Below are 57,671 nucleotides of genomic sequence, written 5' to 3'. Positions count from 1 at the left end.
CAGCATTTCAACAGTGCGTGCCAGGGCTTCTTTTTTAGACATTTTCATATGCGTCATAATGTTTTCCATGATCTGATCCTTGATACGCCAAACCGGATTTAAAGACGTCATCGGTTCTTGGAATATCATGGAGATCTTATTGCCACGGATTTCTTGCAGTTCTTTTTGGCTCAACTTAGACAAATCCTGAGATTTAAATAAGATCTCTCCGCCAGCAACTCCGCCCGGTTTCTGGATAAGTCCCATAAGGGAAAGGGATGTCACGCTTTTTCCTGAGCCGGATTCGCCAACAATGGCCAGAATCTCGCCTTTATCTATAGTAAAACTGACATCATCGACGGCCCTTACAGTGCCACGCTTCAGTTTGAATTCCGTTCTTAAATTTTTAACTTCCAGTAACATCCTATTCACCACCCTTATTTTATTCTGGATTTCGGATCTAAGGCATCTCGAAGTCCGTCGCCAAACAGGTTAAACGCCAGTACAGTAATGGTGATAGCAATACCGGGGAAAATCAGTGTATAGGGTGCAGTGAAAATAAAACCCCTTGCTCTGCCCAGCATATCGCCCCACTCGGCAAACGGTGGCTGAACACCCAAACCTAAAAAGCCAAGTGCTGCTGTGTCTAGCACAGCACTAGATATACCCAGGGTGGCCCGGACGACAATCAGGGAAATAATATTCGGTAAAATATGCTTGAAAATAATACGACTGTCCCCATTGCCAATGACCCTTGCAGCTTGGACATAGTCATTTTCTTTGACAGAAAGAATACTTCCTCGAACTATTCGGGCATATTCCGGAATGGAAACTAGACCGATAGCAATGACTGCCTTGTCCAATCCCTTGCCTAGCGCCGCCATAAAGGCGATGGCCAGCAAAATAGACGGAATAGCCAGCATTACATCCATTGTCCGCATAATGAGAGCATCCGTCTTGCCACCGCGGTACCCCGCAATGGATCCTAACAGAACTCCGATGGAAAGAGAAATCGCAACGGCCGTAACTCCTACAAACAGCGAGATCTTTGTGCCGTCAATAATTCTGCTGAACAGGTCTCTGCCCAGTTGATCCGTTCCAAACCAGTGCTCGGCATTTGGCCAGATAAAGCTTTTAGTCATATCGGAATAATTGGGATCATAGGGCAATATCTGTATTCCTATTAGCTCACTTATCCATACAGTAATGGCAATCAGGGCCAGCAAAGCGATGATAACCAGACCAACAACTGCGGCCTTATTCTGCCTAAGGGTTTCCCACATTTCTTTCAGCTGCGATTCCGGTTTCTCCACATATTCTGCAGCCTGCATCAAATTCTCATCTGAATTCGCACTATTATCTTTAGCCACAAGCTACACCTCTTTTTTAGAATATTTAATACGTGGATCAAGGAATGCATAGATCACATCAACAATCAAGTTTACAAGCACGAAAATTGAAGCAATGAGCAAGACAACCCCCTGCACCACAGGAAAATCCGACTTTAGGATGCAGGCCACGGTATAGGCACCGATCCCGGGCCAGGAGAACACTGTTTCCGTTAGCACAGCACCGCCAAGAAGACTGCCAAGTTGCAGTCCAATAACCGTGACAATGGGAATCAACCCATTGCGAAGGGCGTGCCTGATAATCACTCTGCCTTCTGAAATTCCTTTAGCTCTGGCAGTGCGAATGAAATCCTGCTGCAAGGTTTCCAGCATACTAGAGCGGGTCATTCTGGCAATGATAGCCATGGAGTACATTGCCAGGGCACTTGCCGGCAGCACCAAATGCCGAAAAGCATCCTTAAAGGCGTCTATATTGTTTGTCATCAAACTATCAATTAAATAGAAACCGGTAATATCTAGTGGTTGCAACATAGGGTCAATTCTTCCACTCGAGGGAAGCCAATGCAACGTGCCTGAAAAGAAAATAATCAGCAAAATACCAAGCCAGAAAATCGGCATTGAAACGCCGATCAGAGCAATAAACATACCGGCATTATCGAAAATCGAGTTCTTTTTCACCGCAGAAATCACACCGATAAGGATACCGAAAAAAGAAGCAAGCATTATAGCAACTAAAGCCAACTCGATTGTGGCCGGAAAACGGGCAAAAATCTCTTTTGCGACGGGCATCTTGGTATAGTAAGAAGTACCTAGATCGCCGGTTAGAGCACCTGTAATATAATTAAAATACTGCAGATAAATAGGATCATTCAGTCCATTTGCCTGTCGCCACACCTCGACAGCTTCCTGTGTTGCGTGCTGGCCCAAAACAATCGGAGCGGGATCCGGTGAAAAGACGCGCATGATGAGAAACACAATAATGGAAACCCCAATCAATACGGGAATTAACATCAAGATTCGTTTAAAGATATATTTGAGCATTTACAACAACCTTTCAGCAAAAAACAAAACCGGGAACCGGTTTTAAGACCGGTTCTCGGCAGCCTAAATTCACAATACGAAAACAGAGTTATTTCTTCGATACGCCAACAAACGGTGTGACACCGGTCATATGGAAGTAGAAATCACTAATATTCGGTCTGTAGGCACAAAGTGTTTCAGCGTGGGAAACTGGGAGCCATGCAGCGTCTGCAGCAGCCATTTTTTCCAGTTGGGTGTAAATCGCAATGCGATCGTCACCGGCAGGAGTTTCCACACCCTTGACAATTAACTTGTTAAATTCAGGATTTTTGTAGAGTGCAACGTTCATGGTGGGATCTTCGTGAGCTAACAGATACATAAAGTTATCTGGATCTCCGTTATCTCCAATCCAACCGTAGAAGCAGATATCGTAATTCCCTGCTTTTAATTTTTCCTTATAAGTTGTCCAGTCATAAGAATCGATAGTGCAGGTAACGCCTACTTTGGAAAGATACCCTTGAACCGCTTCAGCCAATGCTTGTCCTGTTGCTGAATTATAGGGTCTGGGGTTGGTGTAAGTCATCAATTTTACGGAAGTTAATCCGGATGCTTTAATCGCTTTGGCAGCAGCCTCGACATCGTATGGTACTTGAGCGATGCTCTTGTCATACCCTTCCATAAAGGTAGGCAGAACGGAAGTTGCTGGTTCGGAGTAACCTTGATACAGGCTCTTCACCATTTCTGGGACATTGATAGACTGAGAAATAGCAGCCCGGAGCTTAGGATCGTTGAATGGTTTTTTGGATGTGTTGTAAGCCATGTAATTGATATTCATACCCGGGGCTTGGAAGATTTTATTGCCTGCGTCAGTGATCTGTTTGACCACAGTGGCATCAATACCATCAATCATATCAGCCTCGCCGTTGTTTAAAGCAACTACGCGTGCTGAGTTGTCTTTAATGAATTTGAAGATAACATTCTTGGTAAGGGCCTTAGTTCCCCAGTATTCGTCATTGCGAACTAAAACAATGTTTTCGTCCTTTGCCCATTTTACAAACTTGTAAGGACCTGTCCCAACCGGTGCCTGGTTCACATTGTTGTTATTGTCTTTTAAAGCCTTGGGGCTGATAATAGGTGCACTCATAACCATGGCCAGATTAGCGAGGAAAGGCGTGCTGGGAGCTGTCAGATTGACTTTGACTGTGTTCTTGTCCACAACCTGAACATCTTTCACGGAACCGTAAACAAACGATGCGTAAGCCATGTCCTCAGTCACCTGCGGAGGCAACTGGCGGTCGATGTTAAACTTAACAGCCTCAGCATCAAAATCAGTGCCGTCATGGAATTTTACGCCCTCTTGCAGATGGAAGGTATATGTAAGGCCGTCCTTACTCAGATCCCAAGTTTTCGCTAGAGCAGGCTCAACTTTTGTAGAATCTTTGCTGTACTTTAAAAGCCCATCATAGATATTGATCATTACTTTAGCCGACTCACCGTCGTCGACCATTGCCGGGTCCAGCCCTCTTGGCTCTGCGCCCTGAGCATAGATCAGGGTGTCGCTTGCCTTTGGTGCGGTGTCGCTACTTGCCTTGGATCCGCCGCAGCCAGTCAAGGAAACCCCGACGAGAGCTACTGACAGAACAAGAGCAGCGATCCTTTTGAATTTCTTCATTTTTCTCTCCCCTTTTTTACTTTCTGATTTACCGAATACAATATACACTCACTTTTTTATAGTAACACTCTAAATTTGTATGTGCAATACTTCATTTGGTAATAAAACTATAATTTCTATTTAATTATTTGATAATTAAAAATTTCAAGCAAATATCCCAATGTATGGTTACGTATAGAAATTTATTTTTATTACCTATAGAATTGAGGGATTGAATAATGTTTTCATCCATGACAGTTCCCCCCTCTTTCTTAAAGTTGAACTCTTCTTTCGTTTCATGGATTCCAAAACTGCTACTTCAATTGTTATAATTTTTGTTACTCAATTCCATTCCGCAAAATCATTTGCGCCGATTTCAGGCATACGATTATTTTTTCACCTTAAATTCGCTACCTAATCTTATTTGACACAAATTTTTTTGTATCTTCAAAAAGAAGATTATAATTTTGAGATAAATAGTTCGTTGAACCATTTCCCGACTTCTCCAATATACATATCTTCTTTAGCAATTATCTTAAGAAGATATATTAAAATAGAGTTCATGCAATTTTAATATATCCCCTTACTTATCACACCCATTTTTTGTAAGGAATTAGATCCATGGGGTTTGCTTTGCTACATCTGTTGTTATCGAGATACAATAACCTCCTCGGGCGCAAAATCATCTGTAAAACTCAAAACGTCTACAAGCCGATTTTTTTCTGCAAGTTTTTCCTGTTACAGGTATTTGTGTGAATGCAAAGAATTTTCAAAGGATAGAAACCACTGTTTTTAGCAGTATCTAATTATCGGGGAAGCAAATGACCAAGAAGTTATAAAGCATTATAATTGGATCCGGCCACACCAATCAGTAAAGTATGTCGCTCCTGACAGCATCTATTATGCACGGGACGGTACACCTGGTCAGGCAGGCGGAATTAAAACAAAAGTCGATTATTCCTATTCTAAGGAATAATCGACTTTTGTTTTAAAGTAAGTTAATTAATTTTGAGTTTTCGTTAAAATAATATAAGCGAATTTATGAGCAATAAATAACTATTATTAAGAAAAACCTCAATTTTTAATCCAAACTATACTATTAACCTACACAAGGAAACGTAGTCAATGGAACATGAGGTTGCACTTATTCGTCTTCACTTAAGTAATCTAACAACCATTCACCATCCTTATATATGTAATAAAAATTCAAAGTATTCTGCCTTTCCGTTTGAAAGCCTCCAGATATTATTTCGTATATTGATAAAAACCTATCCTTCTTGTCATTTGTAAACATATAGGCTCTTTGTCTAAGGATGTATTTATTCTCAGGATACTTAGGCATAATAAAGTCTTGGTTATTTGATTTTTTGTAGATAAGTTTATCTCCATAAATTGTTACATTTTCGGATACTTTATTCTTTACATATTCGGTATCGCCGTCTTCTAAATGAGTTAAGATATCGCGTGCCTCTAGGTCTAGAGTATTTCGTAGGTCATATACTTCCTTCCAAGTCGATAAATCTTCTTTATATTTCCGAAGTTCTTGATTCAAATCTTTATTTTGTTTGGACAAGGTAGAAATATTGGAGTAAGTTATTAGAGATATTGATAGGATAGCAATTGCTAATATGAAATAAACAATCTTTTTGATAAATAACGCCTCCCTTAAGCAATCTACTTAGATCCTAACTTAAAATAATTACAAAATACATCCGGTAAATTTTTTTATATAGAGGTTGCTTTTTATTGTTCCTGGATCTCTTTAATTAGTGTACTGGGATTTGGCCAATCTCCCCAATGCAAAAAGAAATCTTAAGGAGGAAACATTAATGGAACTAAAAGACATGAAGGTTTTTATCGATCCGGGACATGGAGGTTCCGATCCAGGAGCAACAGCTGGTACTACGCAGGAGAAAAACATAACTCTCTATGTAGCCAAAAAACTCCAGAGCATTTTAAGTTCTTGGGGAGTGCCAACTAAAATGACAAGGACAGGCGACACCTTTGTTGATACTACTGAAATAGCCGGCATATCGAATAACTGGGGTGCGGATATTTTCGTAAGCATTCATTGTAATGCTGGAGGAGGAAATGGTGGCACAGAGACATTTACCAAAAGAAGTTATACTGATCTTGACAATGACCTTGCTAAAAGGATACAAAGTCGTTTAGTAACCGCGTTTGACTCCATTAACAGGGGGGTAAAACGGACAAACTGGAATGTTTTAGTAGGCAATAACGCGTGTTGCTGTTTAACTGAACTGTTGTTTATGGATGTTTCTACTGATATCAGTAAGTTACGGGATTCTGAGAAACTTGATAGTGCAGCCTTGGCAATCGCTAATGGGCTTAACAGTTATGTGTTTGCTAATTTCCACAACGTATAAAAGAAGGTATCGTAAAAGAAGATAGGATATTCGCCCTACCGTGTAGACTTGTTTCTACACGGTTTTTTTAAAATAAATTGAGAATGCAAATTGTTTTATTAATGTGGTCTTAAATCCACCGCATCATCTTAAACAAATAGACGCTAAAGCCTGCCGTTGCTGTGGAAGTACTAAAGTGATTACAGTTCTTGTTCTCTTTGGTTACAGCCTCAAGTGATGTTCACTGTGAAATTGAATAGTTCGAGAAACTACCTAGCTTGGGGATGGGGGAAGTCTATCCTTTACTATTGGTTTAGGTCAACATTTTTAGATCTAACGGGAAAATCATCCTTTATAACATAGTTACCCGAAACATTTTAACCCAAGTAGAAAAGATTGAATTCCCATAGACCAAGTGTCGCACGGCAGGCGTTTCAGTACAGTGAGCGTTCATGAGGTTCACTATTTTGAACCGAATTATTACACTCCTTAAAGCTATTGATTTTCAATGGCTTTTTCTCTATCTACGAACCAAACAAATCTCTAAACACTATGACAAGTTGGCTAAAACCCATTTCCGCCTGATTCCCCCCTTCAATATATAGAGGGGTTGAGTATGTCAAAAGGTTACATAAATTCTTTGTCTGCCAAAATAATTCTTGGGTCTATTAGTAACACAAGTCAATAAACCAATTTTTTTTGCCAAACTCCTCTTGTACCTATTTCCGTTCCTTCATATTAAATTCTGTGCATTTGGGCTAATACTCCTTTTGATAGATTAAAAATCTAATTTCCGCCAAAAAGAGAAGCGTAAGTTCATAGGGTAGAGGGAAGAACCTTTATAACCCCACGAATTTTCGCTTCAATCGCGGTCAACGTAACACATCAATCTGAGGCTCATTAGGCACCGTAATAATTATTTTGGCCTTAAAACACTTCATAAGATACTCTTTACAATACGAAGTTAAATTCTTAAGTATATGAAATCTGTCACTTTCCTGGACAGCTTTGAGATGTGCCTTAGTTTTATCAATTATAGGTGCATTATTAAGAAATTAGCAAATAGTACTTTTACCTACTTTTGCAATACTAGTATTCAATATAGCAGATGCTATGAAAGAGCTTACATTCAAGGATAAATTGATGATTGCTTCTTCGAGACGTTTTGTCTTCTTGTCCTTGACCGGTAGGAAGTCATAAGTTTCGGCAAAAGTAGTATGTTCACAATCCGAATTAAAAGATATATAATTAGTTAAAATCACGAAAGAAGGTAGAACTATGTCCGTCTCTTTAGTTTTTGTAAATAACAAAATCGAGTTTGAATATGTCTCAGATCAGAATAAAATTTTTGTTTTTGATATCAAGAATGATAAGGCGTTACCAACTTATTCATTACCTGATAAATCTGCAGAACTCGATAAACCTGCTTTCATTGATATTTGTCTAAATATCCGTAAACAAATTGACAAAGGAAGGCAGACCTTGAAACAGCGTTTGCAAGCAAATTTGTAAATTATGCAGCTGTGCCGTTAAAAGTGAATTTCAAAAGCCCCAGCATTGCTGGGGCTTTTGCCGTAAGACCCTATTTTATCTTCTTATCATTCACAAACTCTTCTTCATATTCTAATTGGTTATTCTTATCGTACCTTACCCAACTCCCATTTTTCTTGCCATTCTCAAAATTTCCAACTTGCCATAACTGACCCGTTTCCCTGTAGAACTTCCATTCCCCTGTCATTAGTTCATTTTCGTAAGTGCCTTCTGCTTTTACTTTTCCATTTTTAAAAAAGTAAGTAAGCTTATTGTCGATTAATTCTTGAGTCTTTTGACCGTTTGTATATAACTTTTTATCCAACATACCTATGACTTTTTAATATATCTTCATTATATAGAGAGATACTTTATATCCTATCCAGCTTCAAATAGTTTATATGTTCCATCTTCCACAATTTAATTAAAAATAGTTGCGGATAGCCGTTTACAACTGTTTACCCTTTACTCTTTAACCTATGCCCTTTTACTTGTTTTCTTCGCTATGCTGCAGGGCTTATATCCCCCGGCGTACAGTTTTCCGAGCCGCATTCCTACAAGAGAAGCGAGTTCGTTAATCGAGGACACTCCCCTTTCAGATAATGCTGACAATAAAACATTTCCACAAGCAGCAGCATCTTCTAAGGCGTTATGATGCTCAAAATCATGATTTATAAATTTGCAAACTGTATCAAGTTTGTAGTTGTCTAAACCGCTCCAGGTCTTTAGCGCCGTTTTGTAAGTACATAAATATTCTACTTCTGGATATGGGATTTCATATAAGTCCAATACATGCCGCAATACTGACATATCAAAAGACGCATTGTGCGCAATAACATAAGCATTTTCAAAGAGCGGTTTGAGTTCCCCATAAATCACATTAAATTCTGGGGCATTTTTGACATCTTCCTCTTTAATTCCATGGATCATAACATTGTAAGGATCAAAGTAGCAATACTCGAGATGTGGTTTTATAAGCCAATACTTGGTATCGATTATCTTACCCTCTTCGATAACTGCAATCCCCACTGAGCATGCACTTCCGATAAAATTATTTGCTGTTTCAAAATCTATACACACGGCCCTCATTAAAATTTCCTCCTGTTTTCCCCATCCTTTGAGCATGCCAATCAAATTTTTTCTGTATAAAAGTCTACCAATGACCTTATTCTGCGTTTTTCTGCTAAACCCTGCCCGTGCCCGTAATTGTTTCTGACATACTAAAAACCCCTCTCGAATTGTGTTAAGTGCCTCTCGACATGATCATCAACACCTTTCAAAAGGGGTTTCCTGGAAGCTCAGTTTAAAATTTTGATACTTTTTCATTTATAATTTTTAACTAAAGCCGCAAGATACTTTGACTTCATCTGTTCACTAGCCATGATTTGTTTGATGGGCGGCATTTTTAAGATGGCCCCCAGTATCGCTGCCATAGCCCTGTGACTGTAGAGAGCCCGGTTATCAAAAATAAGATTCTGAAGTTTCCCTTTTTCGATACTCAACAGCACGATGCGATGAACGGAATTTACTGGTGTAATAACTCGTCGGTTTCGGGGCTTAAGTTTTATTGATCCTCGGTTACAGGCTCTGACACAAACGCCGCACCCTAAACATATCTCCTCATCCAGCGTTGCCTTTTTGATTGCTTTATCATTGGTGTCGTTTTGTGAAACCATCTTTAAAGCTCCCACTGGACAGGCCAAGACACACCTTCCGCAGCCGTTGCAATTAACTTCCAAAATCTCTGGCAAGAAATTGGTAGTATTAATGGCATTTAAAGTTCCAAATTTCTTGATAGCCAGAAGACCTTCGCAACAGCAACCACAACAATTGCAAATAAAGGGTAACCCTTCCTGTTCGTTTTCCCCAATTTGAACGAGATTGTGGTCGTAAGCCTTTTCAAGCAAATCCATACATTCTAAAGCGCTGACTTCTCTGGCATGGCCATATTTTATTAGGCTTGAAGCGGCATTCCCAAAGGTCATGCATATCTCTGAGGGGGCATCACATGCTTTACCTAAATGGCTCATTTTATGCCTGCAATAACACATACCGATTCCTATTATAGCGGCTTTTTTAATAATCTCGCTCGTTCGTTCGTAATCCAGGATATATAAATTATTCACCGTGCTCAATGCTTGTTCATTCACAAAGATTCTTCCAAGCTTAGTTTCTGTAACAAATAAATCTCGCACGAAATCTTCTTCAACATTTAGGTATTGGTAAAACAACTCAGAAAGCAACCTCTGATCAAGGTCTTCTCTGATACGCATCAAGGAAAATTCAAAGAAACCAGCCATAGGCGGAGGTAAAATAAAGCTTCTCTCACCTTCCGCACTCTCAATATCAATCAACAAGGCCCGGGAAGCAAGATCTGTAAGTACTTTTTCGGTATCCTCTTTACTCATGCCTAAAGCCGCGCTGGCAGTCTGAATTGAGAAGGGTCTTATAGGCAACGCCGACATTACCCTCGCTTCCTTTTCATTCATTAAGACACTAAGTATCTTGAATAAATATTCGGAAGGTGGAGCTCCTTGAGGAAATTGATTAAGTCGTTCGTTCAATCGATGAAATCCAGATTTTATCGTTCTATGTGCCATAGCTCTCCTTACAGTAATTGTTTTTATATAATTATATTTCATAATGTAAAATAATTCCATATTTCTAGATATATTTATACAGTCGTGAGACTCCCACTTCTTCAAGTGGGAGTGGGCCCCCGTACTCTGCTTCGGCGGGGGTAGACTCCCACACCGAAGTCTCGATGTTCAACTTTAGTTGAACGAGTTCACTTTATTCCACTTGCTTTGCCATATTTTTTAAATTTTGTACATACTCCATTGGCAATTGGACCACATGAAAGCTTATTCGCCATTAATTCGGGTAGGAGGGTGCTCATAGAAAAAAGGCTACTCATTGAGTAGCCTTAAAAATTAAATCCCGCAAAGTTCCTCCAGAATTAATGGATACACGGCTCTAGATTAATCGTCAACCAAACTGAACCTATACGTTTTTCACCGGAGTAATATAGGGTTGTAGCAAAAACTCCTTACAACTACGAAAACAAAACGAGATAAATGTCACTCTGTAAACCAACTAGTAAGGGAATCTCAATACTTTGACCTAACTAAACGCAAACCAGTCAAAAACTAAGCTTTTAAGGTAATGAAACTAATCTGGACAAATCCTCCACTATTTCTTCAATTACTTTAGGTTCTAACCAGGAACAATCGAAAAACAGTCACTAAGGAGAAGATTTAGATTTCAGATCACTCAACAGTAACTTGAAAAAACCATACAACAATTAGGATAATCTTAGGACTAGACTTACCGAGCTCATCGACACGCGGACTCAAAAACGACTTTCCAACACGCTTTTCCCAAAGACCAAACTACTACTGACTTACTTCTATTAGTGAGAGGAACTTTGCGGGAAATCTTTCATTATAACAACAACAAAAACCACCCTTCTAGGTGGCTCCAATTCTTCGAAATTCAGCATCGACTTAATTAATTGCAATGCATAAACCTTCGATGAATCGAAACTTTACCTAGCACGCGACCAATAAGTTATTTTGCAAAACTGAATCTTTATAATCTCTTTATAGCTTCATTATAGCTGAAATCCGGTTCCTGTCAAGTGCCTTCAAGAAGTTTTTAAAATGCCTTGGTGATGTGTCTGAATCCGATAATGCAATTGTACAAAGAAGTATGCCCGCGCCTTTCAACATGGAGCATACTTCTCGTTTATCCTTAATTATAACCCCCGGCAAAGCAAGTTGTCATTACATCAAGAATCCTCCACAGACTTTGATACATTCACCATTAACAAAACTAGAGTCATCTGAAGCCAGAAATGATACCACTGAGGCAACTTCTGACGGATTTCCGGCTCTGGCTGCAGGACATAACATAATTGCCATCGACTTCATGGGTTCAGGCATGACCCTTGTCATTTCTGTATCTATTAGTCCTGGGGCTATCGCATTAACGGTGATATTTTTATTTCCCAGTTCTTTGGCAAGAGACTTGGTTAAACCAATCATACCCGCTTTAGAGGCGCTGTAGTTTACTTGTCCTGCATTACCCCAAGCAGATGTTGAGGAAAGGTTGACTATTTTCCCATATTCCTGTTTACGCATTTTGGCAACTACAGCCTGACAACAATTGTACACGCTAGTAAGGTTTACAGATATAACCGCATCCCATTGATCTTCTGTCATTTTATGAAACATAGCATCTCTGGTGATTCCTGCATTGTTTACAAGTATATCTACTTTGCCAAGTGTCTCATAGATTTTGCTAAATACTTCATTTACTTCGTTTCTATCTGCGATGTTACATTTCATAGGTATAACTCCATTTCCCCCAATGTCCAATTCCTTAACTGTTTGTTCCAGTTGTTCCTGGTTAATGTCCAAAGCCACTACTGAAGAAGCACCGTCTTCCAATAGCCTCTCTACAATGGCAGCACCAATACCTTGGGCCGCTCCTGTTACAACCGCCACTTTGTTTAATAATTTCGTCATAAGTTTTCCCTCCTTATTTCAGATGCGATTTGATAAACTTCATTTGTTAAACCTTCCATATCTTCCCTTGATTTCCTGCCAGAATCAATAGGAATAATCGAAAAAATCAGACCTTTAATTGTGCCAGTTCATCACTATACTTCTTTCGAGGTCATTCGAGACTCTTTCAACCCTCAAGACCATGTTTAACTTTGCAGTTCTAAGGCAATAACCCGTATTTAGACGGATTGATCAAATCATATGACTGGAGCGTTAGGATCTCAAGTATAAATAGTCCTTGTCCCAACAAGAACGATGTGTTACCATATTGATAGGGAATAACTGGAATTAGAAGGAGGTTTAATCCTTGAGTGATACTGCTCAGCGTTCTGGACAATTGTACACGTACCAGGATTACCTTACTTGGCCAGAAAGTGAGCGCTGGGAATTGCCGAGTTTATGCAGCCCCTTTCGATGTCCGCTTACCCCAGCTGCAAGAGAGCGACGAACAAACTTCAACCGTGGTTCAACCGGATTTAGTGGTAGTATGTGATAAGAGCAAATTAGACCATCGAGGCTGCAAGGGCAGTCCGGACCTGGTTGTGGAGATTACTTCTCCCTCCACTTTTCAAAAGGACCTGAAGAAAAAATTTATTTTGTACGAAAGAATAGGCGTTCTTGAGTACTGGATTGTTTACCCGGAGGAAAATACCCTATCTGTATTTCATCTTACCCAGGAGGGTAAATACAGCAGACCTGAAGTGTACACCGAGCAAGATTCAATTAAGGTTGGTATATTCGAAGATCTGACAATAGAACTTTCAGAAGTCTTTGCCTAGACAGAAACACAAAAACCACTGACATTTGCGTCAGTGGTTTTTTTATCCGCTCTTATCCATACTAAAAAGAAGCCGGGGTCATGGCCCAGATTCCTATGGCAACCTGATCTCCATGATTAAAAAAGCGCTGGGGAATTGTGCTGTCTAAATAAATACTGTCCCCTTCCCTCAACAAATATCCCTTGCTTCCAGCCACAACCGTCATCTCCCCATGAACAACAACTCCGCATTCTTCTCCTTTATGTGAGTTATTAGAAGCACCGAGGTCCCAAGTTGATCAGCATCTTTTTGCCCCTCAGGCCTTGGAACTCTTTCTCCGATCTCCCAATCAATTCCTTACCTTCGAACATAATTGAACCCTTAGAGATCACAGCGCTCCTTGCGGGCAGTAATCAAATTCTACACAAAAGAACAAGGTGTTTCGTGTCCATTTGACGAAGAGCACCTTGTTCCGATTGTGTAAAAGAGTTTCGAGGTTAACAACAACATCTGTTTCGAATTTCACGACGAACATTATCGAGTTCTTCCTCGGCACTTCAAACAATCAAGAATATATATTTTGACGAGTCATAGGCCACAAATTGTTTACTCCTTTTGTAAACAAGAGCTGATGAAGATCAAGATTACCGCAATGGAAGGAAGCTGCACAGGAACAGAGGTAAAGCCGCCACATCCGAATAAAGGTTTCATCTTTCATAGTCTGGATTAGTGCAAGAGACTTCTCAAAGTTTTCGGCCCAATGTTCCAGGGTTCGCGTATAGTGTTCGCGCATACTTTCTAAATCGATTAGATAAAACGAGTTCTCAGCTATATGGTTTACGAGTTCTTGAATGACTGGAATATACCCACCTGGGAAAATATACTTGTTGATCCAGCTATTCGTCCCTCCCTCTTCATATCCGGTAATAGAATGTAAGAGAGATGCTCCACCTTTATTCAAGAGGACTTGGACTGTTGAAAAATATTCCTTTATGTTTTCCTTTCCCACGTGCTCAATCATTCCAACACTTACGATCCTATCAAAGGTTCGGTTCTTTAATTCACGGTAGTCAATGAGCTGGACTTCGACGAGTTCTTGCAAACTCTCTTCTTGAATTCTCTCAAGAACTCGGGAATATTGTTCTGAACTAAGTGTAATTCCTAGAGCTTTAACCTGATAAGTTTTTGCTGCATTAAGAATAAGCTCACCCCACCCACAACCAATATCCAGTAAGGTTTGTCCAGATTGTAAGTTAAGTTTGCGTAAGATATGATCCACTTTGTTCTTCTGAGCCAAAGTCAAACTATCTTCGGGAGACTTAAAATAGGCGCAGGAATAGGTCATAGTCTCATCTAACCATAAACGGTAAAAATCATTTCCAATATCATAGTGATATTGAATATTCTCTTTGCTTTTTCTAATATTATTGGAAAAGATATTTACCAATTTGACGAACTTGTTTTTCTGATGGAGAAAGCTATCTTGGTTGTTAAAAAGAGATTCAATGACTTGTTGAATGTTACCTTCGATATCAATTTTCCTTTGCATGTACCCCTCGCCAAAAGCCAAGCTGGGATCGCTTATCATCTCTGATTTGGAAAGCGGTTCCTTAAACTTAATCCGGAACTGAGCCGCTCCGCCCCCATAATTCACCACATCCCCATCCCAATATTTTACTTCACAGGGATCGGAAAATAGATCTTTCATGAGATTTTGGAAAAATACTTTATCAAGATTCATTATCTATATGCCTCCGATTACATGATATTGTATTATTTGACGTAAGCATAATTACTATTCTGTTAGATTTATATTTATCCCAATCAAGTAATACATTATATTACGACATTGAGATTTTTTTCGCAAACTTTCGAGTTGTCTCTTTTTATTTTTCGCAGAGTAGATCCACCAATTATACTTATCGTGATGAGTTAGGCAATATCGCGCCCTTAAAAAAAAGTTCCCTCAAACTACTGTCCGAAGGAACCATAACATACAATATATAAATATCCAAAAACTCTGAAACCCCTTAATACCAAGCTACTTCGTTCCTACTACCTCAATATTCTCTTATTCGTTAGATTTTCTAGGCGAATAGGATTAAGGCCATAACCTCTAAATCAACTGTCCCTGTATTTTCAATCGAATGGCTTTCTCCATTTTTAGTAATGATCACATCTCCAGGTTTAACCGGCTTTTGGTCTCCGTTATCATTGACTAGGCCTTCCCCACTTAGAATAACATAGGTTTCAGTGTCTCCTACATGTTCATGAAAACCAATAGAGGTCCCAGGTTTTAAGACATTTTTAGCAAATAACCGACCTTTAGCATTAAATTCATTCTTTTCTGTTTCAAGAAAGTGTGTCATTTGAATTTCACCTTTCCCTCCACGGAAGTTAGAAACTATGTCTGTCCTTAAATCCTTTGAATGTTTTATCATATTCTTGCTCCTTTCTAATAAATTTAGAGAAATTATATCATAATCAGCGGTTAATATCTTCGTTCTCACGAAATCACTGCAGTAATGACTGTTTGTATTTAGCTAAAATTATATGATATAATTTTTTCCAAATTTAGGTTTCAATTAAAGCTAATTAAAGGAGTCTATATGAATAACAATTTACTGGGAAAATATGCCCATCTCATTGTAAAAACAGGTATAAACCTCCAAGACAATCAGACGCTTGTTATTTCTGCTCCTATCGAATGCGCATCATTTACTCGCTTGGTCGCTCAAAAAGCTTATCAAGAAGGCGCAAGGGATGTTGTGATTCAATGGAGGGATGAATTATTCTCAAAGATCCGCTATCTCCATGCTCCAGAAGAGATTTTTGAAGAATTTCCAGAGTGGCAAAAGGAATTTTACCTTTCCTATGTACATCAAGGAGCTGCTTTCTTAAGCATAGCTGCTTCAGACCCTGAGCTAATGAAAGATGTCAGTCCAGAAAGAATCACCAAGGCCCAAAAAGCAAGCAATACAGCCCTCAAAGATTATCGAGATCGGCTCATGAGCAACAAAAATACCTGGTGCGTTGTCTCGATACCGACAGCATCTTGGTCCAAGAAAGTCTTTCCACACCTTTCAGAGGAAGAGTCGATTGAAAAGCTCTGGGATGTCATCTTAAATACGGTACGTGCCGACACTGAGAATCCTATCGATTCTTGGGAAGAACATAAAGCTAATCTTAAAACAAGAATGGATTTTTTGAATTCTCTAGCCTTAACGTCTCTTCATTACAAAAATTCCTTAGGAACTGATTTAATAATTGAGCTTCCCGAAAATCATATCTGGCTGGGTGGTTCCGAGTTTACTCCTGAAGGTATAGAGTTTATTGCTAACATGCCTACGGAAGAGGTATTTACGTTACCTAAGAAAACAGGGGTGAATGGCAAAGTCGTCAGTTCTTTGCCTCTAAACTACAACGGAAACCTCATAGAGAATTTTTCTATGACATTTAAAGACGGTAAGATTGTGGATTTTAGTGCAGAAAAAGGCATTGAGACGCTAAAGACAATTATTGAGACAGATGAAGGCTCCCATTTTCTCGGTGAGGTCGCTTTGGTACCCTATGATTCTCCCATCTCAAATTCCAATATCTTGTTTTTCAATACTCTCTTCGATGAAAATGCCTCCTGCCATTTAGCATTAGGAAAAGCTTATCCTGTATGTATGAAAAATAGCGCGGATTTAACCCCAGAAGACTTTCCGAAACTGGGAATCAACGAATCGCTGGTGCATGTAGACTTTATGATCGGAACAAGCGATCTGGAAATCTCAGGGATGACTTCAGACGGTAACTCAATTCCCATTTTTAGAAACGGCAACTTCGCTTAGTTCCACCGGCAATTATGGCAACTCTCATCGCCTTATAAAAGAAATTAAACCATGGTATAATTTTACAAAGGAAGTGTTTTATTTGGAAGAAATACCATTGGAATTCGAGTTTGAACGATGGGAACGTATTGATAGTGTAATTTACGATATGACACCACCTCCCTCATCCCAACACCAAGCTATTGTGGGGAATTTATATGGTGAATTTTATACATATCTAAAAGGTAAACAGTGCAAGGCCTTTCCTGCACCTTTTGGGGTATGGTTGGATGATGAAAATGACAACTACGTTGAACCTGATATAACTCTGGTATGTGATCAATCAAAGATACATCAAAAGGGCTGTGTCGGGGTTCCAGACCTTGTGGTTGAGGTATTGAGTCCGTCAACAGCGTTAAAAGACAAACGAGTCAAATTAAGACGCTACCGGTTGTCAGGAGTACGCGAATACTGGATAGTCGATCCATTTAATAAGATCGTGGAAGTTTATAAATTTTCCGAGAATGTATTTACTGAACCAGAAGTGTACGGGAAAGACGAAACAATAACAGATGGAATATTTGATGACTTAGCTATTGACTTACGCAATATATTTGACTAAGAACATTCCCCTTCCCAACGCTTCCGTAACTTCCATAGGTAGACATCTTGAGGGTTACATGGGTACCTCCAAAAAGAAATCCCTTGATTAGAAGCTCTCGTTTGATTTCATAGAATTAAACAAGAGCTTCTAAATAGTATTAACTGCTTTCGGATGCTCATTAAAATGCTATCCAACCAAAACTATTCCACCTGATCACATGGCCCCTTAGCCCAAAGTGAATCTGCTAATATTACCCCGATTAGACCTGCCTTTTCTCTGCTAAAAGCCGTTCGGCGGCCTCTGGTTCTGTTATACCACCGGTTAAAATACCGGGATGGACAAAACTTCTTTAATAGCCTGACCTATTGGAGCAAAATATCCTTGCTCGGTTACCCCCGGTACTATAATTCTGAAAAGTCCTCAGCAATATAGGGTGCACCCCCATAAAAGGGCTAACAGTTTCCGTATTCTTAAGTGAAAGTAAACGCTATTATTCGTCATCATCTAGCATATATCTGTGATAAAGGTTAATTAAACCCATTTAAAGGAAGGTGCATTCTTGAGATGGCTAAAACTCTAAATGTTTTACAAAATTCCCCCCATACAATTTTGGCTGTACTTGGCGGTTGTATAGGAGTTTTAATATGTTTAATGTATACATTTCTTCCAACAGCATTACACTTGAATTTATTTGTTATAATCACTGTCATCCTTGTTGTCAAGGGATGGTTTTTGGGGTTAATAATTCGCAGATTATTCATCAACGGATACAGGGATACTCTCACTGGATTAGGAAATAAAAATATGTTTTATAACACCCTCAAAAATGAAATGACCCGTACACGAAGCAAAGACCTATGTCTAGCGATGCTGGACCTAGACAACTTCAAGCAAATAAATGATACCTTTGGTCACATTGCTGGAGATACTGTTTTAAAGAAACTGGCTGAAATATTAAAACAAAATACTCGAGGAACAGATTCTGTAGTCAGATGGGGCGGTGAGGAGTTTGCTATCGTAATGCCGCACACTAATATGCAAGGGGCATATGCACTACTGGAAAGAATCAGAATCATTATTGAATCCTATGATTTTGGTCCTCAGATTAACTCAAGGCAGATAACTTTCAGTTCTGGTGTGGTGTCCTCCATAAATTTGTCCAAAGTTATGCAAACGAAAACCTATGAGTTAAATCCGTTAGATCTCTTCGTTAACCTAGCCGACAAAGCAATGTATCGAGCTAAAGCATCGAAAAATACTGTCGTCAGATGGAATGAAGAGTATTGTGCCTAGGATTTTTGACCATGCTAGGTGAATCCGTTATGCAAAACAAAGGCTGTAGCTTGGGTCCTGCAATCTATCAGGACCCCAAGCTACAGCCTTTGCTGGTTTAATTATTTCTTTATAAATTCCGAGACACCCACTTATTCAAGTGGGTGTTCCTTATTCCACTTCGGTGACGATAATCTCCACCAGAGACTATCGTACTGGAGACTTATGCACCGAAGTCTCGATGTTCAGCTTTGGCTGAACAAGTTCAGTGCTTAGAGAATTTTCTAAGCACTGAACTAAAATACTGCTATTTGTCCAGATAGTCTTTCGTTTCCACCGGTAGTCCCTTGGCTTTCAAGCGCGCTTCCACAATCTCTTTGATGATGGAATAGATAAGCACAAAGAGCGGCACACCGATAATCAGTCCGATAAATCCAAAGAATTTACCCCCTATAAGGATTGCAAAGAGAATCCAAAAAGAAGAGATGCCCAAGGAGTCTCCAAGGATTTTCGGTCCGATGACATTCCCGTCCAGTTGTTGCAAGATAAAGATGATGATAAGGAACCAAAAGGCCATGATCGGCGATTCAAAGAAGATGATGATCACTGAAGGAACAGCTCCGATGAAGGGACCGAAGAAAGGGATGATGTTAGTAACCGTAATGATGAAAGTAACCAGCAAGGTGTAAGGCATATCCACGATGGTGAGGATGATAAACGCTAATAATCCGATAATCAAGGAGTCGAGGATTTTTCCACCAAGAAATCTGCTGAAGATTATTTGGCTGCGTCTTAAAATCTCGAGGACTTTGTCTGCATTCTTTACGCTGAAGACACTATAGTTGAGTTTCTTCGCCAAACTGATGAACTGCTCTTTTTCTGCCAACAAGTAGATAGAGATGATGATGCCGAGAAATACGTTCCAAACGGAGAGAGCGGTGTTTCGAAGAAAGGAAAGCGCTATGGGAACCAGGTCCTCTGCAACGTTACTAATGAAGACCGCCAGCTCGTCCAAGCGTTTATTGATGAAATTGACGACCTCCGATGGAAGCAGAATATCGTCAGACAGATACTTGATGTATTCCGTCGTGGAGCGGACATATTCAGGGATGTTCCGAACAAGCCCGGTGATGCTCGCGACGAGCTGTGGGAAAATAAAGGCGAGGAAAAGATACACGAAAAAACTCGAAACCAGATAAGCTAGGAAAAGGGACAAAATATGGAACCACGGTTCTTTAATTTTTTTCATGGATGGAATCTTTCCTAGCTGCTTTTTAAAGAAGTTTAAAAGGAAGTTCACGAGATAGGCGATAACGAAACCGTAGATAAATGGGTAGAGAGCGGAAAGATAACCCGCCAATACTCGGGTAAAGTTGTCCAGTCCCGACATGACAAGAAAGAACAGGATGCTGGAAGCAATGACAATGAAGCTGTACATCGCGATGGTAGTGTATTTCCTATTCCAATTACAATTTAAATCCACATTAACCTCCAATAATTTTGTTTGTGACTAATGCGATGCAACTATCCAGGAATGTTTAAAAAGCAGCTTGAAAGGGTCCAATTCTTCTTTGAAGACTTTCACCATTACTAAGCTTATCTAAATATACATTTTTTTATATATCATTGACAATAACTAAACTAGTAAAACAGCATAAAAGACCTGTCGAAGGTCTTTTATCAATAGCTTTTGCTGATATTTGGATTTTGAAATCCTTATGATGCGGAATTTTTGGATGATGATCTAATTAGTGAACCAATCTGCTCTAATAAAAAGCAGTCGACCCCAGCCGACTGCTTTTTACTAGAGTAGGTATGAAATATTAGTAATGAGGGTCCTCCTCCTTTGGCACTAGACGAAATCCCCATTCATCCCATCGCCAGACAGTGGTTCGGACCTGGCTAAATGGGTCTAGTTCGTAGCGTTCTCCAGCTATCTTACGGTATTGCCCTTCCTCGACGACTAATTCAAAAAGTTCGTCCTTATCAATATCCTGTATTTTGAACGAGACAATTGGGCTGTCAAGGTCAGATGAACACCAGACTTGCCTCATCTCCTTGTCCTTTAATCGGTATACAAAAAGGTGGTTCTTGCAGCTGGCATCCTCACTAGTTAGCCAGAAAGGTTTGACAGATCCAAAGCTGCCTGTTTTCCATAGGGTTATCACTAAATCGACCGTTCCGTCATTGTTGACGTCCCCCAAGACAAAGTTGTCAATGCGCCAGTCACCCGGCGACTGCCAGAGAACCTGTCCTTCTTCCTTAATTGTTAGGCAATCATCCACTAGAAGGTACTCCTCGGTCATCCCGTCACAGTCAAGGCGCAGGCAGCCGCCATAGTTGTACTGATATGCGCTGTCCATGGATGGCCGAGTGTCCCTGTAGCCAAGGATGTCAAGAAGGAACCTTTTAGAAAATATGTAACGAAAAGTTATATTTTCTGACTGGTATAAGATTATCCATCAATATTCTCTTCTCTCCTTCTCCATGTTTCCTGAATATTCCTGCTGCAATTCAGGTTAAATATGTTGATTTCTTTTCTTACCCCTCAATGAACTCGTTCAACTAAAGATCAAAAATAACTAAATATCAATATTTCTAATGCCCTTGACAATATCTTCAAACAGTGTATTATTGTATTAAGCTGTTAATACAATAATACAAGGGGTGATACAAATGCCATGGGAATTAAAATCTGACAGACCTATTTACACCCAGCTAATTGAACAAATTGAGCTGATGATATTTTCCGGTGTTTATCCCTTGGGGTCAAAACTCCCTTCGGTACGGGATATGGCCCAAGAGGCCGCGGTAAATCCCAATACCATGCAGAAGGCTCTGGTGAAGTTGGAGGAAGATGGCCTAATAATTACGCACCGCACAAGCGGTCGGTCGATTACGGAGGATGCACGTATGGTTGAAATGGCAAAAACTAAGTTGGCTCAGGAGCAAATCTCAGACTTCCTTGAAAAAATGCAGTTGATGGGCTTTGAACAAAAGGAGATCTTAACCATTATTGATAACATGGTAAAGGAGATGAAAAAATGAGCACTATCTTAGAATGTAACGACCTTACCAAAAAATTCGGAAGCAAAACTGCCGTATCTGCCGTTAATCTAAAGATAGAGCGCGGGCAAATTGTAGGGCTTCTGGGGCCTAACGGCAGCGGCAAAAGCACCATCATTAAACTTGCCAACGAACTCTTGACACCCACCAGTGGGAATATTCTTATTGGGGGTAAGAAACCAGGTACCGAGACCAAGAAAATCGTATCCTACCTCCCGGAAAAGACTTATTTGAATGATTGGATGCGCGTACACCAAATTATTGAGCTGTTCTCCGATTTCTATAATGATTTCAAACCGGAGAAGGCTTACGATATGCTTAAAACTCTCAATATCAACCCTGATGACAGGCTGAAAACTATGTCTAAAGGAACGAAGGAAAAAGTGCAGTTAATTCTTGTTATGAGCCGGGAAGCAGAACTTTATCTTTTAGATGAACCTATTGGCGGCGTGGACCCAGCTGCCAGGGATTATATTCTTCAAACTATTCTCCGCAATTACAATGAAAATGCAACGGTGATTATCTCGACCCACCTGATTTCAGATATAGAGAATATCTTGGATTATGTAGTTTTTATTAATCAGGGCCAAGTGGTTTTGACCTCTTCTGTAGATGATATCCGAGATGAGAAAGGCAAGTCTGTCGATGCTTTATTCAGGGAGGTGTTCAAATGTTAAGCAAGCTTTTAAAGTACGAAATTAAAGCTACCGGAAGGATATTTCTGCCACTATTTCTCGCTTTGCTGACGTTTGCCGGAATCACACGATTTATCTATTCAATAGGTCCGGAGAAATGGGACGCCCCCGCAAGCATCAGCATGGCTATCTATATTATCATTATGGTAGGGATGTTCGTCATGACCTTTATTATGATGATTCAACGCTTTTATAAAAATCTGCTTTCCGATGAGGGCTATTTGATGCTTACTCTGCCAGTAAAGCCCTGGAAGCATATTTTCAGTAAGCTTCTGGTTTCTATGCTGTGGATGATAACCAGTGGGATCGTCGCCTTGATTTCGATCTTCATTATAACTCTCGAAAAAGGAGACATCACCAAAATCACTGTGGGATTAGCAAGTTTTTATGACGAAGCTTTTGCACCTTTAGGCGCTTCGATGTACCTTTTCTCGTTTGAGATTATTATTGGTGTTTTAATAACCCTAGCTTCAGGCATCTTGATCTTATACGCCTCAATTGCCCTTGGACACCTATTCAGTAAGCACAAAATGCTGGCCTCCTTCGGAGCATTTATTGTCCTCAGTACTCTTTCCCAGATCCTTTTCCAGTTTATCAGTTTGATCCCTGGAATGGACTCTTTTGCCAACATCCATATCTCTTCCAATGATTTCATAGGCATGCAGCATGCAATTCAATGGGCGATGGCTTTGGGAATTATTTTCACCGGACTTCTATGTGCAGCCTACTTTGCAGTGACTAATTTTATTTTAAGCAAACGACTGAATTTGGAATAAGGCACACAGATCAACCTTTTGCATATTACATTTTATTGTGCGGTCAGGATTGAAACAATCCTGGCCTTTGTCTTTTCTGCCGTGACTCAGAATATAAAGCAATTGCAGAATACCAAAAACATATTTGCTATATTGCAGATAATTTTCAACTGACTAAAGACTTTCCCCCAGCTATTAATTAGTTTGGCACGGGTGGGTTTTTATTTGCTTAATTACTTTTATTTTATACTTGACCAAGGTAAATAAACGGAGTAAACTATGTTAGTATTCTTACAGTTAGTATTCTTATAGTTAGATTTCTAATTAGATAGGTGGTAGAGAGCTTGAATTATTCTGAAACTAGGGAATTACATGATCTACTATTTAGCTTTATGGATATGTTTCACGAAAAATTTCTTTATTCCTTTAGAAATAAGAATGAAAGTAAAACTGGAATGAAGAAAAATCACGCCAAAATCATCATGATGTTATATCGGTTTAAAAGTCTGACCTCCACAGAAATTGCTAAGATGTTATATATGGAGAAAGGCAGTGTAACCACATTAATAGACCAATTGACAGAGTTTGGTTTTGTTGTTCGTTGCAATGTTGCTAATGACCGTCGAAAGTCCTTAGTTTTGCTGACTGATTCCGGAAAAGCACAAATGGAGATTATTATTGCAAATCACATCCAAAGTATGGACGAACTATTTCACGATATAGATTCCACTGAAATAGAACAATTTGCAGACAACCTAAAGAACGTCGTGAAATTTATGAACAAATTATAGAAGGTGGATTAATTATGAGTAATGAATTAGCTATGGGGAAGCAGAACGTTGGCAGTTTGCTTTGGAAATTTTCCCTTCCAGCAATCGTCGGGATGCTGGTGAACGCACTTTATAATATTATTGACAGAATATTTGTTGGCCGCGGAATTGGATCACTCGCCATTGCGGCGACAACAGTGGCCTTTCCAATCATGCTTATTATGATGGCCTTTTCGATGCTGATAGGGATTGGGGCTACAGCGTTAATCTCGATACGTCTGGGAGAACAGAAAAAGGAAGAAGCGGAAAAAATCATCGGCAACGCCTTGACGATGTTAATTATCTTACCCCTAATTATATCGATCATCTATCTCCTTTTTTCCGACCCCATTCTGATTCTATTTGGTGCCAGTCCGGAAGTCTTACCATATGCCAGAGATTTCACGCACATTATCATGTTGGGTTCCGTTTTAGGTTCACTCGGTATGGGCATGAACAACTTCATAAGAGCAGAAGGCAATCCCAGATTGGCCATGATTACACAACTAACGGGCACATTTATCAACGTGGTGCTAAACTATATCTTTATCTTTAAAATGGGCTTAGGTATTAAAGGATCAGCTTTGGCAACAATATCAGGTCAGATGGTTACTACTCTCTTGGTATTAAGCTATTTCTTTTCAGGACGAAGCATAGTAAAAATTAGGTTGCGAAATATGAAACCTCAGATGGCTATACTAACCAGTATCGTTGCCATAGGATTCGCACCATTTGCTATGCAGCTTGCTAACAGTCTTCAAAATCTGATTCTCAACAAAAGCCTGTTCGCCTATGGCGGAGATTTAGCTTTGTCTGCCGTAGGAATCATTATGAGCGTCTCTTTGTTACTATTGATGCCTGTCGTAGGCGTTAGTCAGGGAGCTCAACCCATTATTGGTTATAATTATGGAGCGAAGCAATATGCCCGAGTAAAAGAGACTTTGCAGAAGGCAGCCATCGCAGGCACCGGGATCTCTATCATTGGCTTTTTAGCTATATATCTATGGCCAACACAAATTGTGGGACTGTTCAGCAACAACGATGTGGCGCTTACGAAAATGACGGCTGATGCCATGCTTGTATATTTTGCGTTGTGCCCTTTGATTGGTTTTCAAATCATTGGTTCCAGTTACTTTCAAGCAGTGGGAAAAGCAATCCCCTCCATTATACTCAGTCTGTCCAGACAGGTTTTACTGTTTATCCCTCTCTTAATATTCTTGCCGAAATTCTGGGGAATCGACGGCATCTGGAGAACAGCCCCTATTGCAGATGGATTAGCAACATTATTAACCGCTATCCTGATTTATTTAGAAATGAAACACATTGCTAAGATGCGACATGATCAAGCATCACGCGAAGACAAGAAGATGGATCATGTTGCCGCAAACCATTTTGGGGGCACCGATAATAGACCATCCCCCCTAACCGGACGAAGCTAGGCATTGTCTGAAAGCCTGATCTCATGCACCACGTCTAAGTGGAAATACCCTCCTGCGTTAAAATTAGCGCAGGAGGGTATTAATCTTTGCAGATGTTTCGGATCACTGGGGAAGTCTCCGCAACCTCTCCTTGGCTATACATTCCCAGGACTAACTGAAACGCTGGAACTAAAAAACAGCCACCCGTGATGAGATCACAGGTGGTTGTCTTTTCCACGTTAAGACTCCCAGCTCTATAAGGGGAGTAGTGCCCCGTACTCTGGTTCGGTGAAAGTTGACTCCCTCACTAAAGTCTTGATGTTCACCTTTAGTTGAAACGCATCTACAGGGATTAAAAATCCTCTAGCCCTGAAAAATCCAAAGTAGCAAAAAGGTCCTCAATCGTCTCCTCTCTCCGGATAACTTCCACACTGCCGTCCATTTTGAGGAGCAATTCTGCCGAGCGCAATTTGCCATTATAGTTAAATCCCATAGCATGGCCATGTGCTCCAGTATCATGGATAACAGCAATATCCCCAATATCCATTCTAGGTAACGCCCTATCTATGGCAAATTTGTCGTTGTTCTCACACAACCCCCCTGTTACATCATAAATGTAATCAGCTGGCCAATCCTCTTTGCCCATCACTGTGATGTGGTGATAAGCCCCATAGAGACCCGGACGCATTAAGTTAGCCATACAGGCATCTAACCCTACATAATTTTTATATATTTCTTTCTTGTGCAATACCTTGGTTACTAAATAACCATAGGGACCCATGATCATCCGTCCGCTCTCCAGGGCGATCTTCAAAGGGTCCAGCCCCTTAGCAACAATCAATTCGTCGTAAGCCTTCTTTATCCCTTTGCCTATAGCATCCAGGCTAACGGGTTCTTGATCCGGTCGATAAGGAATACCAATACCTCCGCCCAAATTTACAAATTCAATTCTGATCCCTAATTTCTCGTTTATCTCCCCGATAAGCTTAAACATCATAGTGGCAGTCTCTATAAAATACTTAGAATCAAGTTCATTAGATATAATCATTGTGTGAATCCCGAAGCGTTCTACTCCTTTTTCTCGGGCAATTTGATAGGCTTCAAAAATTTGCGACTTTGTTAAACCGTATTTAGCGTCAGCCGGTTTGCCGATAATCGCATTCCCTCCATCGCGTAAGCGGCCCGGATTATAGCGAAATGATATGATTTCAGGCATACCGATATTTTTTTCCAAAAAATCGATATGAGTAATGTCATCAAGATTAATAATTGCACCTAATTCTTTGGCCTTTTTATATTCTTGAACAGGGGTATTATTGGAGGTGAACATAATGTTTTCATCAAAAATTCGAGCCTTTTCCGCTAAAATTAGTTCAGCCATTGAACTGCAATCCGCTCCGAATCCTTCCTCACGCAAGATTTTAAGGATATATGGGTTAGGCGTTGCTTTGACCGCAAAGTACTCTTTAAACTCCGGTGCCCAACTGAATGCCTCAATTAATTTCCGGGCATTTTTCCGGATAGCCGCTTCATCATAAATATGAAAAGGTGAACCGTATCGGTCGATCAATGTCTCCAGCTGTTGCTTGTCAAAAGGTAATGTTTTTTCTGCCACTAATGTTCTCCCCTTACTTCAATTTATACTCTAAATAATAAGAAAACAGTTTAAAGAGCGCACTCCTAAACTGCTTAAATATCTAAGCCAATCTTTAAGAGATAGTGCTCCACCCAAAGTTTGGGTGACAGTCATGTACCTATTAAATACATAACCAGTAAAAGTCCTTATACCGCAGCTTTTACTTCGGCAATTATTCCTTTCGGCACACCTCATCGCTGGATCGCTTAGTGTACTTACTCTTAATAACCGCGCCTCTATCAAATTATTGAGTTGTTTAATTATGCAACAATGTTTAAATAAATGTCAATCAAATTTTAATATTTGTCATAGTTTCTACTCTTCAGATTGCCCTGTTTGCACTGATTTTATGAAATTTAATGTCCTTTCGACTTTTAGAAAATCAATAAATCGGCTTTCTCTCAAAATTTCTCTGCCTTCGTAAAATATTAAAATAGTCGGTACTGTAAATACTGAGGATTGCCCAGCTATTTCTGTTTGTTCAGCGACAGATATTTTTATTACTTTAATCGGATAGCCTTCTGCTAGACTCATTAGTTTCGGGAAAACGGCCTGGCAAACATTACAATCTACGGAGCTAAAATATAGAATTACCTGTTTCTCTTCTGCCATCAACTGTTCGAGGTGCTCTTTTGTCTCAATAATAACTGCCGATTCCATGCTCATTTCTATTGACTCTCCCTGCTTTAGATTTACCCCAATTTAAGGAATATCTTAATCTTGTGCGGCTTAATCATAAACAAACTCATAGCCGATATATTGATTATGGGTGATTTAATTGCGTCTGACCTTAAGAGAAACCATTTATCTTCTTACCGGATGGCTCACCTTATTTATTATTGGCACTGATTTGTTCGTTATATCCCCATTATTGCCGTTTATCGCCAAAGAATATGGAATAACACCCGCTGTTGCAGGGTGGATAGTTACCGTATTTTCGCTTATGTATGCCATTAGTGCTCCACTGTTCGGGTGGCTTTCAGACCGCAAAGGTCGCCGCCCTTTTATTGTATTCGGTTTATTAGCTTTTTGCCTATCGAACTTTTTAACAGCCATTTCCCCTTCATTTACTATGTTAATAATCAGTCGCATTTTTGCTGGTTTATCTGTAGCAGCTATAACCCCTTTAGTCTATGCAATTATTGGCGACGCAGCCTTACCTGAACACAGAGGGGTATGGCTTTCCGTTGTAGTATCTGGACATCTTATGGCATTATGGGCAGGTGCACCTATCGGAACTATGTTAGAACAAGTTCTCGGATGGCGTGCTATTTTTATAGGTTTAGCAATAATTGCTGCTTTACTGTCAATTTTAAACTTTAGAGTCTGGGCATCAATACAAAAAGTACATTCCGTAGAGGCACCGACAAAAGGCAGTGTATTAAGAATTATTTCCGCAGTAAGTGTAACTGCTTTTTGGGCAATTGCTATGTATGCTCTTTACGTCTTTCTTGGGACAGGATTGGTTCTATATAATCATTTTTCGTCAGGTGAACTTGCAGCTTCAATTACCGCTTTTGGTATAGGGGCTGTAATTGGCAGTTTGGGCAGTGGGAGAGTGACAGATAAAATTGGTACAAGAATGGTATCAATTTTCAGTACAGCCATTCTTATCGGCGTACTTGCCCTATTAGGCCTTTTCTTCTCATCAGGAACTTTGGTCTATTTTTTGTTATTCTTGTGGGCACTAACAGGATATGCTTCCTTTACTTCATACCAAGCTCGTTTAGCAGAAGAATTTCCAGATACTCGAGGAATGGCACTTGCCTTAAACAATACAGCATTATATATCGGAATCACTCTTGGCTCTATGACAGGCAGTTTGGTTATTGCAAAATGCGGTTTTTTTGCCTTACCATTTATCTGCAGCGGGATAGCCTTAATAAGCTGCTTAATATCTGCTAAAAGGAAGAGGCATACTCCTAATGCAGCTGTAAAGCCATCATCTTAGCCAGACCTAGGTAAGATGACTCCAAGCAATGCAGCTTGCAATTGTTTGAAATAAATAAGGGGACATGTTCGTTATTTTGGTTTCAAATCCAAAATATTGAACCTGCCCCCTTGTTTGTGCGTTCCTTTAATGTAGGTTCACAATACTATTTACCGTTTCTTTGTCTTCTACATATTTAACGCTGATCGTTTCACCTATTTTCAGGAAGGGTAATCTTTCTGATTTGGAGATATTCGCTGTAAAGACATCCGCCTGTCCTTCTAACAGAATATAGTAATACGTATTCCCTTCGATAACGACATTTTGGATATCCGTAATCTTAGCTGATACTTCAAATTCCTCTTTGGGAACTTGTGCATCTTTTCCTATTGTTCCAGCACCTCCAACTGTAAACTTTTCGTAGGTTTCTTCTACAGTGACACCTGTTATTACTTTTTGATAATCCCCAGCATCTACTAAAGCATACATCTTAATAAGCCCTGCGTTGTCTTTCAATGCAATGAAATAGGTTGGTTTTCCGTTGATATTTAAAAGCAGAGGGAAAGTTGAGATATAACCTTTCTCTTGTACTGCACCTTGGGCACTATCCATAGCGGAATACTCTTCGGCTGACGGTATACTGTAAAATGTCGTTTCTTTTGTCCGTAGATTGACCAAGATAAAACCGATATTTGATTCATCACGCACCACAGATGTTATTCCCGTATACAAATATACATCATCATTAATTGCCAGATAATTGTATCCATCTGTTGTCGCCAGAACCCCTCGCTGGCCGACTATCGAATTCAAAAAACCGCCTTGATATTTTCCATTATAATTAACTTGTTCTAACACTAGTTCGGACTCAAAGACTCTATCAACCCATGTAGGAACATCTTCTATACTTATTTTTTGATGCTCTCCTGTTGAAGCATTCAGCATAATTACATTTTTAACATCAGTCCCACCAAATAGACCGATTTTCTTTTCATGGACAGCTACAATCCAATAAGGCGTTCCTTCTTCATCTACTTCAAAGCTGAAGTCTCCTAAAATATCGGTCATATAATTAAATCGTAAGAATCTTTTTAGATTACTGCCAAACCGTTCACTTTCAGAATACATGATATTCTGTTTTGGTTTTTCTAAAGTTACTTCTCCATTAATCATATCGACCATAATAATATTTGGAATTCCAGCTTCCTTATTATTGAGCCATTTAAAGAACCCAGCGTATTCCAAGGGAGAGACTCTAATTGGTTTTCCTTGGTAGTTGATTTGCGTATAATCCGAAGCTACGCTAAATTGCGAGACCAATTCAACAATCTCACCCATTTTTCTATCCCCTAGTCTTTGAGCCGTATCTCTATCAACTGTTGGGACTTGATCAAACGCTATTTCTGCAACATCTTCTGCAAAATTACCTTCCTGCTTTTCAATTAGAGTTGCGTATTGTTGGGCATGAAATAGTGGCATAGAGTAAATTGCAACTATTCCGGCGACAACTAATATCAGCACTGACGCAATGAGCAGATAAGATGATGTGGATACTTGCTTATTTAAGATGATCTTATTATTTACTATTGCAAACTGAGGCAACAGAAATAACCCTGAACCTAAAAGAAGCATTATGGATAAGTAGGTCCAAAAGCCTATTGATTGGATGTTAATAGGTACTAGTAAAAAGTAATACGAGATTAAGATAAGTGCTATCCATAGGATTGCTGTAATGATGTTCCCTTTTGCATTTTTCATATTTTGTTCCTTTCCTTGTACCAGTTATATTGACTCCATGCCCCATTACTAACGTTTATTTTAGGTATTCGCTTAAAGACTTCGCTAAAAGTAGAGAAAGTCCTTTTTATCTATGGCAAAGATACTCGCTGCAGATTACTTGACAGGTTGATATTTGGGTACTAAAAGTCTATGGCAACCATATTTAGGGTTTGCTAACCAAACCCCTTGCTTCCTCTTATGCAACGAGAATCTTACTATTTCCCGCCCCAAAATCCAAATCAAAATTTGGGCAATCCTGACAAGGGTAAGAGCCTTCTCCTCGGCTTGTCTCCAAAATCGTACGCGCGTACGATTTTGGAGACAAGCTCGCCGAGTCTGACGTTAACCTTTTTGGTTTACGCTACATCGTTTTTAACTCCATGCCCACGGTTTTTGATGCCAAAAGCCGTTTTTCCATGCATATCTTCATTAAGACAATACCCGTAAACCCTTGCGAAATCTAGACTTTTCGATAAATTAGCAAACCCTATTTATGAAGGGGATTAAATGTCTTTGGTAAATTGATACCTGCAAAAATGCCGCAATCAGGCCAGGGGTCTGATTGCGGCATTTTTGCGGTCGTCATTTTTACAACCAAGTCGAGATTAAGGGCTTTATGCCTCCTAGGAAGACATCCTTCTCTCCAACTCCAGACCGTACTCAGGCTGTGATAATCGGGCTTTTACCTTAAGAATGCTCGCTCGTCTTCTTTCGTCTGATCTCCTGCTAAATTCCAAGCCATTCATTGTAATAATTTCCTGTTTTTTATGAATCTTAACGTAAAAGATAAGGGAACCGATGACAGCAAAAAAGATTGCTAACACAAAGTAGCTCGTTGCTAGAGATATATAAATTGTATAGTCATAAGTATTTGCTTGTGCAGTAATTACGTCCTTAATGAGCAAGACTTTTGAATAACCCATTCCATAGAACAATAAAGAGGAAAGATAACAAATTACAGTTACATTTGGCATATTTACACCCTCCAATTAATCCAGACGATATTTTGATCTTCGAAATTGACAATTAAGGACCCATTGCCCTTTCTTTATAAGTACTTAATTCCTTATTAACCACACATTGCCCAATCTCCAGTAATGCATTCGGTACATCCTCCTACATGTATCAGTCTGTTCCGACACACTGGGCACTTGCCGTTGTGGATTAGCCACTGTTCACAGGGCTCCAGGCAATAGGTCTTTCGGTTGCAATCTACGCATGCATCGTTCATTATATTCGCCTCTCAGTACAGGTATTTGTAATTTATACGAACCTATGTTCTTATTATAGCGATATTCTGTACGAATATCAATACAAAACTGTTCTTTTTTGCAATAAGATTTACTTTGATTAGGAGTCTGTTAATCTTACACCAACCTTTTAAAGCGCAGAAATCAGGCATGGAGCCTGATTTCTGCGCTTTTATGTTGTCGTCAGACGTACTGGTTTAGTATATTTTAAAGCTTATTCTACAGAATAATATTCAGATGTTTAGAGAGACGAGGCGATATTGTTTGGAACAAAGACCTATGAATACCGTTGAAGCAGTAGAAGAAACAATTAAAGTTGGTGAGAATAAGGCGGCTAAAACCCATACCTTTCAAACACTCATAGCGGGAATCCTTGCGGGTACATTTATAGCACTTGGGGCATTCGCAGCGGCTATGGCATCTCATGGTATGGAAAACATCGGGCTTGCTAAGCTTGTTGCGGGAACAATTTTCCCTGTGGGACTTATATTAATTGTAATTTGTGGAGGAGAGCTTTTTACAGGTAATACCCTCCTTATCTTAGCTTTCATCGAAAAAAAGATAACTGCCAGACAAATGCTTAGAAACTGGATTATTGTCTATATCGGAAATTTTATCGGAACATTGCTTATTGCGTTTTTAGTATTTAATTCAGGATTACTTTCAACCAATGAAGGAATGCTTGGAGGCTATGCCCTCAAGGTTGCCGCCTACAAGGGGGGTCTCACTTTCATTCAGGCATTTTCCAGCGGAATACTCTGTAATCTCTTGGTATGTCTTGCAGTTTGGGGATCATACACTGCAAGTGATGTATTTGGCAAGATATTAATCATTTGGTTTCCTGTAATGACGTTTATCGTATCTGGCTTTGAGCACAGTGTTGCTAACATGTATTATTTTACAATAGCGGCCCTTGCCAAGCTAAATAGCACATTTATTGAAGCTGCGCATATAGGGGATCAAATTGCAAATATCAATCTTGTCCATATTCTATCGAATATAATACCTGTTACTCTCGGCAATATCGTTGGTGGCGCCTTTTTTGTAGGGTTAGCTTATTGGGCAGGCTATAAGTACATTCCAAATCTATATAAGCTGGAAAAGGGTGCTTCTAAACAAAAATATAAAGCTCAATTTCGAAGAATCCGATCTCATCTAAGTGGAAAATAGGCGTGGTAAATATTGTAATTAACTACTAACTAACAATAATTATAATTGCCTGTAACCTTATGATTTTTTCGTCAACCACAGGCTTTTATTTGAGAGGTTGTCTCTCGAAAATCTTTACCCTTCTATATTTAGTTGAGATAATTTCCAAGTTATTTATAAAACGTGGATTTTAAGGCCTGACTTCCAAATTCTTGTACTTGAAGATCAGATGGAAGTAAGCTTTAATAACAATAGCTTTACTATTAACTTTAAAGGAGATTAATATGATTATTAAACCACTGAGGAAAAAGTTATTAAGCTCATTTATTGTGCTCTTTTTCACAGGAACAATCCTTTCGGCCTCAGTCGTTTCATATTCTAAACCGGCATTTGGTGCGGATACACCTGATCAATCTAGAGGTGCCAGCTTATCGACCGTTTCAGCAGGTATTGCCCATAGCTTAGCTATCAGCAGTGATGGGACCGTTTGGGCTTGGGGAGATAATTCAGAGGGTCAACTGGGTAATAATAGCAGCGATCTTCAAAATAGTCCAACTCCTGTCCAGGTAAGCGACTTAACGAACGTTGTCGCGGTTGCCGCAGGGGGGGCTCATAGTTTAGCCTTGAAAAAAGACGGAACTGTTTGGGGCTGGGGAACTAATGAGTTATTTCAGCTTGGAGATCGTACTAACGGGGAAAACTGGAGTACGCCACTTCAGATTAGCGGACTAAATAATGTGCATGCCATTGTGGCAGGAACTTATCTTAGCCTGGTCTTAAAAACTGACGGCACAGTATGGGCCTGGGGGGGTAACTTATGGGGGCAACTCGGCGATGCCGTCCCCTTTGAAGAAGAGCCCGCTTCAATGAATCCCGTTCAAGTTAAAGGATTAACCAATGTAACAGGTATATCTTCTGGGTTAGGGTTTGTTATTGCCCGACAAAACGGCGGAAACATCTGGACCTGGGGGGGCAATAGTGATGGTCAGCTTGGGAACAACACGTATGGCGGACCCATTGTAACCGGAGATATTAGTGATCCAGAGGGAGAATTAATATCCGGTGTCAATTCGCCTGTTAAGAGTTTGATCCAAGTTGGATCGTTCCAAAATACTTCTCTCACAAGATTATCTGGTTTTGATGCGATGGAAACCTCGGTAAAAATATCCCAAGAGGGATGGCCTAATGGGGCTTCGACAGCTATTCTAGCAACAGTTGTTAATTTTCCAGATGCACTGGCAGCCGCGCCGTTGGCTCATCAATATGATGCTCCGGTCTTGCTTACGGAGAGCAAACATTTAACAACCGCTGTTGAACTAGAGCTTGGACGTTTAAAACCTTCCAAAGTGATCATTGTGGGTGGAACAGCTGTCGTTTCCAAAGAGGTGGAAGATCTTCTTAAGCAACAGTATGAGGTTACGCGTTTATCCGGATATGATCAATATGAAACTGCGGCACAAATTGCCAATTACTTGCACTTTATAAATCCTGAAATCTCTGGAAAAGTGGTTATCGCCTATGGCGGTAATTTCCCTGATGCCTTAGCCATCTCCTCATGGGCTGCCTATCAAGGGATTCCTATCTTGCTCACAGAACAGGGGAAACTTCCTCAGGCCACTAAAACTGCTCTTCAAGACCTAAATGTAACGGAAACGATCGTTGTTGGCGGTACTGCGGTCGTCAGTGCACAGGTTGAAGCACAGTTGACTGGCGTAAAACGCTATGCTGGAATCGATCAGTATCAAACAGGTATCGCCATCGCTAATGGTCTAGGGAATAGCCTTAATAGTATTTATCTGGCAACTGGCGACAACTTTCCGGATGCCTTAGCGGGTTCGGCATTGGCAGCCAGAACCGGAAGTCCTATCATCTTAGTGGATAAATACCTCAACAGCACTGCAGTGACAAATTTCTTGATGGATCACAACCTTAATATTAAGAAGGCAAGTATTTTAGGAGGAACTGCAGTCATAACTCCAACAGTCTTCGAGAAAATCACTCGTTTCTTTACGTTATAAAATTTACTGTAACTCCTTTATCAACATGTGAGGATTTCTAAAACAGACCCCCTTGATAACACGAAGTATGTTTAACGTACAACGTGATTTCAAGGGGGTTTTTGGAGAATCTCTTAGATTACAAGAGCTACGAGCAACAGCGAACTTATCTCTGCGTCACTGTATCCACCTATACGAGAACGGCCAAAAAATCTAGGCTGAAAATTACTGCCGACCGGCGCACCATAACTGCCATATTTACTTAATCTGCTCCCACCGATACGACCTCTGAACATACTTTCTACTCCTTCCAAGATACAGTTCAAACTCGGAGTTTTCACAGTATAAATTAATAAACTTCATGTGCAGTTCAACAAATTTAAAATTAGTATAGACAGCTTAAAATACTATATGTTTATACTTAATATTTTGAGACAATCAATTATTTTTTTAGTAAAGAAGCATAGATTATAATTCTGGACAAGGTCTAACATGGCAGGCAAAAGTCTTTCCCAAATGGCGTTTATACAGGACACTTTATATAGGAATTAATTAATTAATTCATCCATTAAAATACATGCATTAACAGCAGCTGTCTCCACTGCCCCCCGAACAATCGCAACTCGGCTCTGTTCCAGTCAGCCAGCCCATAATGATAGCGTAAGCACAACCCACACCCGGCTTAACTTCAATGGCATTAAACGGACAGTTTTTAACGCAAGCACCGCATTCCATACAGCGGTCCTTATCGAGAATGACCGATTTCCTGTCTTCTATTATAAATACATTATGGGGGCAAACCTCAAGGCACCTGCCGCAACCCCTGCATTGATCTGAGTTCAGTTTCAAAGTAGCAACATTTTTTAAATATCGATTTTTCATATCTAACAAAAACCTCCTTAGAGTTTAATAAAGCTATCAACTAAAATCAGAACGATTCCCAAGACGATTGAGATGATTATCGCTGGAACTGCTTTTCTCATCTCTTTCAAGACCCCAGAAAAAGAAGTGAATGTCGAAGAACCTGTAAAGTTCATTGCTAAATAAGCTGATACAGGGGGCATAATAAAAATATACCCCAGAGCTCTCAAAATACTGTACTGAGGAACAGCGGTCCATCCATTCCATCCATTAAGAATGTTAACAGTGACAGCCCAGATAAATCCCAACAACCAGCCTTTCCACGCGAAAGGACTGCCTGGAATCCATGGCAGTAAGACCGGAGTTAAAACGCATCCTATGATGACTGCTCCTATATAAGCGTAAAAATCAACGATTCCAAAAGGTCCTAAGCCAAGTAGATTCAATAGAAAGAGCACCCCAAAAATCATCAAGGAAACTTTTGAAGTCCCAACAAGTTCTATCGGAGTCAGCACAAGTCGGTCATACGCAGTGAACTTGACCCTGCGCATTTCTGACGTTGCTTTCATTCCTGACTTGAGAAATTCTTGGAGATCCTTGGCCCTCACTGGGCCATAAACCACTTTGAAGCCAGAAAACTTGGTAACTTCGTGTGCACTTATACCCGGTGCCCCCAACTGTGGTACAATAACCGTTCTGTGAGAGACAACCTTCTCAAGTTGTACAATAGCCATTCGGTTTAGCAGCTCTTGGGTACCAAAAGTTCCCTTCCCGGCTGCACACCATACATTGACCCCTTTGGTGTCCAGCACTAAAATCCAAGCATTGACCTCCATCAATTCTTTTCTTAAGCTATCGAAGCTCATTTTGTAATTAGCGGAAACAAGGACTGGAGAATTACTATCTGGTTTTCCCACACTATAGAGTCCAGGTTCCACTTTAAAGTTCATTCTGTTAATTCCCCAACGAGCCTTCCAGGTCCCTAATTTATCATTAAACGTTAATTCAGCTGAAGTCTGGATGATTTTCAATTCTCTGTTGGAAATTTCCATATTAGCGACACCTCTTCAAAAGATTTGGGATATAATTAAAAGACAGGCTTGGGAATATAGATAAATATCTATATCATAACCATATTATACTTCTTACATAGATCACTGTCTATATAGGGGTGAGATTTATCCAGCTACAATCAATCTCGAGGGACTATCTCTTCTTATTAAGCATTCTTAAACTTAGCTTAGAAACGGCATCCTAATTATGAAATAGTATCTTAAATATAGTAGTTAAATCATTGTAGATACTGCCAAGTGACAAACTTTCTAAAAGTAGAACAATAAGATCCGGAGTATTAAGGCCACCGGACGGACAAGTTAAGATAAGAGTCTCTTGAAAAGCCCGTGGTTATGAGATAGAATTTTTTTAATCCGATTTTAATTTTTAACAAATTCTCCTTGAAGTCTTTTGGGTTAGAATACAAACATACTCAATTACATCACAAAACACCAAGGAGGAAATTTTATGACAACCCTAGAACAAGTGGAAAAACTGCGTGCCATGGCAAATGTAACCTATGACGAGGCAAAGGTCGCTTTAGATGCCGCAAACGGAGATTTGCTAGAAGCCATTATCTACCTGGAGAAACAGGGTAAGGTAAACTCACCAAGCGGAGGCGGTTATTACAGCAGCCAAAAAACTGCGGACACAATCACAGGAGCCTACAAAGAAGCATGCTGGGAAAAGCAAGCAAAGAACTGCGACGCTGGAACAAGCTTTACTTCTCTGATGAAAAAATTCGGAGCATTTTGCATGAAGTTAATCCGCAAGGGCAACGCAAATTCCTTTGAAGTGCTCAAGGGTGAGGAAAGCAAAGCTTCTACTCCTGTCACTGGCTTTGCCTTGCTGTTGATCTTTGCCCCTTGGATTACTATTCCACTGATTATCATTGGACTATTCTTTGGTTTTCGCTATCGTTTCAACGGTCCAGATTTCAAAGACAACACCGTCAATGACGCGATGAATAGCGCGGCGGATGCAGCAATAAACCTTAAAAAGTCCATGGAAAAATAAAATAACCATTTGAAATGGCGGGGCATTCAATGAGTTCTAAAATACTGATTATTGAGGATGAGGAAAAAATTGCCCGATTTGTCGAGCTTGAGCTTGGCTATGAGGGCTATACCACAACAAAGGCTTTTGATGGCAGAACAGGGCTTGAACTCGCTGAAACAGGCGAGTTCGACCTCGTTTTGCTGGATGTTATGTTGCCTAAGTTGAGCGGCATGGAAGTGCTGCGCAGAATTCGCAGAACCTCCTCAGTTCCTGTCATCATGCTGACGGCGCGGGACAGTGTGGTGGATAAGGTTTCCGGCCTTGACAGCGGGGCAAGCGATTATATCACTAAACCCTTTGCCATTGAGGAGCTTCTGGCCCGGATTCGCACCGCACTCAGGAAAACCGTGCAGGAAGACGCAGTGTTGTCCGCCTCCGGTCTGCTGTTGGATGCCAGTCGCCATACGGTTACCATGATGGGAACACCTATTGAACTGACCAAACGTGAATTTGACCTACTTCACTATCTGCTAAAAAATAAGGGATTGGTCATTTCACGAGAAGCTCTGCTCGAAAATGTATGGGGTTTTGATTTTCAGGGAGAAACCAACGCCGTCGATGTTTACGTGCGTTTTCTGCGTGGAAAAATCGACGAGGTGTTCGATGTCAAATTGATTCATACCGTAAGGGGAGTGGGGTATGTGATTAAGGATGGAAAATGAGCCGGTAAACAATCCCACTAACCGTATTGGGGATAAAATACGGTTTTCTCTTGTATGGAAGCTCAACTTCAGACTATTTTTCCGTTTGCTGGTGATGTTTTTGACCCTGGATGTGGTTATGTGTCTGGTATCCACAGCAGGGCTGATAGTACACGCCGAACAGACTGTGGCTTCGACAGCCCAAATGCTGAAGCAAACAGGACTGCCTGCCACGGATGCGGAAAACTGGCTTGAGCTTACCGGATACAGCGTTGTTCTTCAGACAGGAGAACCGGAAGGGTTTAAACTGCCCGAAAGTTTGCAGACCCTCATTTCCAAACACAGTGCATCCGGTGTAAGGAGTATCGACCTGCCGGATTCGCAAAGCTTGGCCTTTTGGGAAGATTTAGAGGATATTACTTATAATGCCGTCATCGATGATAGCGGAGGTTCTTTTCTTATTTCCATCCGTCTTCAGGAGACCCTGCTCATATTTGCAGGGATATTTTCTATACTATTGATGTTGGAGCTTTTAATGCTATTCAGCAGCATCTTCTCCGGCGCTAGAAGCATCCGAAAAACCCTCCGCCCCATTGAAGAATTAGCTAAAGCCGCGCAGAATCTAAATACTGACGGCGTCTTTACTCCAGAACAACTGGAAGTTCTGGCAGGTAAGTTGGACGACATCAATGCTACTAGGCTAGATACGAGAATTTCAGTAGGTGATACTCAAAGCGAACTTAAAACTCTGGCCTCTGCCATTAACGGGATGTTAGACCGAATTAATGATTCCTACCGCTCTCAGGTGCGCTTTGTGTCAGATGCCTCTCATGAGCTAAGGACACCGATTTCTGTAATCCAGGGGTATGCAAATCTGCTGGATCGCTGGGGAAAGAATGATGAAAAAACGTTGCAGGAATCTATCGACGCCATCAAAGATGAAACAGCGAATATGAAAGGCTTGGTGGAACAACTCTTGTTTCTGGCACGAGGCGACAACAACACCATGGCTTTGCAAATAGAGCGTTTTGAGCTGTCTGCCCTTGCGGAAGAAGTGCTGCGGGAAACCCAGATGATAGACAGTGGACACGAATACAGTTCGAGTGTTACGTCCGTTTTCATTAACGCGGATAAAGGGCTTATCAAACAGGCGGCTCGGATACTGATCGACAATGCTATAAAATACACTCCCACAGGTAAACGGATCACTATTTCTGTTTCGGGAGCAGACAGCTATGCCCGGTTGACCGTACAAGATGAAGGGATTGGTATAGCTCCCGATGCAGTTCCTCAGATTTTTGACCGGTTTTTCCGCGCCGACGAATCCCGTGCCAGAGCTACGGGTGGAACCGGACTGGGCTTATCCATAGCAAAGTGGATCACGGAACGGCATGGCGGACACATGGAGGTCTTGAGCAGGCAGGATATCGGTACTAGAATTTCCATTGTACTCCTAACGGCAAGCGATTCATGATCGACCATTGGAATTCCCTGGACAGGAGCAAAATAATCATTCCACATATGGAACGATTTCTTAGAAAGATTTAAGATAAATAATCAGGCACTCTTCATAATTTTGAAGAGTGCCTGATTAGTTTATTCTTTTTCGGAAGATTTTTCATCTTTTTACCGCGTCTTCAAAAGCATTAAACGATTCTTTTCCTTTAGCATTGCTTTATTTTACGAACCCTTCAGCAGTTCTGGTAAATAGGTTGCAATCCCGGGGAAAATCATCAGCAAGATTAAACATATGAGTATTGTAAACAGGAATGGCCATACACCCTTAAAAATTGTTTCTAAGGGGATCTCCGGAGCGATTCCTTTAATAATATAAACATTCATCCCAACCGGAGGGGTAATTACACCCATGCCTACCACCAATACTACAACAACCCCAAACCAAATCGGGTCATATCCCAGTGTATTAACTACCACTGGGAAAAAAATAGGAACAGTGAGTAAAATTAGTGCTAATGCATCTATAAAACAACCTAGTATGAGGTAAATGAAGAGAATCATGCCCATAATTGCATACGGTGGCAAGGGAAGAGAGCCAACCCAATTTGCCAATTCAGAGGGTACTCTGCTAATAGCCATAAACCGGCCAAACATAACAGCTCCTGCAAGCATAAGCATAATCATAGCGCTGGTTCGAGTAGTATCAAATAAGGACTTTTTCAGGTTTTCCCAGCTAATCCTCTTTTCTAAAAGACTGATAATTAGTATGCCGCCGGCACCTACTGCACCTGCCTCTGTAGGCGTAAACCATCCGGCAAAGAGTCCGCCAACGGAAAGAATAAATATAGCCAAAGCTTCCCCTAATCCTCCCCGCAGAGAATGAATTCTTTCTCTCCAGCTTGATTTGCTGCCAGCTGGTCCAAGGCTTGGATTACGCAAAGTAAGCAAATAAATCATGCTAATGTTTAACAATGTCAGAAGAATTCCAGGAACGATCCCTGCCATAAATAGAGTTCCCACAGACTGTTCCGTGGCTGTGCCATACAAAATAAAAATAACACTCGGGGGAATCATTACCCCTAAAACGCCCCCAGCAGCAATACTGGCTGTGGATAATGATTTGTCGTAATTATATTTATCCATCTCAGGCAGTGCAATAGCCGCCATTGTTGCCGCTGTTGCAGTATTAGATCCGCAAATCGCTCCGAAAACAGCACAAGCTGCTTGGGTAGCAATTGCCAGCCCACCAGGCAAATGTCCAATCATCTTATAAGCAAAAACATAGAGACTCGTGCCAATTCCTGAATAATAAGCCAGAAACCCCATCCAAACAAACATGGCAATAACACTCAGTGAATAAGAAGTAAAAGTATTGTACAGTTCTTTGGCCACCATGTCCAAAGATGCCGGTACTGAAGTGAGATAACTAAAGCCGACAAAACCAACGAGTGCCATGGAATAGGCAATCGGCATCCGCACGATTACCAAGCCAAAGAAAATTGCGATCCCAATTAGCCCAACTAAAAATATACTCATCTCGTCACCTTCTTAGCTGTATCGATACCGAGTACTTCTCTGAAAGAAACCAGAGACTTAAACAACAACACCAGACACAGCCCCGCCAAACCGAAAGCAACTAAATAAATGAAGGGGTAAACGGGTATCTCGGCAGACGGTGAAACAAGCCCTTTCATCTTCATCGTTTGACCGAATTTTCCAAGGGACCAGGCCGCAGCAGCCCACAATATTGAAGAAGCGGTATTAACTAAGACTGCTGCAATGGATTGTGTCTTTCGAGGAAGACGTTCCATGATAAAGCTCACAGCAATATGACCATCTTGAAAAGCACAGTGTGCCAGAGCTAAGGCTACCCCCATTGCTGTTAAAAATCCTACCAGCTCATAAGTTCCTAAAATAGGTTGGTTGAAAACGGTCCGTAAAACAATATTTGCTACAATCAACAACATTACCGAAAAGAAACACAGTCCGGCTAATCTGTCTAAGATACTGCTTACCTTTTTTACTAGGTGAGATAATTGCTTCAACTCCAGATTCCCCCTCAGGATTACTGATACTCCTTGTTATACTGATCGGCAAGATTTTTTACTTTATCTAAGATTTCTTGTCCCTGTTGCCCCTTTTGATTCATTTGGGTTACAAAATCGTCCTGAATGGGTTTAATCAAACTAATCCATTGATTCTGTTCTTCTTGAGAAAGGGTAATAACTTCCATCCCCTTTTCAGCAGCATATTTTAAAGCTGATTCGTTTTGTTTATCCCATAAACTCATGGCGACTTCTTCAAAGAACTTCTGATTTACCGTTTCAATTGCTTTCTGATCTTTAGGATCCAGGGAGTTCCATTTGTCCAGGTTCATGGTAACATAGAACAAATTATTGTATAGAAAAGGGGAAAAAGTTACATACTTGGTTACTTCCGCCTGTTTCCAGCCCTGAAGAACTTCAACCGGACCTAAATTTCCCTTTACAACGCCCTTCGACAATGCTTCATAGGCTTCAGATTGGGCCATAGCAACCGGCATGGCTCCAAGAGCCGCAAGACTTTTAGCGCTAAGACCTGTAGCTCTAATTTCTAATCCTTTTAAATCCTTCAGAGCACGTACTGGTTCTTTAGTATATAAATCCCCAGGGCCTGTTGTAAACACCATCATCAACTTTGTATCCTGAACTTCCTTGGGATTTAGCTCTTTGATCCCTTCCCAAGCAACTTTACTGGCAGCCTTGGAATTGGCGTATTTAATACCCGGCAGTTCAAACACCTCCGACACCGGAAAACTGCCCCGTGTATAAGAAAAACAAGAAAGACCCAGATCAGCGATTCCATTGACAACTCCATCATAAACTGCGTCTGCCTGCAAAAGTGTCTGTCCAGGGTAGCTGGTAATTTTGACTCTGCCTTCAGTTGCAGTGTCGATCGCCTTGGCCCAAGGCTGTACTAACTCTTTCTCAGCCGGGTGTGTAGCTGGAAAGAAATGGGCTAATTTCAGCTCGACTGTTTGAGATTTCGTTTCGGCCGGAGCAGATGCAGTCTGTCCACATCCCGAAACAAAGAGCAAATTCAGTGCCAGAACTCCAAGTAAAATTCCTTTTCCAATTGACCTTAACTTAATTGATTTGCATAACCTTTTTTTCACAATCATCTCTCCTTTTAATATGTTTTAGACAATAAAAAAAACTCCCACTAGGAGTTAGAAAAACTGTGAATCGCCCTAAAATCCGCAACAAAAAAACGGATACAGGGAATAAACCACATCCATAATTCTACCATCCTACAACTATCCTACGTTTTTTGGAAACAACCGTTACCTACCGTTACTCTATCCTACACACCTGCAGAAAATCAATCTACACAAAGACACTCACACTACTACTATGTATTCTACATTAAAATACCACACTTCTCTGTAAAAATCTAGTTAATATTTTTCTTTAATAAGACATTTTTCCTAGCATTGCCCTCCTACCTTTATCATTAGAGCCATTATGGCTTAGAGTCATAATTTTTTCAACGTGTGATGATGGGCTGATAAAGACAAACAGCGACCTCCCAGAACCCTCCCTTACCGTGAATTTCGGTAAACAGGAGGGTCTTCTATACGGTCACAGTACTTTTTAAGCCGTTTCTTAAAGCAATCTATAAACTAACGAGCCCGCCCCAGGTAAGCCTCTTGAATAGATGAGTCAGCAATGATATCCACTGAATTGCCGCTATGGGTAATCCCGCCTCTTTCCATCACTAAGACGCTGTCCGCCACTTTTAGGGCTGATTTGGTATTCTGTTCTACAAGGATTATAGTGACTCCGGTCTTTTTTAACTTGACCAGAATAGACATTATCTCCCGAACTACCAATGGAGCTAGACCAATCGAGGGTTCATCGAGCATTAGGAGGGCAGGCCGAGACATTAAGCCCCTGCCAATTGCCAACATCTGCTGCAAACCACCGCTTAAACTGCCTGCCTGATCACTCTCTCTGCCTTTTAAAGCCGGAAAAAGCTCTAGTATTTCTTGAATATCGTTCATTAATACTGGCTTATTTTTTCGATAACGATGGAAAGCTCCCAACATGAGGTTATCAAGGACACTCAACGCGCTGAAGATTTCTCTTTTTTCCGGAACAAGGCTTATGCCTTGCCTGACAACCTGTTCCGGTTTTTGGCTAGTAATTGGTTTACCTTTAAAAATAACTTCCCCTGCAGTCGGCTTGTACAGCCCGGCTACAGTCCCTAACAAAGTACTTTTTCCTGCCCCATTCGCTCCCAAAACAGCCAGCAGTTCTCCTTCTTTGACCTCTAGGGACAGCTCTCTGATGGCCTGTACATAGCCATGATAAACACCCAGGTTCTTAATTTTAAGCAATCTTTTCATCCTCTCCAAGATATGCTTTAATGACCTCTGTATTTGCCTGAATTTCCGCGGGCGTACCTTCCGCGATCATTTGGCCGAAATTTAAGACGACAATCCTGTCGGCAGCTTCCATCACGGTTTGCATGTCGTGTTCAATCAGGATCATAGCGGTTCCTTTCGTCTTAAGTTCCTTTAGATACCCTGTCAGGATCTCTGTTTCTGCGGGGTTTAAGCCAGCAGCCGGTTCATCAAGCAGTACTAACGCAGGATGAGAAGCTAACGCTCTGGCTATTTCCAAGAGTCTTTGTTTTCCGAAGGGTAACTCGGAGGCAAAAAGTCCGGCAGTCTCCACCAGCCCAATGTCTTCGAGTAAAGTCAGGGATTCCTCCCTGATTTTTCTTTCTTCACGGCAATTTCCAGGAAAGGTGAAAAATGAACGAATAAATCCTTTTTTGCTTCTAAGATGTGCTCCAGCCATAACGTTTTCCAGCACCGTCATGTTGCTGAAAAGTTGAAGATTTTGAAACGTCCTAGTGATACCGGCAGAAGCAATCTCAAACGGTTTTAGACCCACTATATCCCTGCCTTTTATGGCGATCGAACCCTTCTCCGGTGGTAGCGTCCCAGTAATAATATTAAAAAGTGTAGTTTTTCCTGCACCGTTAGGACCAATCAGAGCAACGATGCTTCCTTCAGCTACGCTAAACCCAATATCCTTAACCGCAGCAATACCGCCAAAATGTTTGGTAACCCCGCTTAACTCAAGAAGCATTACAATCCCCCTTTTAGCCTCTTATTTTAACGTCAGTCTTTAGTTGCTTTTTGAGAGGTATTCTGAAGTATTGACCGATCCCGCTTAACCCTTTAGGTTGAAAAATCATAAGGCCCACCAGAATAACTCCATAAATGATAATCTGATATTCGCCGCCTGCCCCGGGTATTAATAAAGGTACAATCTCGCGCAGTAATTCATTTAAGGCAACCACCACGACCGCTCCTATTACCGGTCCCCAAAAAGTGCCCAGACCTCCGATCACCGCCATTAAGACAAATTGGACTGAAGTATGAAAACTGAACGGAGATGGACTGATGAAAGTAACATAAAAAGCATATAATCCCCCGGCAAGTCCAGCCAGCAAAGCACTGAAGACGAACGCCTGCAACTTAAGCCGAGCACAGTCAATACCTGCATTTTCTGCTGCATATTCACTTTCTCGAATCGAGCAGAGTGCTCTGCCGGTCCGTGAATGGACCAGATTATAGATTCCTATTAACAACATCAACAAAACAAGCCAAACAAGCATATAGAATTTCTGATCACTGTCAAACTCAAAACTTCCGATGGAAAGATTGGGGATTCCGCTCATTCCTGACGGTCCACCTGTTAGTTCCCCACCCTCATTGAAGAAAATATGAACTAAAATTCCAAAACTGAGCGTCGCTAAGGCTAGATAAAGTTCACGCAACTTGAGGGTCTGTCGGCCGATGAGTCCTGCAATGATTCCCGGAAGTATTGCAGAGGCAAAGAGCGCCAAAAGTGTGGGCCAGTGAAACCGCGTCGTTAGTATAGCTGCTGTGTATCCGCCCAAGCCGAAGAAAGCAGCATGCCCAAAGGAAACCTGACCTGCATATCCCATCAAGATCCCTAAGCCCTGTACGATGATCGCATAAAGACCGATGATGACTAGAGTGCTGTACAAGTAATTGCTTTCTGCCACCAGAGGAATTATAAGCAGCAGCAACAGGAGGATAAATCCTCGATGATTTTTTAGTTTCATTTTATAACCATGCCTTTCGTTCAACTCATCCTCTCTTCAAGCTAGGGTATGCAATCATATCTTTCTCTCTCTTATAGCCCCAATAATTCCCTCAGGCCGAAACAGGAGAACACCCAGTAAAATAATCATGGAAATGGCATCTTTTAACCCGGAAGATATGAGTCCAGAACTGAAGGACTCCAAAATACCCAAGAGAATACCCCCTATAACTGCGCCACCGACATTGCTCAAACCCCCGATAGCGGCGGCCACAAAACCCTTCACACCCAACATGAACCCCATATCATAGGTCACCATGGTAATCGGAGCTATGCTCACCCCAGCCGCTGCCCCTAGACCGCCAGCAGCCACAAAGGCTAAAAAGGAGATGGTATTCAAGTTTATGCCCTGAAGCCTTGCTCCTGTTTGGTTATAAACCGAAGCTTTGACTGCTTTGCCCCAAAAGGTATGCCCTAAAAAGCCATATAACCCGGTCAGGGTAACCGCAACCAGAGCAAAAATCCAGATACTCTGAGGATTTAAGGCAGCTCCCCCCACGATTTTGGACCCGCCTTCAGAAAAGGCGGGCAGAGAATAGGTCTCTGTTCCCCAGATAAGGAGGGCTAATCCTCGCAAAGAAATCGAGAGACCGATGGTAATTATCAGCATGCTAAGGTTACTGGCGCCTCGTGCTCTGTAGATTGTCAGACGTTCCAGCAATCCACCCAAGATTGCGACTAGAATTACTGATACGATAAATACAGCAATTATAGGCATTCCTGTTCCCTGCAAACTGACAGCCAACAGAGCCCCGATCACGACAAACTCGCCTTGTGCCAAGTTCAAAATACCCGTGACATTAAAGGTCGTAACCAGGGTTAACGCGATGATGGAGTATATGCTTCCCAAAGTCAGTCCGGTAAATAAAAGTTGTAATAGTTGTTCTCCCATCAATCAAACACCCCGTTATTCTATAAGCTTCCATTTTCCTTGATCTACTTGCACTAAAACTGCGGAATCTTCCTTCAGACCGTTGTGATCCTGTGGGGTCATGTTGAACACTCCTGAAATGCCAACAAATCCTTGTGTTTTTTCCAACTCATCCCGGATCGCTACGCGATCTGGACCAGCTTTCTCTAAAGCGTTTACTAACAGATTGAAGGCATCCCAAGCATATCCTCCAAAGGAATTGGGCTCAGCATTGTACTTCTTCGAATAATCAGCGATATAACTTTCCAGCACTTTTTTCTGGGAATCATTATCTGAGATTTGTTGGGCTACAGAAAGTTTACCGATTGGTAAGATAACACCATCCGCTGCGCCCTGAGCAAGTTCAATGAATTTTTGGTTGCCTACCCCATGACTGTGAATCAGAGGAATAGAAAGGCCAATGTCTTTGAAATTCTTGGTCAGAATGGAAGCCGAGGGTGGGATCGCCCAAACTATCGCAGCTTGCGCCCCGCTCGCCTTAACTTTAGTTAACTGAGGCGTCATGTCTTTGTCATTAGCATCAAATTTTTCTTCGGCAACAATATCGATCCCGCTATCCTTAACAGCAGCGGAGATGGCCTTCTTCCCATTATCGCCGTAGGAATTATTCATATACAAAAAGGCTATTTTATTCAGGTTGTTTTTCTTTAGATAACTAATAATCTTATTGATCATCACAATATCGCTTTGGGCAGTTTTATAGACCCATTGCCGCTCACTGGTTGGCTCAACGATGCTACTGGCGGCCGCTAAGGATATCATGGGAACCTTTTCACTTTGAACCGTCTTAATCATGGCCATGGAGGTTCCACTCGAACTAGCCCCTAGAATAGCAAGCGCGCCTTTCTCAATCAGCGTTTTAACTGCCAAAACGCTTTCCGTTTCGTCACTTTTGTTATCCATGATGGTCAAGTCGATAGGATGTCCTTTAACCCCGCCATTAGCGTTTAGCTTTTCAACCATCATTAGCAAGGTATCCCGTTCAGGGACTCCCAAAGAAGATGAATTTCCGCTGATATCTAACACTGCCCCAATTTTGTACGGTTCATTGCCGCCAGCACTCTTTACATCGGCTTCTTTGGTCGGGCTGCAGGCACTGATCAGCAGGCTTAATACCAAAAGAAGTGCAAGCCATAGTTTACTTTTTAACCTCATTGTTATCTTTTTCATGTAGATCACTCCTTACAATTCTTTCAAACAAGGGTTTATCCAATCGTTAAGACTCCCCACCGAAGTCTCGATGTTCGACTTTAGTTGAACGAGTTCACTAAGATCATCCGATCTGTTGAGCCTTTCACCTCCGTGTATAAAGAATAAAGAACAAAAAAATAAACACATCTCATCCCTCAAGGGACGAAAAGTGTTTTTTCGCGGTACCACCCAGATTGGGTCTGTAAAAGACCCCTCCTCATTGCAAGTACGGAAATAAAATATAATTAAATATCTATTTCTTATACCCCCTTCCTTTTAACGGTGGAAGTCTCCGACCAAACCTACTTTCCCTAGGGTTTCAGTCTGGCAGCTCAGGAGTGAACCTTCAACGGTTGATACTTTAGCAGCGCTTTCAGTCTATGACGCTCCCTCCCTGAAAAGACCGTTCCGTTTACTTTACCCCGTCATCACAATTAAAAATATTGGTTATGTTGGTGGTATCTTACCAGTTTTTCTTTCTTAGGTCAATATATAAAAATAAAAGAATAATAACATGTGGCATTGGCCTTATCCTTTGGGTCGACTCCTTTGCACGCATACACTGAGTGAAAATAACCGGAAAGTGGTATATAATAAGTTGGAAATCAATGGTGAGGTGGGGATAGTTTCATGGATCCAATTAATAAATCGATTGTACAATCTGCGCTAAACGGTTTTCTTAACCGCGACGTTTACCTCCATTTAGAGACGACCAATGGAGCTTATGCCGTCCATAGGAAAGAAAGTAATATGACTGTGGGAGCCTATATTCGCAATGGTCGTATCTGCTTTGGACGTGGGATCATCACGGGGGACGGTCCATACCGCGTGGGGCTTAAGATAGAACTCGGCTGGGTTTACGCCGAAGGTCTAACGGATTTTGAGACAGACCAGGAAGGTCGGCTCTTGCTCGCCGGTCATGATCAAGATGGGCGCCTGGCTGTAGCTTTAGAACTCAGTTTATCCCCTTTTGAATTGTAAAATTATTATTAATGTGGGAGGAATAATTTCTTGGAACAACACGTTCTCGTAGTTTTCCCACACCCAGACGATGAAACGTTTGGCTGTGGCGGAACCATAGCACAATTCACTAAATCGGGTGTTCCTGTCACTTACGTCTGTGGTACTATGGGCCAAATGGGGCGCAATATGGGAAGGCCATTCTTTGCCAACCGGGAATCGTTGCCGAGTATTCGGGAAGCAGAGTTGGAGAAAGCCTGTCAGGCTATCGGCATTCAACACCTGATTAAGCTTGGGTTGCGAGATAAAACGATTGAGTTTGAAGACCCAGAACAATTGACCGATAGAATTGAGCAGATCCTCAAAGAGGTCCGCCCCTCCCTGGTCATAACTCATTATCCGGGACATGCAGTGCATCCGGATCACAATGCTCTAGGTGACGTGACGATCCGTGCCGTCTCTCGTCTTTCCCTACAGGAACGCCCGATTGTCTACGCTCATGCTTTTGCTCGCGATTGTCAGGATATGCTCGGCGCGCCGGATATTATCAACGATATTAGTGCAGTGTCAGAGATGAAGTTGGCTGCGATTCGGGCACACAGGTCACAATCCCAAGTAATTCTCCCGCGTCTCGGGAATGGACAATTCAAGAATCCATCATCAAAAAACTCATATAGCCATATGCTCGAGCGTGAATCTTTCTGGACTTACCGTTTTTCGTAAGAATAAGAAGTCTTCACAAGTATATGCTATAAAAACCTTGTTCAATAGACTGCTCAATATACTTAAAACTTTTTTGATTAGCATTCCTCCCTCTTTTAGCGGGAGGAATTTTGCTTTATGAGGCTATTTTACTTAGCGGCATTTGACCTTGACTGATTTAGCAATACACCTTCTTGTTTTACGTCATTTTTAATATAAACAAACCAGTAAACTCCAGCCACAAAAATCGATCCGCCAACAATGTTTCCAAGAGTTACCGGAATTAAGTTATTGGTTATAAAAGTCCCCCAGTTTAAGTTTGCTAGCACTTGGGGAGTAAGATGAGATTCAGCTACCCAACTTGGATTTGCCTTTGCTAGTATTCCAGCCGGAATGTAATAAATATTTGCTATGCTGTGTTCAAAACCGGATGTGATAAAAAGCCATATTGGAAAGAAAATTGCAAGTATTTTGCCTACCATGTCCTTTGCTCCATATGCCATCCACACTGCCAGGCAAACTAACATATTACACATAATTCCTAAATAGAAAGCAGACATAAATGGCAGTCCTACTTTATAGGCTGCTATTTTGATAGTTACTCCCCCCAGAACATTTGCACCGCTGTCATACAAACCAGAATGAACCATCATATAGGCAAGAAGTATAGCACCCATAAAATTACCGCTATAAACGAAAAACCAATTTTTGAGCATATCATTTAATTTTACTTTTCCATCTAAGACTCCGCCTAAAATCATAGTATTTCCGGTGAACAATTCTCCTCCCGCTAATACAACTAACATAAGTCCTGTTCCAAAGATAGCACCTGCCAGAACTTTTCCCAGACCATAAGTTTCTGGCTTTGCAAATAGATTGAAGGCTGCCATATTTGAGCCTTCGGCAGCAAAAGCTATAAAAGCCCCGGCTAGAATCCCCAAAATAAACTGATTTGAATATTTCATACCTACTTTTTTTATTCCTGTCTGTATAGTGGCATGAGTTATTTCAGATGGTGGCAAATAACCTTTTGTCTCCAAATTTTATCACTCCTAACTTTAACAAACTTCCCAACAGTTCAAGATTTTCTCAGTAGGACTTTTTACCCGAGGATTAAGACAGTTTTTTGTCAAATTTGATTGCTCCTTTCTCAATCAAAGTGTTGACGAGCGCACCTGCAACTTATGATAAGATCTGAGCAAACCAGGTGTCTGTAATTTACTTTATCTTTCATCTCAAGGACTGTCACGCATATTAACTTAAATAAAGCATTATGTGGATAATTAATATATTTCGAAAGTTTTGTAAATTGAAGATATAGGGAATTTTTACTTATCAAGCCCAGGCTAATAATCTCTTTACCCAGTCATAAAGCGGCATGAGCCCGGTTTAATACCGAACTCATGCCGCTTACTTAAGTTTATTTTTTATAGGTCTATTTGACAGACCGTCTGAAAAGGAAACTTTTATGAAGGTATAAATAGCTTTACAGGTCTGCCGATACCATATTTGAGTTTAGATACTAATAGTCCACGTTCTTCTAAAAATTCGAGATAGCGACGTACTGTGACCCTAGTCAGCTTTACCCCTTCAGCGACGTCCTCCGAAGAGAGAGGCCGGCGATTTGCTTGTAAAAATTGTGTTATCTGAACAAGAGTTGTTTGATTCAAGCCCTTTGGCAACTCCTCTTCTGCAATAAACCAGGCAGTATCGAGTTCGGATTTTTGCTCTTGCTCAGCAGTGACGGCAGTTTGGATTACACCCTCACTGCTTTGGATCGACTCTGTAACCGTACCAGATTCAATTTCAATTGGTTCACTTTCTTGATTACTGCTGGTCGCCCGATTAATTTCCCCTGTAAATGACTGGAACTGCTCCACCATTTGGTTAAAGGCATCCTCCAGTTCCTCAATTTCTTTGGCACCGGAAACTTTGACCTTTTGAGTCATGTGTCCGGTTGCAACATCCCGAGTTCCTAACATGATATTATGCAAGGGATTGATGATAACTCTCTGAATGAAAAACCAGGTGAGAAGTGCTATCAAAATTGTTAAGGCTAATCCCAGTACAGCCATTGTAATCAAAGATCGAGTGATTATTTCCTGTTCATAGGCATGAGAGATTCCTACATAAAAAATCCCAATAATGTTTCCGTTTTCTGCTCGTAATGGAGCATAGCCCGATTGGTGCCATTGGCCAACGACATTAGCTTCTCCTATATAAGTCTGACCATTCTGCAGTACTGTCTGGGCTACATTAGCAGAAACCTTGGTCCCAATCACACGTTCGCCGTTTGAACCGAGTACAGTGGTCGCTACCCTTGTATCCCCCAAAAATATGGTCACCGTGTCCCCCGAAAGGCGAGACAAATAATCAACTAAGTCATTATTAAGGTTGATCTTCGTAGTTCCTTTATAAAGGTTCCCCTCTTGCACTGACCATGAGCCAGGATATGTCTTATCAATAATTTCTCCACAGGTTGTTAAATCTGTTTGTGCTTTTATTATAGTGGCCGCCACAACGCGGTCTTTCATATACCAGCCAAGAACTGCGAGGAAGCAAACTGCCAGTAAAAAGAGCGAACCCAACAACAATATTAGGATTTGATGTTTAAGCGAACGCACGCAATCACCTCTTTCGTCGACTTCATTACCCTTTTTTCGAACCTCAATAGAGGCAGTATTTTGAAGTTATTTACAAAGTCTTTAGAATATTTATTTATTAAATTAATTAATTCGCAAATTATGTTGAAATACCTTCTAATAGTCTACTCTAAAAATATTACTAATTAAATAATGCCTGTAAGAAATACTTAGAACTTTTAATAAAGACCAGATTTGTCCCGCTCAGGTTGCCGTTCATTCCTTTACTTTTCGTTATTATTTTCTTTGTATAATATACCGTGTTCTGATACTAAAGAAAACCCTTCACCGTTGATGCAACAAGCATATAAGAACACCGAAATCAGGCATGATTTCGGTGTTCTTATGTCCTAGAGGTATCAAATGGTTATAGGTTCTAATTCATCATTAAGAATCAAAGCACCGTAGTGTTTTATTTGAGAAAGAGGAATTTTTGTATTATCTGACAGAACTACTCCGACCTTTCCGGGATAATATCTCAGAAATTTATCGAGAATTTCAATTGATTCACATTTCATGATTAATGGTTTTTTAATTAAAAAGCTAATGGTGCTGGTAAATCCCCATACATCAAACGATTCGTTCATATTACTAAAATCGATTAAAAGATAATCCATATTTGCTGTTTTATAACCTTGTAACAAGTTATAAAAATCACCGTTTTTCAACATATTTACAGTAGTATCTTCTTTAAAAGAAAGTTCTTCAACCGCATATTCCTTGTCTTTCGAAAACACCAGATAATTAAAGGCAGAAGTAATAGTTGAACCAGATTTTATATCTAAATTCGGTGCTTTGATCCCATCAAGTTCTTTCTTTATGGAACTTATAAATTCCGGAGTCGTTCCACAACATCCGCCAATAAGCCTTACTCCATTCTCTACAAATTCTTTTGTATATGAACTAAATTGGTCTGGTTCTTGTTTATAGACTGCCTCTCCATTCAATAATACAGGCATCCCGGCATTTGCCTTTACCGAAAGAGGAATTGATACAACCAAATGCATTTTTTTAATGGGTTCAAGCAAACTATCAGGACCGCCTGAGCAATTAGCCCCCACTACTGCCACTCCTAATGATTCACATACTAGAGCACATACCTCTGCCGAATTACCCGATAGCGTTCTACTGTTGTCATTAAATGTTGCAGAAGCAATAATTGGCAGACTTGTAGTTTCCTTAGCTGCTAATATGGCTGCCCTTAATTCATTTAAATCCGTAAAAGTTTCAAAATTAACGACATCTGCACCTGCATCTTCTATTGCCCTTAATTGTTCTTTAAAAATACTATAGGCTTTATCAAAACTTAAATCCCCCGCGGGTTCTAATATCATACCCGTAGGACCAACTGAAGCGGCAACATAAGTGTTATCCCCTGCAACTTCTTTGGCTAATTTAACGCCCTCGAAGTTTACTTGATAAGTTTTATCCCCTAAACTATGCTTATCTAAGGTAACTCGATTGCCTGGAAAAGTATTGGTTTGAATTACGTCAGAACCTGCTTCTTTGTATAGATTATATAGATCTTTAACCTCATCTGGTTTTGATAAATTCCATGATTCTGAAGCTTCATTGCCTTTTAAACCTCTCTTTTGAAGCATAACACCTTTAGAACCATCATATAGTAAAACCCTTTCATGAATGCAACTTAGAAAATTCTTCATTATGTAACCTCCCTTGTATGTTTATTATATTACACTTAATGCTTTCCTGCTCGACCCGTTTTCTTTCGTACTTCAAAAGTTCGGTAAATTCCATTGACACAAAATTATTTACGCAAGTAGTTTAATTCTTGACTTATAAGCTTGATAGTTTTTCTAATATCATCATCATCCGTTTTACAAACACATAAACGCAAACCGTCTAAGTGCGGAAAACCATCAATATAACAACTGTTTGTACTGCTCAAAAGTACATCGTATTTCGACAACCTGTTTACAAGAACATCGGCTGATATGCAATTCAACTCTAAGCAGGCATAGATCCCTGTTGTAGGTATATAACATTTTATAATTCCATCTAGTTGCTGCTCGAATGCATCTCGTAAAACATCCATCTTTTCTTTGTAATACTTTTTTGTTCTTTGCACATGAAACTTGTACATACTACTTTGCAGGTAAATTTCCAATGCGCCCTGTGTTAGGATTGGGGAGTTCAGATCGATGCTCCGCTTATAGGTTATAAATTCATTCTGGAGTTCTATTGGTAATATAACCATTCCCAGGCGCAGTCCTGGTAACAGTGTTTTTGAAAAGCTCCGAATGTAGATAATCCGTTCTTGTTCTCCCATTGCATACATCGGATCAGCCTTTGTATCCAGTTCCAAATCTGCCAAATAATCATCCTCGATAATATAGACTTCATACTGTTTAGCAAGCCTGATTATTTCTTTTTTCTGAGTACCATCATAGCAGAATCCCGTAGGGTTTTGATATCTTGGCATAGTATAAAAGAATTTAATATCTCCTTGTTTAAATATTGATTCCAGCTCGTTAAGGTTAATACCCTCATGTGTTCTTCTAATACCGACAACTGGAGTTTTGGTGCATTTCATTACTTGAAGCATGACAGAATATGTTGGTTGCTCTACAAGTACTTTTGTCCGGGTATTAGGAAAAGAGATAGCTGCAAGAATGTACAAAGCTTGCTGTGAGCCATTGGTTATAAAAATATTTTGCGGTTTTGTGAAAACTTGAAAATTTACCAAGTGTTTGACTAAACCATGAATCAATTCCGGCATACCCCGCGGTGAAGAATATTCAAACAGCTTTTTTTCATATAACGAAATGGCTTTTTCCATACAATGATAAAAATCTTTGTATGGATTAATGTAATCGGGAGGACCAGTCGTTACCATATCAACGACGTTATTCCTACGATTTACGGCCGAAGATTTCACAACATAATATCCGCTTTTAGGAAAGGCATAAATTAAATGCTCTGCCTCAAGCAATTTATAAGCTTTCACGATTGTATCAGAATTATAAGACAATTCCCTAGCGAGTACCTGTATCGAAGGCAGCTTTTCACCAGGCTTATATGCACCGTTAGATATTTTTTGTCTTATTAAATCCGCAACTAATTGATATTTATAAATCACATTAAAAACCCTCATTTCTATACCGGTATAGATTACTAATTATTTTCTAGCTTTTTCCAACCCTCATCTATTAAAATTAAATATATCACAATTTAAAAAGGAAAAAATGCAGTGAACTCGTTCAACTAAAGTTGAACATCGAGGCTTCGGTGGGGGACTCTACCCTTCGCGCCAAGTGTTCCTATTGGGAAAGGCGCTCGGCGATACTCTCCACTGGAGACTATCGTCACCGAAGCAGAGTACGGGGGCACCACTCCCACTTATAGAAGTGGGAGTCTTAATGTTGGATAAATCTTTCCGAAGGATCTGCCACGATGAGCATATAATCACGTTTCGGAAAGGAAATTTGAACCATGAGGGGTATGAATATGATTAAGTTAAAAGTTAATGATTATTTTAAAGTTATTGCACCGTTGGAAAGAGTAACAATCAATACTTTATTTGCTAAAGCAGTTGTTTATCAGCAAGTAACTGGCTCGGTTTATGTTGATAGTGAAAAAGAACCAAAAGTATTTTATATCGCACATCCCTATGGAATGTCACTACTATTTGGAAATACGGAAAATGAATATTTTAATGAGAATTTATTTTACTATTTGACTAACAAGAATAAGGTTAGGAATAAGGATGAATGGTTGCAAGTATTTCCAAATTCTTGGAGCAATAAAGTCGAAACAATTTTGGATTCATATTTAGTGAAAATAGATTCTGCAAATATGAATAGAGTTTTAGAGATGGATGATGTTAGTAGAAGAGTCGTAGAAAACACAAGAGTTAATTTCATTTTTAATATTAGTGACTTTAAGAACATTAAGCGGCCATTAGATAGCCGAGAACATGAAATAGTACGTACAACTAAAGAAATGTTACAAACTTTGCAGGGGAGTGTAATTCCAAAGTATTTTTGGAATCACGAAGATCAATTCCAAAATACAGGAATAGGATATAGCTTGATTTATGATGGAGAAGTAGCTTCTACAGCTTTTTCGTCATGTAGGTTTGAGAAGCAATTAGAAATTGGTATTGAGACCTTAGAAAAGTATAGAGGAAAAGGGTTTGCATTATACGTTTGCTCAGTTCTTATAAATTACTGTCTAGAAAATGGTTTGGAACCTATTTGGGCATGTCGCATGGAAAATATTGCATCATACCAGTTGGCTCATAAACTAGGATTTATACCGACGCTTTTTATCCCATATTATCGGCTTTCGGTATAGAATTCTCTATTGCTAGCTTCCCGGTAAACAGCCTGGTTCATACTCTATCCCTTCCATTAAGAAATTATGACAAAAATGCCAATATACTCTCTCATGGTATATTGGCATTGTATGGTGCGATTAGGATTTTTGTCAATTGTGATGATACCTAGAGTGTTTAAAGAATGTGCAGTGTTTTTACACGATGTCGAATGTATACCTAAATCATGTTAACTCAAAATAAACTCTGAGCTGCCGCAATCGCCATCTGAGCGAGAGGGGTTGGGTAAAGACCGATT

General features: G+C 40.5%; 53 protein-coding genes, 1 pseudogene, 1 riboswitch and 1 other annotated feature (1 of these 56 running past the window's edge). Of the genes and pseudogenes, 20 read left to right on the top strand and 34 right to left on the bottom strand.

The features are described from left to right. The 5 genes from M8E35_RS15705 to M8E35_RS15685 all read right to left on the bottom strand — a co-directional run. Positions 1-402, bottom strand: partial view of an ABC transporter ATP-binding protein gene (locus M8E35_RS15705; RefSeq protein WP_252470223.1) — the 5' portion only. The gene continues 585 nt to the left of window position 1, outside the view; only the first 402 of its 987 coding nucleotides appear in the window; it begins with the start codon at positions 400-402; its stop codon lies beyond the left edge, outside the window. Between the two features lie 14 nt (positions 403-416). Further along, on the bottom strand, positions 417-1,310 hold the full coding sequence (locus tag M8E35_RS15700; RefSeq protein ID WP_252470222.1) for an ABC transporter permease: 894 nt from the start codon (positions 1,308-1,310) through the stop codon (positions 417-419). Between the two features lie 42 nt (positions 1,311-1,352). After that, entirely contained in the window at positions 1,353-2,369 is a 1,017-nt protein-coding gene (locus M8E35_RS15695; protein WP_252470139.1) for an ABC transporter permease, read from the bottom strand. Between the two features lie 88 nt (positions 2,370-2,457). Next, a complete protein-coding gene (locus M8E35_RS15690) occupies positions 2,458-4,020 on the bottom strand; it encodes an ABC transporter substrate-binding protein (RefSeq protein WP_252470138.1) in 1,563 nt (520 codons plus the stop codon). Between the two features lie 1,123 nt (positions 4,021-5,143). Beyond that, positions 5,144-5,551, bottom strand: a complete 408-nt coding sequence (locus M8E35_RS15685; protein ID WP_252470137.1) for a hypothetical protein — start codon at positions 5,549-5,551, stop codon at positions 5,144-5,146. 277 nt (positions 5,552-5,828) lie between these two features. Between M8E35_RS15685 and M8E35_RS15680 the strand changes: the two genes are divergently transcribed. Both M8E35_RS15680 and M8E35_RS15675 read left to right on the top strand, forming a co-directional pair. Beyond that, positions 5,829-6,386: an N-acetylmuramoyl-L-alanine amidase gene (locus M8E35_RS15680; protein ID WP_252470136.1), complete on the top strand. Its 558-nt coding sequence runs from the start codon at positions 5,829-5,831 to the stop codon at positions 6,384-6,386. Between the two features lie 1,257 nt (positions 6,387-7,643). Continuing rightward, positions 7,644-7,877, top strand: a complete 234-nt coding sequence (locus M8E35_RS15675; RefSeq protein WP_252470135.1) for a hypothetical protein — start codon at positions 7,644-7,646, stop codon at positions 7,875-7,877. A gap of 70 nt (positions 7,878-7,947) precedes the next feature. Here M8E35_RS15675 and M8E35_RS15670 read toward each other — a convergent pair whose 3' ends face one another. The 4 genes from M8E35_RS15670 to fabG all read right to left on the bottom strand — a co-directional run bounded on the left by M8E35_RS15670 (position 7,948) and on the right by fabG (position 12,424). Then, on the bottom strand, positions 7,948-8,223 hold the full coding sequence (locus M8E35_RS15670; protein ID WP_252470134.1) for a toxin-antitoxin system YwqK family antitoxin: 276 nt from the start codon (positions 8,221-8,223) through the stop codon (positions 7,948-7,950). 149 nt (positions 8,224-8,372) lie between these two features. After that, positions 8,373-8,984, bottom strand: a complete 612-nt coding sequence (locus M8E35_RS15665) for a 3'-5' exonuclease (RefSeq protein WP_252470133.1) — start codon at positions 8,982-8,984, stop codon at positions 8,373-8,375. A gap of 233 nt (positions 8,985-9,217) precedes the next feature. Next, positions 9,218-10,495, bottom strand: a complete 1,278-nt coding sequence (locus M8E35_RS15660; RefSeq protein WP_252470132.1) for a 4Fe-4S dicluster domain-containing protein — start codon at positions 10,493-10,495, stop codon at positions 9,218-9,220. A gap of 1,185 nt (positions 10,496-11,680) precedes the next feature. Beyond that, the gene (fabG, locus tag M8E35_RS15655; protein ID WP_252470130.1) at positions 11,681-12,424 is read right to left on the bottom strand and encodes a 3-oxoacyl-ACP reductase FabG; all 744 of its coding nucleotides are present in this window, start codon (positions 12,422-12,424) and stop codon (positions 11,681-11,683) included. A 350-nt stretch (positions 12,425-12,774) separates the two neighbouring features. Between fabG and M8E35_RS15650 the strand changes: the two genes are divergently transcribed. Continuing rightward, positions 12,775-13,242: a Uma2 family endonuclease gene (locus M8E35_RS15650; RefSeq protein ID WP_309446475.1), complete on the top strand. Its 468-nt coding sequence runs from the start codon at positions 12,775-12,777 to the stop codon at positions 13,240-13,242. 61 nt (positions 13,243-13,303) lie between these two features. On the opposite strand, the pseudogene M8E35_RS15645 reads toward M8E35_RS15650, so the two are convergent. The 3 genes and pseudogenes from M8E35_RS15645 to M8E35_RS15635 form a co-directional block, all read right to left on the bottom strand. Beyond that, positions 13,304-13,483 (bottom strand): annotated as a pseudogene (locus tag M8E35_RS15645) (cupin domain-containing protein); the annotation flags it as partial. Positions 13,484-13,786: 303 nt separating this feature from the next. Then, positions 13,787-14,962, bottom strand: a complete 1,176-nt coding sequence (locus M8E35_RS15640; RefSeq protein WP_252470128.1) for an SAM-dependent methyltransferase — start codon at positions 14,960-14,962, stop codon at positions 13,787-13,789. 346 nt (positions 14,963-15,308) lie between these two features. After that, a complete protein-coding gene (locus M8E35_RS15635; protein WP_252470127.1) occupies positions 15,309-15,662 on the bottom strand; it encodes a cupin domain-containing protein in 354 nt (117 codons plus the stop codon). Between the two features lie 168 nt (positions 15,663-15,830). Here M8E35_RS15635 and M8E35_RS15630 point away from each other — a divergent pair, with 168 nt between their 5' ends. From M8E35_RS15630 to M8E35_RS15620, 3 genes are all read left to right on the top strand, one after another. Continuing rightward, positions 15,831-17,057, top strand: a complete 1,227-nt coding sequence (locus M8E35_RS15630; protein WP_252470126.1) for an aminopeptidase — start codon at positions 15,831-15,833, stop codon at positions 17,055-17,057. 82 nt (positions 17,058-17,139) lie between these two features. Further along, positions 17,140-17,658 carry a Uma2 family endonuclease gene (locus tag M8E35_RS15625; RefSeq protein WP_289710867.1) on the top strand — a complete coding sequence of 173 codons (519 nt, stop codon included), beginning with the start codon at positions 17,140-17,142 and terminating at the stop codon, positions 17,656-17,658. 546 nt (positions 17,659-18,204) lie between these two features. Continuing rightward, positions 18,205-18,933, top strand: a complete 729-nt coding sequence (locus M8E35_RS15620) for a GGDEF domain-containing protein (RefSeq protein ID WP_252470124.1) — start codon at positions 18,205-18,207, stop codon at positions 18,931-18,933. A gap of 286 nt (positions 18,934-19,219) precedes the next feature. Here the strand turns inward: M8E35_RS15620 and M8E35_RS15615 are convergent, their stop codons facing one another. Further along, positions 19,220-20,395 carry an AI-2E family transporter gene (locus tag M8E35_RS15615; protein ID WP_373887459.1) on the bottom strand — a complete coding sequence of 392 codons (1,176 nt, stop codon included), beginning with the start codon at positions 20,393-20,395 and terminating at the stop codon, positions 19,220-19,222. Positions 20,396-20,735: 340 nt separating this feature from the next. Further along, the gene (locus M8E35_RS15610) at positions 20,736-21,275 is read right to left on the bottom strand and encodes a hypothetical protein (RefSeq protein WP_252470123.1); all 540 of its coding nucleotides are present in this window, start codon (positions 21,273-21,275) and stop codon (positions 20,736-20,738) included. 313 nt (positions 21,276-21,588) lie between these two features. Here M8E35_RS15610 and M8E35_RS15605 point away from each other — a divergent pair, with 313 nt between their 5' ends. The 5 genes from M8E35_RS15605 to M8E35_RS15585 all read left to right on the top strand — a co-directional run bounded on the left by M8E35_RS15605 (position 21,589) and on the right by M8E35_RS15585 (position 25,676). Beyond that, a complete protein-coding gene (locus M8E35_RS15605) occupies positions 21,589-21,960 on the top strand; it encodes a GntR family transcriptional regulator (protein ID WP_252470122.1) in 372 nt (123 codons plus the stop codon). Beyond that, the gene (locus M8E35_RS15600) at positions 21,957-22,655 is read left to right on the top strand and encodes an ABC transporter ATP-binding protein (RefSeq protein WP_252470121.1); all 699 of its coding nucleotides are present in this window, start codon (positions 21,957-21,959) and stop codon (positions 22,653-22,655) included. The genes M8E35_RS15605 and M8E35_RS15600 overlap by 4 nt, the downstream gene beginning before the upstream one ends. Beyond that, positions 22,649-23,449 carry a hypothetical protein gene (locus M8E35_RS15595; protein ID WP_252470120.1) on the top strand — a complete coding sequence of 267 codons (801 nt, stop codon included), beginning with the start codon at positions 22,649-22,651 and terminating at the stop codon, positions 23,447-23,449. Before M8E35_RS15600 ends, M8E35_RS15595 begins: the two co-directional genes overlap by 7 nt. Before the next feature lie 323 nt (positions 23,450-23,772). After that, positions 23,773-24,219: a MarR family winged helix-turn-helix transcriptional regulator gene (locus M8E35_RS15590; protein WP_252470119.1), complete on the top strand. Its 447-nt coding sequence runs from the start codon at positions 23,773-23,775 to the stop codon at positions 24,217-24,219. A 14-nt stretch (positions 24,220-24,233) separates the two neighbouring features. After that, a complete protein-coding gene (locus M8E35_RS15585) occupies positions 24,234-25,676 on the top strand; it encodes an MATE family efflux transporter (RefSeq protein WP_252470117.1) in 1,443 nt (480 codons plus the stop codon). A 79-nt stretch (positions 25,677-25,755) separates the two neighbouring features. Here M8E35_RS15585 and M8E35_RS15580 read toward each other — a convergent pair whose 3' ends face one another. From M8E35_RS15580 to M8E35_RS15570, 3 genes are all read right to left on the bottom strand, one after another. Beyond that, positions 25,756-25,893 carry a hypothetical protein gene (locus M8E35_RS15580; protein WP_252470115.1) on the bottom strand — a complete coding sequence of 46 codons (138 nt, stop codon included), beginning with the start codon at positions 25,891-25,893 and terminating at the stop codon, positions 25,756-25,758. 114 nt (positions 25,894-26,007) lie between these two features. Further along, positions 26,008-27,270: a diaminopimelate decarboxylase gene (lysA, locus tag M8E35_RS15575; RefSeq protein WP_252470113.1), complete on the bottom strand. Its 1,263-nt coding sequence runs from the start codon at positions 27,268-27,270 to the stop codon at positions 26,008-26,010. Positions 27,271-27,364: 94 nt separating this feature from the next. After that, positions 27,365-27,538, bottom strand: a riboswitch (Lysine riboswitch). A gap of 68 nt (positions 27,539-27,606) precedes the next feature. Continuing rightward, positions 27,607-27,957, bottom strand: coding sequence for a thioredoxin family protein (locus tag M8E35_RS15570; protein WP_252470111.1), 351 nt, complete (start codon positions 27,955-27,957; stop codon positions 27,607-27,609). Positions 27,958-28,069: 112 nt separating this feature from the next. On the opposite strand from M8E35_RS15570, the gene M8E35_RS15565 reads away from it, so the two are divergent. Beyond that, positions 28,070-29,242, top strand: coding sequence for an MFS transporter (locus M8E35_RS15565; protein ID WP_252470109.1), 1,173 nt, complete (start codon positions 28,070-28,072; stop codon positions 29,240-29,242). 126 nt (positions 29,243-29,368) lie between these two features. On the opposite strand, the gene M8E35_RS15560 is transcribed toward M8E35_RS15565, so the two are convergent. Both M8E35_RS15560 and M8E35_RS15555 read right to left on the bottom strand, forming a co-directional pair. Further along, positions 29,369-30,979: a hypothetical protein gene (locus M8E35_RS15560; RefSeq protein WP_252470107.1), complete on the bottom strand. Its 1,611-nt coding sequence runs from the start codon at positions 30,977-30,979 to the stop codon at positions 29,369-29,371. Between the two features lie 644 nt (positions 30,980-31,623). After that, positions 31,624-31,974, bottom strand: a complete 351-nt coding sequence (locus M8E35_RS15555) for a hypothetical protein (RefSeq protein ID WP_252470105.1) — start codon at positions 31,972-31,974, stop codon at positions 31,624-31,626. Positions 31,975-32,514: 540 nt separating this feature from the next. Between M8E35_RS15555 and M8E35_RS15550 the strand changes: the two genes are divergently transcribed. Together M8E35_RS15550 and M8E35_RS15545 are read left to right on the top strand one after the other, a co-directional pair. After that, positions 32,515-33,420 carry a formate/nitrite transporter family protein gene (locus M8E35_RS15550; RefSeq protein ID WP_252470103.1) on the top strand — a complete coding sequence of 302 codons (906 nt, stop codon included), beginning with the start codon at positions 32,515-32,517 and terminating at the stop codon, positions 33,418-33,420. 263 nt (positions 33,421-33,683) lie between these two features. After that, complete coding sequence (locus M8E35_RS15545; protein ID WP_252470101.1) at positions 33,684-35,417, top strand: cell wall-binding repeat-containing protein; 1,734 nt, start codon at positions 33,684-33,686, stop codon at positions 35,415-35,417. Between the two features lie 113 nt (positions 35,418-35,530). Here the strand turns inward: M8E35_RS15545 and M8E35_RS15540 are convergent, their stop codons facing one another. From M8E35_RS15540 to hgcA, 3 genes are all read right to left on the bottom strand, one after another. Continuing rightward, complete coding sequence (locus M8E35_RS15540) at positions 35,531-35,692, bottom strand: hypothetical protein (protein WP_252470100.1); 162 nt, start codon at positions 35,690-35,692, stop codon at positions 35,531-35,533. A 286-nt stretch (positions 35,693-35,978) separates the two neighbouring features. Then, complete coding sequence (gene hgcB, locus M8E35_RS15535; protein WP_252470099.1) at positions 35,979-36,278, bottom strand: mercury methylation ferredoxin HgcB; 300 nt, start codon at positions 36,276-36,278, stop codon at positions 35,979-35,981. A gap of 17 nt (positions 36,279-36,295) precedes the next feature. Next, positions 36,296-37,309 carry a mercury methylation corrinoid protein HgcA gene (gene hgcA / locus M8E35_RS15530; RefSeq protein ID WP_252470098.1) on the bottom strand — a complete coding sequence of 338 codons (1,014 nt, stop codon included), beginning with the start codon at positions 37,307-37,309 and terminating at the stop codon, positions 36,296-36,298. A gap of 469 nt (positions 37,310-37,778) precedes the next feature. Between hgcA and M8E35_RS15525 the strand changes: the two genes are divergently transcribed. From M8E35_RS15525 to M8E35_RS15515, 3 genes are read left to right on the top strand one after another with little or no spacing between them, the layout of a single operon-like run. Continuing rightward, positions 37,779-38,327 carry a ubiquitin gene (locus M8E35_RS15525; RefSeq protein WP_252470097.1) on the top strand — a complete coding sequence of 183 codons (549 nt, stop codon included), beginning with the start codon at positions 37,779-37,781 and terminating at the stop codon, positions 38,325-38,327. 29 nt (positions 38,328-38,356) lie between these two features. Next, complete coding sequence (locus tag M8E35_RS15520) at positions 38,357-39,031, top strand: response regulator transcription factor (RefSeq protein ID WP_252470096.1); 675 nt, start codon at positions 38,357-38,359, stop codon at positions 39,029-39,031. Further along, a complete protein-coding gene (locus tag M8E35_RS15515) occupies positions 39,021-40,484 on the top strand; it encodes a sensor histidine kinase (protein WP_252470095.1) in 1,464 nt (487 codons plus the stop codon). The genes M8E35_RS15520 and M8E35_RS15515 overlap by 11 nt, the downstream gene beginning before the upstream one ends. Positions 40,485-40,690: 206 nt before the next feature. Here the strand turns inward: M8E35_RS15515 and M8E35_RS15510 are convergent, their stop codons facing one another. From M8E35_RS15510 to M8E35_RS15475, 8 genes are all read right to left on the bottom strand, one after another. After that, a complete protein-coding gene (locus M8E35_RS15510; RefSeq protein ID WP_252470094.1) occupies positions 40,691-42,004 on the bottom strand; it encodes a TRAP transporter large permease in 1,314 nt (437 codons plus the stop codon). Then, the gene (locus M8E35_RS15505; RefSeq protein ID WP_252470093.1) at positions 42,001-42,513 is read right to left on the bottom strand and encodes a TRAP transporter small permease; all 513 of its coding nucleotides are present in this window, start codon (positions 42,511-42,513) and stop codon (positions 42,001-42,003) included. The genes M8E35_RS15510 and M8E35_RS15505 overlap by 4 nt, the downstream gene beginning before the upstream one ends. Positions 42,514-42,533: 20 nt before the next feature. Then, positions 42,534-43,628 (bottom strand): TRAP transporter substrate-binding protein, encoded by a 1,095-nt coding sequence (locus tag M8E35_RS15500; RefSeq protein WP_252470092.1) that lies wholly within the window; start codon positions 43,626-43,628, stop codon positions 42,534-42,536. Between the two features lie 501 nt (positions 43,629-44,129). Then, positions 44,130-44,846 (bottom strand): ABC transporter ATP-binding protein, encoded by a 717-nt coding sequence (locus M8E35_RS15495; protein WP_252470091.1) that lies wholly within the window; start codon positions 44,844-44,846, stop codon positions 44,130-44,132. Continuing rightward, positions 44,839-45,606, bottom strand: coding sequence for an ABC transporter ATP-binding protein (locus tag M8E35_RS15490; protein ID WP_252470090.1), 768 nt, complete (start codon positions 45,604-45,606; stop codon positions 44,839-44,841). Before M8E35_RS15490 ends, M8E35_RS15495 begins: the two co-directional genes overlap by 8 nt. Positions 45,607-45,619: 13 nt before the next feature. Further along, the gene (locus M8E35_RS15485) at positions 45,620-46,612 is read right to left on the bottom strand and encodes a branched-chain amino acid ABC transporter permease (protein WP_252470220.1); all 993 of its coding nucleotides are present in this window, start codon (positions 46,610-46,612) and stop codon (positions 45,620-45,622) included. Positions 46,613-46,666: 54 nt separating this feature from the next. Beyond that, positions 46,667-47,542, bottom strand: a complete 876-nt coding sequence (locus M8E35_RS15480) for a branched-chain amino acid ABC transporter permease (protein ID WP_252470089.1) — start codon at positions 47,540-47,542, stop codon at positions 46,667-46,669. A gap of 15 nt (positions 47,543-47,557) precedes the next feature. Continuing rightward, the gene (locus tag M8E35_RS15475) at positions 47,558-48,751 is read right to left on the bottom strand and encodes an ABC transporter substrate-binding protein (protein WP_252470088.1); all 1,194 of its coding nucleotides are present in this window, start codon (positions 48,749-48,751) and stop codon (positions 47,558-47,560) included. A gap of 176 nt (positions 48,752-48,927) precedes the next feature. Beyond that, positions 48,928-49,210: a binding site (T-box leader), on the bottom strand. A 192-nt stretch (positions 49,211-49,402) separates the two neighbouring features. On the opposite strand from M8E35_RS15475, the gene M8E35_RS15470 reads away from it, so the two are divergent. Further along, positions 49,403-49,753, top strand: coding sequence for a YojF family protein (locus M8E35_RS15470; protein WP_073031452.1), 351 nt, complete (start codon positions 49,403-49,405; stop codon positions 49,751-49,753). A 30-nt stretch (positions 49,754-49,783) separates the two neighbouring features. After that, positions 49,784-50,455 carry a bacillithiol biosynthesis deacetylase BshB2 gene (gene bshB2, locus M8E35_RS15465; protein WP_252470087.1) on the top strand — a complete coding sequence of 224 codons (672 nt, stop codon included), beginning with the start codon at positions 49,784-49,786 and terminating at the stop codon, positions 50,453-50,455. Between the two features lie 128 nt (positions 50,456-50,583). Here bshB2 and M8E35_RS15460 read toward each other — a convergent pair whose 3' ends face one another. From M8E35_RS15460 to M8E35_RS15445, 4 genes are all read right to left on the bottom strand, one after another. Continuing rightward, on the bottom strand, positions 50,584-51,474 hold the full coding sequence (locus tag M8E35_RS15460) for a formate/nitrite transporter family protein (protein ID WP_252470086.1): 891 nt from the start codon (positions 51,472-51,474) through the stop codon (positions 50,584-50,586). 426 nt (positions 51,475-51,900) lie between these two features. Continuing rightward, positions 51,901-53,058 (bottom strand): cache domain-containing protein, encoded by a 1,158-nt coding sequence (locus tag M8E35_RS15455; RefSeq protein ID WP_252470085.1) that lies wholly within the window; start codon positions 53,056-53,058, stop codon positions 51,901-51,903. Positions 53,059-53,435: 377 nt separating this feature from the next. Continuing rightward, entirely contained in the window at positions 53,436-54,740 is a 1,305-nt protein-coding gene (locus tag M8E35_RS15450) for a homocysteine S-methyltransferase family protein (protein WP_252470084.1), read from the bottom strand. A 104-nt stretch (positions 54,741-54,844) separates the two neighbouring features. After that, positions 54,845-56,176: an aminotransferase-like domain-containing protein gene (locus M8E35_RS15445; protein ID WP_252470083.1), complete on the bottom strand. Its 1,332-nt coding sequence runs from the start codon at positions 56,174-56,176 to the stop codon at positions 54,845-54,847. A gap of 368 nt (positions 56,177-56,544) precedes the next feature. Between M8E35_RS15445 and M8E35_RS15440 the strand changes: the two genes are divergently transcribed. Beyond that, positions 56,545-57,393, top strand: coding sequence for a GNAT family N-acetyltransferase (locus M8E35_RS15440; RefSeq protein WP_252470082.1), 849 nt, complete (start codon positions 56,545-56,547; stop codon positions 57,391-57,393). The last annotated feature ends 278 nt before the right edge of the window (positions 57,394-57,671 follow it).

It is taken from the genome of Desulfosporosinus nitroreducens, from assembly GCF_023897015.1.
GTDB lineage: Bacteria > Bacillota > Desulfitobacteriia > Desulfitobacteriales > Desulfitobacteriaceae > Desulfosporosinus > Desulfosporosinus nitroreducens.
The sequence above is the reverse complement of the archived record's forward strand: the minus strand, read 5'-3'. Positions and strand labels throughout refer to the sequence as shown.

Bases quoted from the DNA above. Each gene is read 5' to 3' on its own strand.
- M8E35_RS15605 (WP_252470122.1), top strand. From the start codon at position 21,589: ATGCCATGGGAATTAAAATCTGACAGACCTATTTACACCCAGCTAATT.
- M8E35_RS15680 (WP_252470136.1), top strand. From the start codon at position 5,829: ATGGAACTAAAAGACATGAAGGTTTTTATCGATCCGGGACATGGAGGT.
- M8E35_RS15675 (WP_252470135.1), top strand. From the start codon at position 7,644: ATGTCCGTCTCTTTAGTTTTTGTAAATAACAAAATCGAGTTTGAATAT.
- M8E35_RS15520 (WP_252470096.1), top strand. From the start codon at position 38,357: ATGAGTTCTAAAATACTGATTATTGAGGATGAGGAAAAAATTGCCCGA.
- M8E35_RS15610 (WP_252470123.1), bottom strand. From the start codon at position 21,275: ATGGACAGCGCATATCAGTACAACTATGGCGGCTGCCTGCGCCTTGAC.
- M8E35_RS15640 (WP_252470128.1), bottom strand. From the start codon at position 14,962: ATGAATCTTGATAAAGTATTTTTCCAAAATCTCATGAAAGATCTATTT.
- M8E35_RS15600 (WP_252470121.1), top strand. From the start codon at position 21,957: ATGAGCACTATCTTAGAATGTAACGACCTTACCAAAAAATTCGGAAGC.
- fabG (WP_252470130.1), bottom strand. From the start codon at position 12,424: ATGACGAAATTATTAAACAAAGTGGCGGTTGTAACAGGAGCGGCCCAA.
- M8E35_RS15620 (WP_252470124.1), top strand. From the start codon at position 18,205: ATGGCTAAAACTCTAAATGTTTTACAAAATTCCCCCCATACAATTTTG.
- hgcB (WP_252470099.1), bottom strand. From the start codon at position 36,278: ATGAAAAATCGATATTTAAAAAATGTTGCTACTTTGAAACTGAACTCA.
- M8E35_RS15555 (WP_252470105.1), bottom strand. From the start codon at position 31,974: ATGCCAAATGTAACTGTAATTTGTTATCTTTCCTCTTTATTGTTCTAT.
- M8E35_RS15515 (WP_252470095.1), top strand. From the start codon at position 39,021: ATGGAAAATGAGCCGGTAAACAATCCCACTAACCGTATTGGGGATAAA.
- M8E35_RS15700 (WP_252470222.1), bottom strand. From the start codon at position 1,310: ATGCAGGCTGCAGAATATGTGGAGAAACCGGAATCGCAGCTGAAAGAA.
- M8E35_RS15560 (WP_252470107.1), bottom strand. From the start codon at position 30,979: ATGAAAAATGCAAAAGGGAACATCATTACAGCAATCCTATGGATAGCA.
- M8E35_RS15485 (WP_252470220.1), bottom strand. From the start codon at position 46,612: ATGAAACTAAAAAATCATCGAGGATTTATCCTCCTGTTGCTGCTGCTT.
- hgcA (WP_252470098.1), bottom strand. From the start codon at position 37,309: ATGGAAATTTCCAACAGAGAATTGAAAATCATCCAGACTTCAGCTGAA.
- M8E35_RS15470 (WP_073031452.1), top strand. From the start codon at position 49,403: ATGGATCCAATTAATAAATCGATTGTACAATCTGCGCTAAACGGTTTT.
- M8E35_RS15635 (WP_252470127.1), bottom strand. From the start codon at position 15,662: ATGATAAAACATTCAAAGGATTTAAGGACAGACATAGTTTCTAACTTC.
- M8E35_RS15510 (WP_252470094.1), bottom strand. From the start codon at position 42,004: ATGAGTATATTTTTAGTTGGGCTAATTGGGATCGCAATTTTCTTTGGC.
- M8E35_RS15695 (WP_252470139.1), bottom strand. From the start codon at position 2,369: ATGCTCAAATATATCTTTAAACGAATCTTGATGTTAATTCCCGTATTG.
- M8E35_RS15450 (WP_252470084.1), bottom strand. From the start codon at position 54,740: ATGAAGAATTTTCTAAGTTGCATTCATGAAAGGGTTTTACTATATGAT.
- M8E35_RS15525 (WP_252470097.1), top strand. From the start codon at position 37,779: ATGACAACCCTAGAACAAGTGGAAAAACTGCGTGCCATGGCAAATGTA.
- M8E35_RS15480 (WP_252470089.1), bottom strand. From the start codon at position 47,542: ATGGGAGAACAACTATTACAACTTTTATTTACCGGACTGACTTTGGGA.
- M8E35_RS15665 (WP_252470133.1), bottom strand. From the start codon at position 8,984: ATGAGGGCCGTGTGTATAGATTTTGAAACAGCAAATAATTTTATCGGA.
- M8E35_RS15570 (WP_252470111.1), bottom strand. From the start codon at position 27,957: ATGAGCATGGAATCGGCAGTTATTATTGAGACAAAAGAGCACCTCGAA.
- M8E35_RS15595 (WP_252470120.1), top strand. From the start codon at position 22,649: ATGTTAAGCAAGCTTTTAAAGTACGAAATTAAAGCTACCGGAAGGATA.
- M8E35_RS15630 (WP_252470126.1), top strand. From the start codon at position 15,831: ATGAATAACAATTTACTGGGAAAATATGCCCATCTCATTGTAAAAACA.
- M8E35_RS15690 (WP_252470138.1), bottom strand. From the start codon at position 4,020: ATGAAGAAATTCAAAAGGATCGCTGCTCTTGTTCTGTCAGTAGCTCTC.
- M8E35_RS15585 (WP_252470117.1), top strand. From the start codon at position 24,234: ATGAGTAATGAATTAGCTATGGGGAAGCAGAACGTTGGCAGTTTGCTT.
- M8E35_RS15670 (WP_252470134.1), bottom strand. From the start codon at position 8,223: ATGTTGGATAAAAAGTTATATACAAACGGTCAAAAGACTCAAGAATTA.
- M8E35_RS15660 (WP_252470132.1), bottom strand. From the start codon at position 10,495: ATGGCACATAGAACGATAAAATCTGGATTTCATCGATTGAACGAACGA.
- M8E35_RS15540 (WP_252470100.1), bottom strand. From the start codon at position 35,692: ATGTTCAGAGGTCGTATCGGTGGGAGCAGATTAAGTAAATATGGCAGT.
- M8E35_RS15545 (WP_252470101.1), top strand. From the start codon at position 33,684: ATGATTATTAAACCACTGAGGAAAAAGTTATTAAGCTCATTTATTGTG.
- M8E35_RS15490 (WP_252470090.1), bottom strand. From the start codon at position 45,606: ATGCTTCTTGAGTTAAGCGGGGTTACCAAACATTTTGGCGGTATTGCT.
- M8E35_RS15475 (WP_252470088.1), bottom strand. From the start codon at position 48,751: ATGAAAAAGATAACAATGAGGTTAAAAAGTAAACTATGGCTTGCACTT.
- M8E35_RS15440 (WP_252470082.1), top strand. From the start codon at position 56,545: ATGATTAAGTTAAAAGTTAATGATTATTTTAAAGTTATTGCACCGTTG.
- M8E35_RS15500 (WP_252470092.1), bottom strand. From the start codon at position 43,628: ATGATTGTGAAAAAAAGGTTATGCAAATCAATTAAGTTAAGGTCAATT.